The sequence below is a fragment of the Shigella sp. FC1567 genome (assembly GCF_001743015.1).
Classification (GTDB): domain Bacteria; phylum Pseudomonadota; class Gammaproteobacteria; order Enterobacterales; family Enterobacteriaceae; genus Escherichia; species Escherichia coli.
Genome location: NZ_MIIV01000535.1, coordinates 1 through 44,192, shown reverse-complemented (window position 1 = coordinate 44,192; position 44,192 = coordinate 1). Strand labels below are relative to the sequence as shown.

At 52.2% G+C, this 44,192-nt stretch carries 30 protein-coding genes, 1 tRNA gene and 2 pseudogenes; 23 read left to right on the top strand and 10 right to left on the bottom strand.

All coding sequences use genetic code 11. The features are described 5' to 3' along the window. Positions 1-165 (bottom strand): IS1 family transposase (locus BHE85_RS25270; protein WP_047664789.1); only part of this gene is annotated, 165 nt, incomplete at its 3' end. A gap of 143 nt (positions 166-308) precedes the next feature. Here BHE85_RS25270 and lpfE point away from each other — a divergent pair. From lpfE to dppF, 8 genes and pseudogenes are all read left to right on the top strand, one after another. Beyond that, entirely contained in the window at positions 309-851 is a 543-nt protein-coding gene (gene lpfE, locus BHE85_RS25260) for a long polar fimbrial protein LpfE (protein ID WP_000831420.1), read from the top strand. Between the two features lie 239 nt (positions 852-1,090). Next, complete coding sequence (gene eptB, locus BHE85_RS25255; protein ID WP_001269222.1) at positions 1,091-2,782, top strand: kdo(2)-lipid A phosphoethanolamine 7''-transferase; 1,692 nt, start codon at positions 1,091-1,093, stop codon at positions 2,780-2,782. A gap of 91 nt (positions 2,783-2,873) precedes the next feature. Next, positions 2,874-2,949, top strand: a tRNA-Pro gene (locus BHE85_RS25250). Between the two features lie 744 nt (positions 2,950-3,693). Further along, positions 3,694-5,301: pseudogene (gene dppA / locus BHE85_RS25240) on the top strand (dipeptide ABC transporter substrate-binding protein DppA). Positions 5,302-5,607: 306 nt separating this feature from the next. Further along, the gene (gene dppB, locus BHE85_RS25235) at positions 5,608-6,627 is read left to right on the top strand and encodes a dipeptide ABC transporter permease DppB (protein WP_000938851.1); all 1,020 of its coding nucleotides are present in this window, start codon (positions 5,608-5,610) and stop codon (positions 6,625-6,627) included. A 9-nt stretch (positions 6,628-6,636) separates the two neighbouring features. Beyond that, on the top strand, positions 6,637-7,539 hold the full coding sequence (gene dppC, locus BHE85_RS25230; protein ID WP_000084671.1) for a dipeptide ABC transporter permease DppC: 903 nt from the start codon (positions 6,637-6,639) through the stop codon (positions 7,537-7,539). A 10-nt stretch (positions 7,540-7,549) separates the two neighbouring features. Continuing rightward, positions 7,550-8,533: a dipeptide ABC transporter ATP-binding protein gene (gene dppD / locus BHE85_RS25225; protein ID WP_001196496.1), complete on the top strand. Its 984-nt coding sequence runs from the start codon at positions 7,550-7,552 to the stop codon at positions 8,531-8,533. Then, positions 8,530-9,534: a dipeptide ABC transporter ATP-binding subunit DppF gene (gene dppF, locus BHE85_RS25220; protein WP_000107017.1), complete on the top strand. Its 1,005-nt coding sequence runs from the start codon at positions 8,530-8,532 to the stop codon at positions 9,532-9,534. The genes dppD and dppF overlap by 4 nt, the downstream gene beginning before the upstream one ends. Before the next feature lie 29 nt (positions 9,535-9,563). Here the strand turns inward: dppF and BHE85_RS25215 are convergent, their stop codons facing one another. Further along, complete coding sequence (locus tag BHE85_RS25215; RefSeq protein ID WP_001296805.1) at positions 9,564-10,835, bottom strand: SLC5/6 family protein; 1,272 nt, start codon at positions 10,833-10,835, stop codon at positions 9,564-9,566. 475 nt (positions 10,836-11,310) lie between these two features. On the opposite strand from BHE85_RS25215, the gene BHE85_RS25205 reads away from it, so the two are divergent. Continuing rightward, positions 11,311-11,418: a type I toxin-antitoxin system toxin Ldr family protein gene (locus BHE85_RS25205; protein ID WP_001295224.1), complete on the top strand. Its 108-nt coding sequence runs from the start codon at positions 11,311-11,313 to the stop codon at positions 11,416-11,418. Positions 11,419-11,504: 86 nt separating this feature from the next. Here the strand turns inward: BHE85_RS25205 and bcsG are convergent, their stop codons facing one another. The 3 genes from bcsG to bcsE are packed head-to-tail and all read right to left on the bottom strand — an operon-like array spanning position 11,505 to position 14,940. After that, positions 11,505-13,184, bottom strand: a complete 1,680-nt coding sequence (gene bcsG / locus BHE85_RS25200) for a cellulose biosynthesis protein BcsG (protein WP_000191611.1) — start codon at positions 13,182-13,184, stop codon at positions 11,505-11,507. After that, positions 13,181-13,372 (bottom strand): cellulose biosynthesis protein BcsF, encoded by a 192-nt coding sequence (bcsF, locus tag BHE85_RS25195; protein WP_000988308.1) that lies wholly within the window; start codon positions 13,370-13,372, stop codon positions 13,181-13,183. Before bcsF ends, bcsG begins: the two co-directional genes overlap by 4 nt. Then, the gene (gene bcsE / locus BHE85_RS25190; RefSeq protein WP_001204960.1) at positions 13,369-14,940 is read right to left on the bottom strand and encodes a cellulose biosynthesis c-di-GMP-binding protein BcsE; all 1,572 of its coding nucleotides are present in this window, start codon (positions 14,938-14,940) and stop codon (positions 13,369-13,371) included. The genes bcsF and bcsE overlap by 4 nt, the downstream gene beginning before the upstream one ends. Positions 14,941-15,212: 272 nt before the next feature. On the opposite strand from bcsE, the gene bcsR reads away from it, so the two are divergent. From bcsR to BHE85_RS25145, 9 genes and pseudogenes are all read left to right on the top strand, one after another. Continuing rightward, positions 15,213-15,401 carry a cellulose biosynthesis protein BcsR gene (bcsR, locus tag BHE85_RS25185; RefSeq protein ID WP_001063318.1) on the top strand — a complete coding sequence of 63 codons (189 nt, stop codon included), beginning with the start codon at positions 15,213-15,215 and terminating at the stop codon, positions 15,399-15,401. A gap of 11 nt (positions 15,402-15,412) precedes the next feature. Next, positions 15,413-16,165, top strand: coding sequence for a cellulose biosynthesis protein BcsQ (bcsQ, locus tag BHE85_RS25180; protein WP_000279514.1), 753 nt, complete (start codon positions 15,413-15,415; stop codon positions 16,163-16,165). Then, positions 16,162-18,774, top strand: a complete 2,613-nt coding sequence (gene bcsA, locus BHE85_RS25175; protein ID WP_000025866.1) for a UDP-forming cellulose synthase catalytic subunit — start codon at positions 16,162-16,164, stop codon at positions 18,772-18,774. Before bcsQ ends, bcsA begins: the two co-directional genes overlap by 4 nt. A 10-nt stretch (positions 18,775-18,784) precedes the next feature. Beyond that, a complete protein-coding gene (bcsB, locus tag BHE85_RS25170) occupies positions 18,785-21,124 on the top strand; it encodes a cellulose biosynthesis cyclic di-GMP-binding regulatory protein BcsB (protein ID WP_011379306.1) in 2,340 nt (779 codons plus the stop codon). 6 nt (positions 21,125-21,130) lie between these two features. Then, a complete protein-coding gene (bcsZ, locus tag BHE85_RS25165) occupies positions 21,131-22,237 on the top strand; it encodes a cellulose synthase complex periplasmic endoglucanase BcsZ (protein WP_001295222.1) in 1,107 nt (368 codons plus the stop codon). Further along, positions 22,219-25,692 (top strand): annotated as a pseudogene (bcsC, locus tag BHE85_RS25160) (cellulose synthase complex outer membrane protein BcsC). Before bcsZ ends, bcsC begins: the two are co-directional and overlap by 19 nt. 81 nt (positions 25,693-25,773) lie before the next feature. Beyond that, positions 25,774-27,762, top strand: coding sequence for a biofilm formation regulator HmsP (hmsP, locus tag BHE85_RS25155; RefSeq protein WP_073692040.1), 1,989 nt, complete (start codon positions 25,774-25,776; stop codon positions 27,760-27,762). Positions 27,763-27,944: 182 nt separating this feature from the next. Continuing rightward, on the top strand, positions 27,945-29,231 hold the full coding sequence (dctA, locus tag BHE85_RS25150) for a C4-dicarboxylate transporter DctC (RefSeq protein WP_000858214.1): 1,287 nt from the start codon (positions 27,945-27,947) through the stop codon (positions 29,229-29,231). 219 nt (positions 29,232-29,450) lie between these two features. Continuing rightward, positions 29,451-30,935, top strand: coding sequence for a M16 family metallopeptidase (locus BHE85_RS25145; protein ID WP_001163138.1), 1,485 nt, complete (start codon positions 29,451-29,453; stop codon positions 30,933-30,935). A 95-nt stretch (positions 30,936-31,030) separates the two neighbouring features. Here the strand turns inward: BHE85_RS25145 and kdgK are convergent, their stop codons facing one another. Further along, positions 31,031-31,960: a 2-dehydro-3-deoxygluconokinase gene (gene kdgK / locus BHE85_RS25140; RefSeq protein WP_004987285.1), complete on the bottom strand. Its 930-nt coding sequence runs from the start codon at positions 31,958-31,960 to the stop codon at positions 31,031-31,033. A 231-nt stretch (positions 31,961-32,191) separates the two neighbouring features. Between kdgK and pdeH the strand changes: the two genes are divergently transcribed. Continuing rightward, a complete protein-coding gene (gene pdeH / locus BHE85_RS25135; protein WP_012421508.1) occupies positions 32,192-32,959 on the top strand; it encodes a cyclic-guanylate-specific phosphodiesterase in 768 nt (255 codons plus the stop codon). A 69-nt stretch (positions 32,960-33,028) separates the two neighbouring features. Continuing rightward, entirely contained in the window at positions 33,029-35,089 is a 2,061-nt protein-coding gene (locus BHE85_RS25130; protein WP_001296794.1) for an AsmA family protein, read from the top strand. A 233-nt stretch (positions 35,090-35,322) separates the two neighbouring features. On the opposite strand, the gene BHE85_RS25125 is transcribed toward BHE85_RS25130, so the two are convergent. The 3 genes from BHE85_RS25125 to BHE85_RS25115 all read right to left on the bottom strand — a co-directional run bounded on the left by BHE85_RS25125 (position 35,323) and on the right by BHE85_RS25115 (position 39,017). After that, a complete protein-coding gene (locus BHE85_RS25125) occupies positions 35,323-36,645 on the bottom strand; it encodes an MFS transporter (protein ID WP_001149012.1) in 1,323 nt (440 codons plus the stop codon). A 410-nt stretch (positions 36,646-37,055) separates the two neighbouring features. After that, the gene (yhjD, locus tag BHE85_RS25120; RefSeq protein WP_000191257.1) at positions 37,056-38,069 is read right to left on the bottom strand and encodes an inner membrane protein YhjD; all 1,014 of its coding nucleotides are present in this window, start codon (positions 38,067-38,069) and stop codon (positions 37,056-37,058) included. Between the two features lie 48 nt (positions 38,070-38,117). Then, a complete protein-coding gene (locus tag BHE85_RS25115; protein ID WP_004983658.1) occupies positions 38,118-39,017 on the bottom strand; it encodes a LysR family transcriptional regulator in 900 nt (299 codons plus the stop codon). A gap of 519 nt (positions 39,018-39,536) precedes the next feature. Between BHE85_RS25115 and BHE85_RS25110 the strand changes: the two genes are divergently transcribed. Further along, on the top strand, positions 39,537-40,139 hold the full coding sequence (locus BHE85_RS25110; RefSeq protein ID WP_001167676.1) for a helix-turn-helix transcriptional regulator: 603 nt from the start codon (positions 39,537-39,539) through the stop codon (positions 40,137-40,139). A 50-nt stretch (positions 40,140-40,189) separates the two neighbouring features. Here BHE85_RS25110 and BHE85_RS25105 read toward each other — a convergent pair whose 3' ends face one another. Then, entirely contained in the window at positions 40,190-41,839 is a 1,650-nt protein-coding gene (locus BHE85_RS25105) for an alpha,alpha-trehalase (RefSeq protein WP_000934213.1), read from the bottom strand. A gap of 403 nt (positions 41,840-42,242) precedes the next feature. On the opposite strand from BHE85_RS25105, the gene ccp reads away from it, so the two are divergent. Then, complete coding sequence (gene ccp / locus BHE85_RS25100; RefSeq protein ID WP_000784821.1) at positions 42,243-43,640, top strand: cytochrome c peroxidase; 1,398 nt, start codon at positions 42,243-42,245, stop codon at positions 43,638-43,640. A gap of 210 nt (positions 43,641-43,850) precedes the next feature. Beyond that, a partial coding sequence (locus BHE85_RS25095) for a pyridoxal-dependent decarboxylase (RefSeq protein ID WP_001485061.1) occupies positions 43,851-44,192 on the top strand: 342 nt, incomplete at its 3' end.

The following is a 44,192-nucleotide window of genomic DNA, read 5'->3' as shown; positions in this document are numbered from 1 at the left end:
TTTCTGGTGCGTACCGGGCTGAGAGGCGGTGTAAGTGAACTGTAGTTGCCATGTTTTACGGCAATGAGAGCAGAGATAGCGCTGATGTCCGGCAGTGCTTTTGCCGTTACGCACCACGCCTTCAGTAGCGGAGCAGGAAGGACATCTGATGGAAATGGAAGCCACGCAAGCACCTTAAAATCACCATCATACACTAAATCAGTAAGTTGGCAGCATTACCCTTATCCCGTTAGCACTACCGGAAAATTACCCGCTGCCGGGGATTATAGCGGTATTGCTACCATACATGTCGAACTGGAGTAACAGTCATGAAGCGAACAATACTTGCGTTATGCCTGCTGCCTCTTTCCTTTTCGTCATTCGCGGCAACCACGGATTTAGGGCCGAAAGGAACATTGAAATTCACCCTTAAAATCAGCCAGGGTGCTTGCGAACTGGTGAAAGACAGCGTTGAGGTTGACATGGGCACCGCGGTTCTCAAAAAGCCGGTAAGAATCGGAACGGAAATTAATCCCACTCCTTTTTCCATCGGCCTGAAAAACTGTAGCGAAGTGGTCAGAGCCTACGTGACTATGGACGGTACACCCAATGCAGACGACTCAAATCTTTTTGCGCTGGATGCGGGTGGCGCTACAGGCGTTGGGCTGAAAATCAAAACCGCTGCTGGAGTACAACAGTTCCCGGAAAATACAACGCCGATACCGGTTGAGTTTGCAATTAACGGTGATGGCGCACATCAACTGAACTATATCGCCAGCTACGTGCCTATTCGCGCCGATGCAACTATTGGTCGCGCAGATGCAACGGTCGACTTTACTGTACAGTACAGTACGAATAATTTCACATCTTAAGGGCCAGTTAACTGGCCCTTTTTACTGCTTTTTGTAACGCTAAAGTCTCTTTTCAAACTTGCATTTTTGTAAATTTGTGCTTCATGCACACTCTTTCCCCACACTTTTTCGCTTTGCTGTGGTCTACTTATTCGCGCGTGTAGATTTTACTTATCTGACTACCTCCGCACTTTTCCCCTGCCGGGCCTGAAAAGCCGCTAAGCAGGGTGTTATCACCTGTTTGTCCAGGGTTTGTTTGCATGAGATACATCAAATCGATTACACAGCAGAAGCTGAGCTTTTTGCTTGCAATCTATATTGGCCTTTTTATGAATGGCGCGGTTTTTTATCGCCGCTTCGGCAGCTATGCGCACGATTTTACCGTCTGGAAAGGCGTTTCTGCTGTTGTTGAACTGGCCGCCACCGTACTGGTGACCTTCTTTTTACTACGTCTTCTATCGCTGTTTGGCCGCCGCAGCTGGCGTATTCTGGCGTCGCTGGTGGTGCTCTTTTCCGCAGGTGCCAGCTATTACATGACCTTCCTTAATGTGGTCATTGGTTATGGCATCATCGCTTCCGTCATGACCACCGATATCGACCTGTCAAAAGAAGTTGTTGGTCTGAACTTTATTCTCTGGTTAATCGCCGTTAGTGCATTGCCTCTTATCCTTATCTGGAATAACCGCTGTCGCTACACCTTGCTCCGACAACTGCGAACCCCAGGGCAGCGTATTCGCAGCCTGGCGGTCGTCGTACTGGCGGGTATTATGGTTTGGGCACCGATTCGTTTGCTGGATATCCAGCAGAAGAAAGTGGAGAGGGCGACCGGCGTTGATTTGCCGAGTTATGGCGGTGTCGTAGCGAACTCTTATCTGCCATCAAACTGGCTTTCTGCGTTGGGGCTGTATGCCTGGGCGCGGGTCGATGAATCTTCCGATAATAATTCATTGCTTAATCCGGCGAAGAAGTTTACATACCAGGCTCCACAAAACGTTGATGATACTTATGTCGTGTTTATCATCGGTGAAACCACGCGTTGGGACCATATGGGTATTTTCGGCTATGAGCGTAATACCACGCCGAAACTGGCCCAGGAGAAAAATCTGGCGGCGTTCCGTGGTTACTCCTGTGATACCGCAACCAAACTCTCACTGCGTTGCATGTTTGTACGTCAGGGGGGCGCGGAAGATAATCCGCAGCGCACATTAAAAGAACAGAACATTTTCGCGGTTCTGAAGCAGTTAGGATTCAGTTCTGACCTCTACGCTATGCAGAGCGAAATGTGGTTCTACAGCAACACGATGGCGGACAACATTGCTTATCGTGAGCAGATTGGTGCGGAGCCACGTAATCGTGGCAAGCCGGTAGATGATATGTTGCTGGTAGACGAAATGCAGCAATCGCTAGGGCGCAACCCGGATGGTAAGCATCTGATCATTCTGCATACCAAAGGTTCGCATTTTAACTACACCCAGCGTTATCCGCGTAGCTTCGCGCAGTGGAAGCCGGAATGTATTGGTGTTGATAGCGGCTGTACCAAAGCGCAGATGATCAACTCCTATGACAACTCGGTGACCTATGTGGATCACTTTATCTCCAGCGTGATTGATCAGGTTCGCGATAAGAAAGCGATTGTGTTCTACGCAGCTGACCACGGTGAGTCAATTAATGAACGCGAGCACCTGCACGGCACGCCGCGTGAATTGGCACCGCCGGAGCAGTTCCGCGTACCGATGATGGTCTGGATGTCAGATAAATATCTGGAAAATCCGGCCAATGCGCAGGCATTTGCGCAGCTGAAAAAAGAAGCCGACATGAAAGTGCCACGCCGTCACGTAGAGCTGTACGATACCATCATGGGTTGTCTTGGCTATACTTCACCGGATGGTGGAATTAACGAAAACAACAACTGGTGTCACATCCCGCAGGCAAAAGAGGCAGCGGCTAACTAAGCGGCCTGCTGACTTTCTCGCCGATCAAAAGGCATTTTGCTATTAAGGGATTGACGAGGGCGTATCTGCGCAGTAAGATGCGCCCCGCATTCGGTGATTGGCGCAGCCTGGTAGCGCACTTCGTTCGGGACGAAGGGGTCGAGGTTCGAATCCTCTATCACCGACCAAATTCGAAAAGCCTGCTCAGCGAGCAGGCTTTTTTGCATTTGAAGCCCATGAGGATGAGAACCTCCGGGGGCTGGGAGGTTCGACTCGACGTAGGCCTGATAAGACGCGCCAGCGTCGCATCAGGCAACGGCACCGCACTTATTGTCGGATGCGGCGCGACCGCCTTATTCGACCAACACACCACACATTTTCCTGCCAACTTTGCGCCCCATATCTCACTATCCATTAACGGATTTGTGACAGAAACCATTGTCTTTTTTTTATATTTGCTTAAATCTTTTTTTGCGTTACTTATGGCTGGCGCTGGCATTTTCCGCTGTGCGTTTTAGCGTTCATGGTATTAATCGCTCAGATATCCACCTTTTCCTCAGATTTTTTTCATTAAATGCATAAAACTTAATCACCAAATGTTGCTAAATATTAAGCTGATTGTTCTGGTTATGTTGGAGTAGCACAAATTTCTCTGCTGCAAATAGCTGTTTGAAGTTTTTTAATCTTTGTTTGTGGGTTCTCACCGTTGGTGTAAATCCCGGTTGGCTGTATTGACGTTTTCACATTCTGTTGACAGATTGTAGGTCACGAGGGGCATTTTATGGAGGATCCGCACTGTTACACTGATGTTAATTAGTACGGCATCCCCACCTCATAACGTTGACCCGACCGGGCAAAAAACAAAAAAGGTCAGGTAGCGACAACCCACTGCAAAGGGTTAAAACAACAAACATCACAATTGGAGCAGAATAATGCGTATTTCCTTGAAAAAGTCAGGGATGCTGAAGCTTGGTCTCAGCCTGGTGGCTATGACCGTCGCAGCAAGTGTTCAGGCTAAAACTCTGGTTTATTGCTCAGAAGGCTCTCCGGAAGGGTTTAACCCGCAGCTGTTTACCTCCGGCACCACCTATGACGCCTCTTCCGTACCGCTTTATAACCGCCTGGTTGAATTTAAAATCGGCACCACTGAAGTGATACCGGGCCTCGCTGAAAAGTGGGAAGTCAGCTAAGACGGTAAAATCTATACCTTCCATCTGCGTAAAGGTGTGAAGTGGCACGACAATAAAGAATTCAAACCGACGCGTGAACTGAACGCCGATGACGTGGTGTTCTCGTTCGACCGTCAGAAAAACGCGCAAAACCCGTACCATAAAGTCTCTGGCGGCAGCTACGAATACTTCGAAGGCATGGGCTTGCCGGAGCTGATCAGTGAAGTGAAAAAGGTGGACGACAACACAGTTCAGTTCGTACTGACTCGCCCGGAAGCGCCGTTCCTCGCTGATCTGGCAATGGACTTCGCCTCTATTCTGTCAAAAGAATATGCTGATGCGATGATGAAAGCCGGTACACCGGAAAAACTGGACCTCAACCCAATCGGAACCGGTCCGTTCCAGTTACAGCAGTACCAAAAAGATTCCCGTATCCGCTACAAAGCGTTTGATGGCTACTGGGGCACCAAACCGCAGATCGATACGCTGGTCTTCTCTATTACCCCTGATGCTTCCGTGCGTTACGCGAAATTGCAGAAGAATGAATGCCAGGTGATGCCGTACCCGAACCCGGCAGATATCGCTCGCATGAAGCAGGATAAATCCATCAACCTGATGGAAATGCCGGGGCTGAACGTCGGCTACCTCTCGTATAACGTGCAGAAAAAACCGCTGGATGACGTGAAAGTTCGCCAGGCACTGACCTACGCGGTGAACAAAGACGCGATCATCAAAGCGGTTTATCAGGGCGCGGGTGTATCAGCGAAAAACCTGATCCCGCCAACCATGTGGGGCTATAACGACGACGTTCAGGATTACACCTACGATCCTGAAAAAGCGAAAGCCTTGCTGAAAGAAGCGGGTCTGGAAAAAGGTTTCTCCATCGACCTGTGGGCGATGCCGGTACAACGTCCGTATAACCCGAACGCTCGCTGCATGGCGGAGATGATTCAGGCAGACTGGGCGAAAGTGGGCGTGCAGGCCAAAATCGTCACCTACGAATGGGGTGAGTACCTCAAGCGTGCGAAAGATGGCGAACATCAGACGGTAATGATGGGCTGGACTGGCGATAACGGGGACCCGGATAACTTCTTCGCCACCCTGTTCAGCTGCGCCGCCTCTGAACAAGGTTCTAACTACTCAAAATGGTGCTACAAACCGTTTGAAGATCTGATTCAACCGGCGCGTGCTACCGACGACCATAACAAACGCGTTGAACTGTACAAGCAATCGCAGGTGGTGATGCACGATCAGGCTCCGGCACTGATCATCGCTCACTCCACCGTGTTTGAACCGGTACGCAAAGAAGTCAAAGGCTATGTGGTTGATCCATTAGGCAAACATCACTTCGAAAATGTCTCTATCGAATAATTAAAAGCCATACAAGACTGATGGTAAAGGCAAAACTGCCTGATGTGCTCCGCTTATCAGGCCTACGAAAATTCTGCAATGTATTGAATTTACACGATTTTGTAGGCCGGATAAGGCGTTAACGCCGCATCCGGCATAAACAAAGCGCACTTTGTCAACAATCTGTATACCCGGTGGCGCTGTGCCTCTGCGTGCAGCGCATCCGGCAGCAATACTTCATTCTCTGTCCGACAAGGGCGGGAATTGATTTGTGAGCAATACAGACACGCAGTTCCAGGCTGCGGGTCACTATAGAGAATCCGGGTTATGTTGCAGTTTATTCTCCGACGTTTGGGACTCGTCATCCCCACGTTTATCGGTATTACCCTTCTCACATTTGCCTTTGTCCACATGATCCCGGGCGATCCGGTGATGATCATGGCAGGCGAACGTGGGATCTCCCCTGAGCGTCACGCGCAGCTGCTGGCTGAACTCGGCTTAGATAAACCGATGTGGCAGCAGTATCTCCATTACATTTGGGGCGTAATGCACGGCGATCTAGGCATTTCAATGAAAAGCCGAATTCCAGTATGGGAAGAGTTCGTGCCGCGCTTTCAGGCCACGCTGGAACTTGGCGTCTGCGCGATGATTTTTGCTACGGCAGTCGGTATTCCGGTTGGTGTGCTGGCTGCGGTTAAACGCGGTTCCATTTTCGATCACACTGCAGTTGGCCTGGCGCTGACCGGCTACTCGATGCCGATCTTCTGGTGGGGCATGATGCTGATCATGCTGGTTTCGGTGCACTGGAACCTGACGCCCGCCTCCGGTCGCGTGAGCGATATGGTGTTCCTCGATGACTCCAATCCGTTAACCGGTTTTATGCTAATCGACACCGCCATCTGGGGTGAAGACGGCAACTTTATCGATGCCGTCGCCCATATGATCTTGCCTGCCATTGTGCTGGGTACTATTCCGCTGGCGGTCATTGTGCGTATGACACGCTCCTCGATGCTGGAAGTGCTGGGCGAGGATTACATCCGCACCGCGCGCGCCAAAGGGCTAACCCGCATGCGGGTGATTATCGTCCATGCGCTGCGTAACGCGATGCTGCCGGTGGTGACCGTTATCGGCCTGCAGGTGGGAACATTGCTGGCGGGGGCGATTCTGACCGAAACCATCTTCTCGTGGCCCGGTCTGGGACGCTGGTTGATTGACGCACTGCAACGCCGCGACTATCCGGTAGTGCAGGGCGGCGTATTGCTGGTGGCGACGATGATTATCCTCGTCAACTTGCTGGTCGATCTGCTGTACGGCGTGGTGAACCCGCGTATTCGTCATAAGAAGTAAGGGGACATCATGTCACAGGTTACTGAAAATAAAGTGATTAGCGCACCGGTGCCGATGACCCCGTTACAGGAGTTCTGGCACTATTTTAAACGCAACAAAGGCGCGGTCGTCGGGCTGGTTTACGTCGTCATCGTGCTGTTCATCGCGATCTTTGCCAACTGGATTGCACCCTATAACCCGGCGGAACAGTTCCGCGATGCACTGCTCGCCCCGCCAGCCTGGCAGGAAGGCGGCAGCATGGCGCACTTGCTGGGCACCGATGACGTAGGCCGTGATATGCTGTCGCGCCTGATGTACGGTGCGCGCCTGTCGCTGCTGGTTGGCTGTCTGGTAGTTGTGTTATCGCTGATTATGGGCGTTATTCTCGGCCTGATCGCCGGTTACTTTGGCGGCCTAGTCGATAACATCATTATGCGCGTGGTCGATATCATGCTGGCGCTGCCAAGTCTGCTGCTGGCGCTGGTGCTGGTGGCAATTTTCGGCCCGTCGATTGGTAACGCCGCGCTGGCACTGACCTTCGTTGCCTTGCCGCACTATGTGCGCTTAACCCGCGCCGCCGTGCTGGTGGAAGTTAACCGCGATTACGTCACCGCGTCTCGCGTGGCGGGTGCCGGGGCGATGCGTCAGATGTTTATTAACATCTTCCCGAACTGCCTTGCGCCGCTGATTGTTCAGGCGTCGCTCGGTTTCTCTAACGCCATTCTCGATATGGCTGCTCTTGGTTTCCTCGGCATGGGGGCACAGCCGCCAACGCCGGAGTGGGGCACCATGCTCTCCGACGTGTTGCAGTTCGCGCAAAGCGCCTGGTGGGTCGTGACCTTCCCGGGTCTGGCGATCCTGCTGACGGTGCTGGCATTTAACCTGATGGGTGACGGTCTGCGTGACGCGCTCGATCCCAAACTGAAGCAGTAAGAGGTTCGAGATGGCGTTATTAAATGTAGATAAATTATCGGTGCATTTCGGCGACGAAAGCGCACCGTTCCGCGCCGTAGACCGCATCAGCTACAGCGTAAAACAGGGCGAAGTGGTTGGGATTGTGGGTGAGTCCGGCTCCGGTAAGTCGGTCAGTTCCCTGGCGATTATGGGGCTGATTGATTATCCGGGCCGCGTAATGGCGGAAAAACTGGTGTTTAACGGTCAGGATTTGCAGCGTATATCAGAAAAAGAGCGCCGCAACCTGGTGGGTGCCGAAGTGGCGATGATCTTCCAGGACCCGATGACCAGCCTTAACCCGTGCTACACCGTGGGTTTCCAGATCATGGAAGCGATTAAGGTGCATCAGGGCGGCAACAAAAGTACCCGCCGTCAGCGGGCGATTGACCTGCTGAATCAGGTCGGTATTCCCGATCCGGCTTCGCGTCTGGATGTTTACCCGCATCAGCTTTCCGGCGGCATGAGCCAGCGCGTGATGATCGCCATGGCGATTGCCTGTCGACCAAAACTGCTGATTGCCGATGAGCCGACCACCGCGCTGGACGTGACCATTCAGGCGCAAATCATCGAACTACTGCTGGAGCTACAGCAGAAAGAGAACATGGCGCTGGTGTTGATTACCCATGACCTGGCGCTGGTGGCGGAAGCTGCGCATAAAATCATTGTGATGTATGCAGGCCAGGTGGTGGAAACGGGCGATGCGCACGCCATCTTCCATGCGCCGCGTCACCCGTATACTCAGGCATTGCTGCGTGCGCTGCCAGAATTTGCTCAGGACAAAGAACGTCTGGCGTCGTTGCCAGGTGTCGTTCCCGGCAAGTACGACCGCCCGAACGGCTGCCTGCTTAACCCGCGCTGCCCCTATGCCACTGACAGATGTCGCGCTGAAGAACCGGCGCTGAATATGCTCGCTGACGGGCGTCAGTCCAAATGCCATTACCCACTTGATGATGCCGGGAGGCCGACACTATGAGTACGCAAGAGGCCACCCTGCAACAACCGCTGTTGCAGGCTATCGACCTGAAAAAACATTATCCGGTGAAGAAAGGCATGTTCGCGCCGGAACGTCTGGTTAAAGCGCTGGATGGCGTTTCGTTTAACCTTGAACGTGGCAAAACGCTGGCAGTAGTGGGCGAATCTGGCTGCGGTAAATCGACCCTCGGTCGGTTGCTGACGATGATTGAAACGCCCACCGGTGGCGAGCTGTATTACCAGGGGCAGGATCTGCTTAAGCACGATCCGCAGGCGCAGAAGCTGCGTCGGCAGAAAATCCAGATCGTCTTCCAGAACCCTTACGGTTCGCTGAATCCGCGTAAAAAAGTCGGGCAAATTCTTGAAGAGCCGCTGCTGATCAACACCAGCTTAAGCAAAGAACAGCGTCGGGAAAAAGCCCTGTCGATGATGGCGAAAGTCGGCCTGAAAACCGAGCACTATGACCGCTATCCGCATATGTTCTCCGGCGGTCAGCGTCAGCGTATCGCCATCGCCCGTGGTCTGATGCTCGACCCGGATGTGGTGATTGCCGATGAACCGGTTTCCGCGCTGGATGTTTCAGTGCGCGCGCAGGTGCTGAATCTGATGATGGATTTGCAGCAGGAGTTGGGGCTGTCTTATGTCTTTATCTCCCACGACCTGTCGGTGGTGGAGCACATTGCTGATGAAGTGATGGTGATGTACCTGGGCCGCTGCGTGGAGAAGGGAACGAAAGACCAAATCTTCAATAACCCGCGCCATCCGTACACTCAGGCGCTACTTTCCGCGACGCCGCGCCTGAACCCGGACGATCGCCGCGAGCGCATCAAGCTCAGCGGTGAACTACCAAGCCCACTGAATCCACCGCCGGGTTGCGCCTTCAACGCCCGCTGTCGTCGGCGCTTCGGCCCCTGCACCCAGTTGCAGCCGCAGCTAAAAGACTACGGCGGTCAACTGGTAGCTTGTTTTGCTGTTGATCAGGATGAAAATCCGCAGCGTTAACTCACAAAACCGGGGCCATGCGCTCCGGTTTACTCAATCAGCTTCAACAGTGGCGACAAGCATAGCAAAATGCCGTAAAGCAGAATTAGCCAGGCTTTAAATCCGCGAAGTTTTTCCAGTTGTGCGACTTTATAGATCAGGAAAAACGGAATGAGGCACGACACAATGCCATATAACGGGCTTCCCAACTGAAAGAACACCAGCACCGATACACGAAACGAAACCCAAATCGTCAACGTAATGACGATAAAAGCGCAGATCGCCAGAGTCAGCATGCGTGAGTTAATTTTCTTGGTATCAATAATTCGGCTTAACAGATTGAGAATAATGCCTTTAATAGCCTCGTGGAAACCGAGATAAATGCCAAAGAATGCGGTCAGTACGGCAAAGATATTCAGCACCGTAGAGGTGATATGAATGATATGTCCAGGGATCACCTGCGCGGCCAGTGCCAGTGCCGAGATATTTTGTTCAAAGGCAGAAACGGCTTCTTCGTGGCTAATTGAGAAGGTAAACGAAAAGGCAAAAAACAGGATCACCGCGATGAGCGTGATATAACTAATTCGGTGGGTACGCAGCGCGAGCCGGGTTGCCAGTACTTTATCTGCTTCCCGTTTACGATAGGCAATATTCATTGGGTTAAGTACCTGAATAAATACCGCAGAAAAGAAGCAAAATGGAATTGTAAGCAGGACATCGCGGAAAAAGACGGAGGCTTGCGGGAAGGCGGTTATATTGGCGAAATTCCAGTGCGGGATCATCGCAAAACCGAACACGACAATAATCCCTACTTTGACCACCACCATTGGCCCGGAAATCTTAAACAGTAATCGTTCACCACCAGACGCAATCGCTACCAGTACGGCGAAAATAGCGACTTTATAAAGTAGAGATTGTGAAAGATCGGCATCGGTTAAACCGAAGGTTTTCAGGTACGAGGCGCTGTCGAAAACCACGGAGAGAGAGTAGATAAAAATCCCGTGGATAATCATCAAAAAGTAGATAACCCCGAGGAAAATTCCCCAGTTCTTCCCCAGGTAATGACTGATAATATCGGTGTAGTCATTACAGGAATCGCTTTCAGAAAGGGTTTTTAAATAAATGTCCTGCACTACCCAGGTGGCAGGATAAGCAATGATCGCTGCGGTAATAAATACCCAAATTCCCTTCAAGCCAATTTGTACTGGCATCAGCACGGTTCCGGCACCAATCGCCATGCCTATGCATAATAAAACCCAGCCGAAGTCGTAGCGTGTAAACGGCAATTTCTGATTGTGTTTCGATAGTGTGTTGTGCTGCATAAAGTCCTGTCCAGAAAGAAGTCGGCCTCGCAAAAATGAATAAACCCAGTTTCTCTTGCGCAACAGGTGGAGAAGTCGAATACGCAGTATGTAAAAAATGAGGCAACAGATTCACTGGGGAGGTCGCGAGGAGGCGCAATTCTACAAAATTGCGCATTTCACTACCAGTCTGGAGTCAGCCCGGATATGAACTGCAACTATTGCAAATAAAGAAATTAAGCTGGAAGGCATCGCGCAATGAGGAAGATTGCCGGGTGCTGACAGTAAAAAGCAATCGTAAAATCAGCGGCAAGCCGAAAGGGTTCCGGTGAGGCGCAATGTTGCGGGGGCTTTATCCCTGGTGGCATTGGTTGCTGGAGAGAGAAAACCCCCGCACGTTGCAGGTATGCACCTGACAACATCACGGGGGCTAATCTTGAACCCAAACAACTCAAGAATAGCCGCGAAACGTTGGCATTACAACACAGGCGGCTATATGACGCTCGCAGAACTGGGCATGGCCTTCTGGCATGATTTAGCGGCTCCGGTCATTGCTGGCATTCTTGCCAGTATGATCGTGAACTGGCTGAATAAGCGGAAGTAACGTGTCATGCGGGCGTCAGGCTGCCGTAATGGCAATTTGCGCCCGGATCAGGCCGCAGAGGTTAAACTCTGCGGCCTTTTTCGTGCTTACTGCGGGTAAGGCACCCAGTCGCCGCCGTTCAGGCGAACGTACGGTTTATCCTGGTATTGAATAACTACTGCATTTGAGTTCTCGGAGACCGGTGCTGTTTGTGGCAACCCACTGGTGAGTTTTTTCCAGTCAACATTGTCTTCGGTGAAAATCTTGCCATCAAGAACGCGAACCACCAGATCGGAGATAGCCAGGAAGCTGCTCGGTTGGTCGATGACAATCGGTGCCCCCTGATGTGGTGCCTTCATGCCGAAGAATTTCACCCCAACGGGGACGTCTGTGATAGACGGGCTAGGGATATCACGTAGGCCAGATACCTGCATTCTGTCGCCCTTCAGCGCGCCGCCGTGTTCCGGCACCACGACCACCATCACTTTACGACCCGATTTCTCCAGTTCAGTAAAGAAGGCGTCCAGTTCATCAAAGAATTTCTGCGCCCGCGCTTTGTAATCCGCTGTTTTGCTGACCCCCGGATAATGGTTGCCGTCATGCAGTGGAAGCGTGTTGTAGAACGTGGCACTACGGCTGTTTTTATCTTTTTCGGTAACGTCCAGCCAGCGGTTAAGCACGGTGGTATCGTCATAAACCGGCGAACCATCAAAGCCCAGCAAAATAACCGGCAGATTTGTTTGATCCATCAATTCAGTCTGCATGCCGCCATTTTCGCGAACTTCTTTCAAAAAACCGCCGAACTGGCCGTTATGTCCCATCATCAGGTGCTGGGTAAAGCCCAGTTTCGAAAGGTTATCAAACAGATAGCAGTCGTTATTTGCCGGTTGATACAGATTAGTGTGCGAAGTCTGCCCGCAGCTGGCGCGCAGTAAACGGATCGCCGCCGGGCCACTGTAGGAGGTGGCGGAGTTAAAGTTCTTGAACTCAATATCGAAATGCGACCACAGTGGATGCGACATCAACCCGGCGGCTTCTATATCCGACCAGGAAAGCGAACAGATGTTAATCACCAGTAGTTCAAATGGCTGAGCATCAGCGGGCAGCGAAGACGGGAAGGTCGATTTACGTTTCGCCTCCGCGTTATAGAAATTATTCAGCCAGGCGTTAAGGTTCGCCGTTGTTGGCGGTGTAGTTTGTGCGGGCATATCACCCACTACCGGTGCGCCACCCGTCGTCTCAACGGTTGCCGCTGCGTTACCACCCGTCGTTGTTACAGTGGTCGTCGGTTGTCCGGCTGGCCACAAGGAGAAACTTGGTCCCGCCAGGGTAAGTACGTTCAGCCATAGCAGTATGGCAACCACAAAAACGGTAATGCGAATCCATTGTGACAGGAATAACCAGGCCACTAATAAAACAAAAATGGCCCCAATCATCTGCCAGTTAATAAAGCGTGTGACAAGGTCGATTAAATAATCGGTACTGAACCCCGCCACCTGCGAACCCTGGCTCATTATGCTTTCCGGGCCAGGCAACCAGGTGTCATGCCAGAACAAAGCAAAGCCGATCGGCAGGGCAATCCAGTGGCGCAAGCGATGCAGGCTGTAGCGCGGAATGGGCATCAGCAGAAACGCGGCAAACACCAAATTGAGGAGCGGATGGAAGTTAAGATATCCCGCCCACAACAGGCCGAACTTAACCAGAAAATAGAAGTTCCAGCCGGAAAGGCCGCGCCAGTATTGCCAGAGGGAAGAAGGCATGGCGGTATTTTGCGTAAATTGAGTCATTTTTTGGTTGCCCTGGCTTTTTCCGTGCGGCGTAATGTCCCGGCTGGTTTAACATAACGAGGTTTAGCAAAGAACAAACGTAAGGTGTCGCGAATGCGTCGCAAAGAGTGCCGCGCCAGATAGCCCAGCGGGAAAAATATCAGTGCGCAAACGACAATAATTTCAATGATATCGCTGATGGTCATCATGATGAGCGCTCCACAGCATCATCTAACAGTCGCATGGGTTCTGGTATTCGTCGCCAGTGGCGACCATCGTGCTCGGCATTGATGACCGGTTTAGAACTTTGCGTTAAAGGCAGCGGCATGCCCCATTGTTCTGGGGCAAGCAGGCGCATCTGCACCAGCTCGGCACTGATTTGATCATCTTCAAACCAGACCATACGGTTTGAGAAAATGTCGCCAGTAGGCAATGGGAAAATATGATTCAACGCGGTATCCAGATCGTTAATCCGACAGAATGAGAGAAACAGCACCAGCCGATTACCGCCAATGGTCATGATATCGCCGGTACGGTTAGGGCGACACAGCGTCAGGGCTTGTTCAACGCGGATACCCGGTACCGGACGTAGGGCAACCAGAACGCCTTTACCGTGGGCAGGTAATAGAGGGTTATTCATCATGTTGTTGACGGCATTACAGAACACATCCCACTTCTGGAAACCACGCAGTTTGAGCGGCTGGGTCATTGACAGCAAGGTAGTGATATCTTCCGGCACATAGCGACTAAACTTCTGCCCTTGCACGCTTTCGATCATCGTCAGACAACGGGAGAGTGGCGCATTCCACGGAATAACCATATTTGCACCGCAGGCCAATAACAAACGTTCATCGGTGGCGCGCAGGCTAGCGGTATTTTCCCGCACGAGGATTTTCATCGCACTACCGCGCTGGCGACGCAGGGTATGAATGCTGCGGGCCAGTGGCTCGATTTGCGCATTTTGCTGTAAAGAAAAGACCACCGTCGCCGCCTGAGCGGTACGGGCTTCATTGAACAGGACTTCGTTATTGTTGAACAGTTGCCAGTGTTCCGATAGCGGCGGCGCACCTTCCAGTACAGCAACATTACTCAGAATGCGTTTTTCGTCGCTGCGTGGTTGGATCTCCGCCTCTTCGCTTTGAACTAATGTCCAGATACCATTTTGTTGCTGAACGCTAAGCTGCTGACGGGCGCTGACCCCTTTTTCGTTGCACCAGAAGGCAATATCCAGCAAATGTTGGTCACCCTGAAAACGCAAACTGGCAAGACCAAAAAGTGAACGGTATTCCTCAAGCAACAATGAAAATTGTTTATCGTTATTATTTCCGGGATTAATTACCAAAAGCGAACAATGGGTTAACCTGCTCCATTTATTCATTTTATCCAACCATGAGCGAAGCCGCTCGGCAGGAATGTTTTGCCATGCGTTATTTGCGCAAACAAGAATAAAAAGGTAATTATGGGGATCAATAGAACACTGCAAATCACGGGTCAAATAGTATAGACCTTTTTCATGATTTAGCATTGAAAATAATTTTATTTTTTCCGGCCCTTGATAATCATCTAATTGAAAGATTTTCGCCGGATCGCTGTCCATGCTAATGACCGCGACGTGTGCGGTTTCAGCCTGGGATGCAATTGTTTGATTCGCCAGACTGATAGCATCTTCATGGCGATCGACGTTAAACCACCAGACGCCGCCTGCTGGCATATGTCGCAGCTCATCCCATAATGATGAGATACCGATAGAGAATACAGGGCCCACAATGTCCCTCATGTCACCATTTTGTCTGATTATCAGTTTACTAGCGAAAGCTAAGAAATAAACCTACCATTGAAATTAAAACTTATCAGATTTAGCATGTGAATCAATTTAGAAGATCACAAGACGTGTGATTTTAGTCTTTTCGTTTTTAACTTTTTCTGTTGCGTAACGGAAAGTCAAAAAGTGAGCAAATTCCCGTCTCGCCGTAAACAATAAACCGGCGAAATGCTCACGGTTAGAATTGTCTCATGAACGGTACGGTTATTTCATAGGGATCAAGCAAAATGAATAACAATGAACCAGATACTCTGCCTGATCCCGCGATAGGCTATATCTTCCAGAATGATATTGTGGCGTTAAAGCAGGCATTTTCACTGCCTGATATTGATTATGCCGATATTTCCCAACGCGAACAGTTGGCCGCGGCATTAAAACGCTGGCCGTTGCTGGCAGAGTTTGCGCAACAAAAGTAGGGGATTGGTGAATGGCCGTACTGGGATTGCAGGGGGTGCGGGGAGGCGTGGGGACAACAACCATCACCGCCGCATTAGCCTGGTCATTACAAATGTTGGGAGAAAATGTCCTGGTGGTCGATGCCTGCCCGGACAACTTGTTGCGCCTGTCATTTAATGTTGATTTTACCCACCGTCAGGGCTGGGCCAGAGCGATGCTGGATGGCCAGGACTGGCGTGACGCTGGGTTGCGCTACACCTCGCAGCTCGATTTGCTGCCTTTTGGTCAGTTATCCATTGAAGAACAAGAAAATCCACAGCACAGGCAAACCCGGCTGAGCGATATTTGCTCCGGCTTACAGCAACTAAAAGCCAGCGGGCGTTACCAGTGGATTTTAATCGACTTACCGCGTGATGCCTCGCAGATAACCCACCAGCTGCTGAGTTTGTGCGATCACTCGCTGGCAATCGTCAATGTGGATGCCAACTGCCATATCCGACTGCATCAGCAAGCGCTGCCGGATGGCGCACATATTTTGATTAATGACTTCCGTATTGGCAGTCAGGTTCAGGACGATATTTACCAGCTTTGGTTGCAAAGCCAGCGCCGATTACTGCCGATGCTCATTCATCGTGATGAAGCGATAGCTGAATGCCTGGCGGCTAAGCAACCAGTAGGTGAATATCGCAGTGATGCGCTGGCGGCTGAAGAGATACTGACGCTGGCGAACTGGTGCCTGTTGAACTACTCCGGGCTGAAAACGCCAGTCGGGAGTGCATCATGAGTATCCTGACCCGGTGGTTGCTTATCCCGCCGGTCAACGCGCGGCTTATCGGGCGTTATCGCGATTATCGTCGTCACGGTGCGTCGGCTTTCAGCGCGACGCTCGGCTGTTTCTGGATGATCCTGGCCTGGATTTTTATTCCGCTGGAGCACCCGCGCTGGCAGCGTATTCGCGCAGAACATAAAAACCTGTATCCGCATATCAACGCCTCGCGTCCGCTGGACCCGGTCCGTTATCTCATTCAAACATGCTGGTTACTGATCGGTACATCGCGCAAAGAAACGCCGAAACCGCGCAGGCGGGCATTTTCAGGTCTGCAGAATATTCGTGGACGTTACCATCAATGGATGAACGAGCTGCCTGAGCGCGTTAGCCATAAAACACAGCATCTTGATGAGAAAAAAGAGCTCGGTCATTTGAGTGCCGGGGCGCGGCGGTTGATCCTCGGTATCATCGTCACCTTCTCGCTGATTCTGGCGTTAATCTGCGTTACTCAACCGTTTAACCCGCTGGCGCAGTTTATCTTCCTGATGCTGCTGTGGGGTGTAGCGCTGATCGTACGGCGGATGCCGGGGCGCTTCTCGGCGCTAATGTTGATTGTGCTGTCGCTGACCGTTTCTTGCCGTTATATCTGGTGGCGTTACACCTCTACGCTGAACTGGGACGATCCGGTCAGCCTGGTGTGCGGGCTTATTCTGCTCTTCGCTGAAACGTACGCGTGGATTGTGCTGGTGCTCGGCTACTTCCAGGTCGTATGGCCGCTGAATCGTCAGCCGGTGCCATTGCCGAAAGATATGTCGCTGTGGCCGTCGGTGGATATCTTTGTCCCGACTTACAACGAAGATCTCAACGTGGTGAAAAATACCATTTACGCCTCGCTGGGTATCGACTGGCCGAAAGACAAACTGAACATCTGGATCCTCGATGACGGCGGCAGGGAAGAGTTTCGCCAGTTTGCGCAAAACGTGGGGGTGAAATATATCGCCCGCACCACTCATGAACATGCGAAAGCGGGCAACATCAACAATGCGCTGAAATATGCCAAAGGCGAGTTCGTATCGATTTTCGACTGCGACCACGTACCAACGCGATCGTTCCTGCAAATGACCATGGGCTGGTTCCTGAAAGAGAAACAGCTGGCGATGATGCAGACGCCGCACCACTTCTTCTCGCCGGACCCGTTTGAACGCAACCTGGGGCGTTTTCGTAAAACGCCGAACGAAGGCACGCTGTTCTATGGTCTGGTGCAGGATGGCAACGATATGTGGGACGCCACTTTCTTCTGCGGTTCCTGTGCAGTAATTCGTCGCAAACCATTGGATGAAATTGGCGGTATTGCTGTCGAAACGGTAACCGAAGATGCGCACACGTCTCTGCGCCTGCACCGTCGTGGCTACACCTCTGCATATATGCGTATTCCGCAGGCGGCGGGGCTGGCGACCGAAAGTCTGTCGGCGCATATCGGTCAGCGTATTCGCTGGGCACGCGGGATGGTGCAAATCTTCCGTCTCGATAACCCGCTTACCGGTAAAGGGCTGAAATTCGCCCAGCGGCTGTGCTACGTCAACGCCATGTTCCACTTCTTGTCGGGCATTCCACGACTGATCTTCCTGACTGCGCCGCTGGCGTTCCTGCTGCTTCATGCCTACATCATCTATGCGCCAGCGTTGATGATCGCCCTGTTCGTGCTGCCGCATATGATCCATGCCAGCCTGACCAACTCGAAGATCCAGGGCAAATATCGCCACTCTTTCTGGAGTGAAATCTACGAAACGGTGCTGGCGTGGTATATCGCACCACCGACGCTGGTGGCGCTGATTAACCCGCACAAAGGCAAATTTAACGTCACCGCCAAAGGTGGACTGGTGGAAGAAGAGTACGTCGACTGGGTGATCTCGCGGCCCTACATCTTCCTTGTTCTGCTCAACCTGGTGGGTGTTGCGGTCGGCATCTGGCGCTACTTCTATGGCCCGCCAACCGAGATGCTCACCGTGGTCGTCAGTATGGTGTGGGTGTTCTACAACCTGATTGTTCTTGGCGGCGCAGTTGCGGTATCGGTAGAAAGCAAACAGGTACGCCGATCGCACCGCGTGGAGATGACGATGCCCGCGGCAATTGCCCGCGAAGATGGTCACCTCTTTTCGTGTACCGTTCAGGATTTCTCCGACGGTGGTTTGGGGATCAAGATCAACGGTCAGGCGCAGATTCTGGAAGGGCAGAAAGTGAATCTGTTGCTTAAACGCGGTCAGCAGGAATACGTCTTCCCGACCCAGGTGGCGCGCGTGATGGGTAATGAAGTTGGGCTGAAATTAATGCCGCTCACCACCCAGCAACATATCGATTTTGTGCAGTGTACGTTTGCCCGTGCGGATACATGGGCGCTCTGGCAGGACAGCTACCCGGAAGATAAGCCGCTGGAAAGTCTGCTGGATATTCTGAAGCTCGGCTTCCGTGGCTACCGCCATCTGGCGGAGTTTGCGCCTTCTTCGGTGAAGGGCATATTCCGTGTGCTGACTTCTCTGGTTTCCTGGGTTGTATCGTTTATTCTGCGCCGCCCGGAGCGGAGCGAAACGGCACAACCATCGGATCAGGCTTTGGCTCAACAATGATGATAACGCGATGAAAAGAAAACTATTCTGGATTTGTGCAGTGGCTATGGGGATGAGTGCGTTCCCCTCTTTCATGACGCAGGCGACGCCAGCAACGCAACCACTGATCAATGCTGAGCCAGCTGTAGCCGCCCAGACGGAACAAAATCCGCAGGTGGGGCAAGTGATGCCGGGCGTGCAGGGCGCTGATGCGCCAGTCGTGGCGCAGAACGGTCCTTCGCGTGATGTGAAGCTGACCTTTGCGCAAATTGCGCCTCCGCCGGGTAGCATGGTGCTACGTGGCATTAACCCGAACGGCAGCATTGAGTTTGGTATGCGCAGCGATGAAGTGGTGACGAAGGCGATGCTCAACCTCGAATACATGCCATCGCCATCGTTACTGCCTGTCCAGTCGCAGTTAAAGGTTTATCTCAATGATGAGCTGATGGGCGTACTGCCAGTGACCAAAGAACAGTTGGGTAAAAAAACGCTGGCGCAAATGCCCATTAACCCACTGTTTATTACCGACTTCAACCGTGTGCGGCTGGAGTTTGTCGGCCATTATCAGGACGTGTGCGAAAACCCGGCCAGCACCACGCTTTGGCTGGATGTTGGGCGGAGCAGTGGACTGGATCTGACCTATCAGACCCTGAATGTGAAGAATGACCTGTCACACTTCCCGGTGCCATTCTTTGACCCGCGCGATAACCGTACTAACACCTTGCCGATGGTCTTTGCGGGTGCGCCGGATGTTGGGCTGCAACAAGCATCTGCCATTGTCGCCTCGTGGTTTGGTTCGCGTTCTGGCTGGCGTGGGCAGAACTTCCCGGTGCTCTATAACCAACTGCCGGATCGTAATGCCATTGTCTTTGCAACCAACGACAAACGGCCGGACTTCCTGCGCGATCATCCGGCGGTAAAAGCCCCGGTGATTGAGATGATCAACCATCCGCAGAATCCTTACGTCAAACTGCTGGTGGTGTTTGGTCGTGACGACAAAGACCTGTTGCAGGCAGCGAAAGGTATCGCTCAGGGTAACATTCTGTTCCGTGGTGAAAGCGTGGTAGTGAATGAAGTGAAACCGCTGCTACCGCGTAAGCCGTACGATGCGCCGAACTGGGTACGTACCGATCGTCCGGTCACATTTGGCGAACTGAAAACCTATGAAGAACAGTTACAATCCAGCGGTCTTGAGCCAGCAGCGATTAACGTTTCGCTAAACCTGCCGCCGGATCTCTACCTGATGCGCAGTACCGGCATTGATATGGATATTAATTACCGCTACACCATGCCGCCGGTGAAAGACAGTTCGCGGATGGATATCAGCCTGAATAACCAGTTCCTGCAATCCTTCAACCTGAGCAGCAAACAGGAGGCGAACCGCCTGCTGCTGCGGATTCCGGTATTACAAGGTTTGCTGGATGGCAAAACAGATGTCTCTATTCCGGCGCTGAAACTGGGCGCGACCAACCAGCTGCGCTTCGACTTTGAGTATATGAACCCGATGCCGGGCGGTTCGGTGGATAACTGTATTACCTTCCAGCCGGTGCAGAATCATGTGGTGATTGGTGACGACTCCACCATCGACTTCTCGAAGTATTACCACTTCATCCCGATGCCGGATCTACGCGCCTTTGCTAACGCGGGCTTCCCATTCAGCCGGATGGCGGATCTGTCGCAAACCATCACCGTGATGCCGAAAGCGCCTAACGAAGCACAGATGGAAACGTTGCTGAATACTGTTGGTTTTATCGGCGCACAGACGGGCTTCCCGGCGATTAATCTGACGGTGACCGATGATGGCAGCACCATTCAGGGCAAAGATGCCGACATCATGATCATCGGTGGTATCCCGGACAAACTGAAAGACGATAAGCAGATCGACCTATTGGTGCAGGCGACCGAAAGCTGGGTGAAAACACCGATGCGCCAGACCCCGTTCCCCGGCATTGTGCCGGACGAGAGCGATCGCGCGGCAGAAACCCGGTCAACGCTGACCTCTTCCGGTGCGATGGCGGCGGTGATTGGCTTCCAGTCGCCGTATAACGACCAGCGCAGCGTGATTGCGCTGTTGGCAGATAGCCCACGCGGTTATGAAATGCTTAACGATGCGGTGAACGATAGCGGCAAACGCGCCACCATGTTCGGTTCGGTCGCGGTGATCCGCGAGTCCGGTATCAACAGCCTACGTGTTGGCGACGTTTATTACGTAGGTCATCTGCCGTGGTTCGAGCGCGTGTGGTATGCGCTGGCAAACCATCCGATTCTGCTGGCGGTGCTGGCGGCTATCAGTGTGATATTGCTGGCATGGGTACTGTGGCGTCTGCTGCGAATTATTAGTCGTCGTCGTCTTAACCCGGATAACGAGTAATTGAAGATGAATGTGTTGCGTAGTGGAATCGTGACGATGCTGTTGTTGGCTGCCTTTAGTGTTCAGGCAGCCTGTACCTGGCCTGCCTGGGAGCAGTTTAAAAAGGATTACATCAGTCAGGAAGGGCGCGTCATCGACCCCAGCGACGCGCGCAAAATCACCACCTCCGAAGGGCAAAGTTACGGTATGTTCTTTGCCCTGGCGGCTAACGACCGTGCAGCTTTCGATAATATTCTCGACTGGACGCAGAACAATCTCGCTCAGGGTTCTTTAAAAGAACGTTTGCCCGCCTGGCTGTGGGGCAAGAAAGAGAACAGTAAGTGGGAAGTGCTGGACAGCAATTCGGCCTCCGATGGTGATGTCTGGATGGCCTGGTCGTTGCTGGAGGCGGGGCGTTTGTGGAAAGAGCAGCGTTATACCGACATCGGCAGCGCGTTGCTAAAACGTATCGCGCGGGAGGAAGTGGTGACGGTGCCTGGGCTGGGTTCCATGTTGTTACCGGGCAAAGTGGGTTTTGCTGAGGATAACAGCTGGCGTTTTAACCCCAGCTACCTGCCGCCGACGCTGGCGCAGTATTTCACCCGCTTTGGCGCGCCGTGGACTACGCTGCGCGAAACCAATCAACGTTTATTGCTGGAAACCGCCCCGAAAGGCTTTTCGCCAGACTGGGTGCGTTATGAGAAAGACAAAGGCTGGCAGCTAAAAGCCGAAAAAACATTGATCAGCAGCTACGACGCCATCCGCGTTTACATGTGGGTAGGCATGATGCCTGACAGCGATCCGCAGAAAGCGCGGATGCTCAACCGGTTTAAACCGATGGCGACATTCACTGAGAAAAACGGTTATCCGCCGGAAAAAGTGGATGTGGCTACGGGGAAAGCGCAGGGTAAAGGACCAGTCGGTTTTTCTGCCGCCATGCTGCCCTTTTTACAAAACCGCGATGCGCAGGCCGTTCAGCGTCAGCGCGTGGCCGATAACTTTCCCGGCAGCGATGCCTATTACAACTATGTGCTGACCCTGTTTGGACAAGGCTGGGATCAACACCGTTTCCGCTTCTCGACAAAAGGTGAGTTATTACCTGACTGGGGCCAGGAATGCGCAAATTCACACTAAACATATTCACGCTTTCCCTCGGTCTGGCCGTCATGCCGATGGTCGAGGCAGCACCAACCGCTCAGCAACAGTTGCTGGAGCAAGTTCGGTTAGGCGAAGCGACCCATCGTGAAGATCTGGTGCAACAGTCGTTATATCGGCTGGAACTTATTGATCCGAATAACCCGGACGTCGTTGCCGCCCGTTTCCGTTCTTTGTTACGTTAGGGCGATATTGATGGCGCGCAAAAACAGCTCGATCGGCTGTCGCAGTTAGCGCCGAGTTCAAATGCGTATAAATCGTCGCGGACTACGATGCTACTTTCCACGCCGGATGGTCGTCAGGCACTGCAACAGGCACGATTGCAGGCGACGACCGGTCATGCAGAAGAAGCTGTGGCGAGTTACAACAAACTGTTCAACGGTGCGCCGCCGGAAGGTGACATTGCTGTCGAGTACTGGAGTACGGTGGCGAAAATTCCGGCTCGCCGTGGCGAAGCGATTAATCAGTTAAAACGCATCAATGCGGATGCACCGGGCAATACGGGCCTGCAAAACAATCTGGCGCTATTGCTGTTTAGTAGCGATCGCCGTGACGAAGGTTTTGCCGTCCTGGAACAGATGGCAAAATCGAACGCCGGGCGCGAAGGGGCCTCTAAAATCTGGTACGGGCAGATTAAAGACATGCCCGTCAGTGATGCCAGTGTGTCGGCGCTGAAAAAATATCTCTCGATCTTTAGTGATGGCGATAGCGTGGCGGCTGCGCAATCGCAACTGGCAGAACAGCAAAAACAGCTGGCCGATCCTGCTTTCCGCGCTCGTGCGCAAGGTTTAGCGGCGGTGGACTCTGGTATGGCGGGTAAAGCCATTCCCGAACTACAACAGGCGGTGCGGGCGAACCCGAAAGACAGTGAAGCTCTGGGGGCGCTGGGCCAGGCGTATTCTCAGAAAGGCGATCGCGCCAATGCAGTGGCGAATCTGGAAAAAGCCCTCGCACTGGACCCGCACAGCAGCAACAACGACAAATGGAACAGTCTGCTGAAAGTAAACCGCTACTGGCTGGCGATCCAGCAGGGCGATGCTGCGCTGAAAGCCAATAATCCTGACCGGGCAGAACGCCTGTTCCAGCAGGCGCGTAATGTCGATAACACCGACAGTTATGCAGTGCTGGGGCTGGGCGATGTGGCGATGGCGCGAAAAGATTATCCCGCCGCCGAACGTTATTATCAGCAGACCTTGCGTATGGACAGCGGCAACACTAACGCCGTGCGCGGGCTGGCAAATATTTACCGCCAGCAATCGCCAGAAAAAGCTGAAGCGTTTATCGCCTCGCTCTCTGCCAGTCAGCGGCGTAGCATTGATGATATCGAACGCAGCCTGCAAAACGACCGTCTGGCACAGCAGGCAGAGGCACTGGAAAACCAGGGCAAATGGGCGCCGGCGGCAGCACTTCAGCGGCAACGACTGGCGCTGGACCCCGGCAGCGTATGGATTACTTACCGACTTTCGCAGGATCTCTGGCAGGCCGGACAACGCAGCCAGGCCGATACGTTAATGCGCAATCTGGCGCAGCAGAAGTCGAACGACCCGGAGCAGGTTTACGCTTACGGGCTGTACCTCTCTGGTCATGACCAGGACAGAGCGGCGCTGGCGCATATCAACAGCCTGCCGCGCGCGCAGTGGAACAGCAATATTCAGGAGCTGGTTAATCGACTGCAAAGCGATCAGGTGCTGGAAACCGCTAATCGCCTGCGAGAAAGCGGCAAAGAAGCTGAAGCGGAAGCGATGCTGCGTCAGCAACCACCTTCCACGCGTATTGACCTCACGCTGGCTGACTGGGCGCAGCAGCGACGTGATTACACCGCCGCCCGCGCTGCATATCAGAATGTCCTGACGCTGGAGCCAACTAACGCCGATGCCATTCTGGGGCTGACGGAAGTGGATATTGCTGCCGGTGACACAGCGGCGGCACGTAGCCAGCTGGCGAAACTGCCCGCTACCGATAACGCCTCGCTGAACACACAGCGGCGCGTGGCGCTGGCGCAGGCGCAGCTTGGAGATACCGCAGCGGCGCAGCAGACGTTTAATAAGTTGATCCCGCAGGCAAAATCTCAGCCACCGTCGATGGAAAGCGCGATGGTGCTGCGCGACGGTGCGAAGTTTGAAGCGCAGGCGGGCGATCCAAAGCAGGCGCTGGAAACCTACAAAGACGCCATGGTCGCATCCGGTGTGACTACGACGCGTCCGCAGGATAACGACACATTCACCCGACTGACCCGTAACGACGAGAAAGATGACTGGCTGAAACGCGGCGTGCGCAGCGATGCGGCGGGCCTCTATCGCCAGCAGGATCTTAACGTCACCCTCGAGCACGATTACTGGGGTTCGAGCGGCACCGGTGGTTACTCCGATCTGAAAGCGCACACTACCATGTTGCAGGTGGATGCGCCGTATTCTGACGGGCGGATGTTCTTTCGCAGTGATTTCGTCAATATGAACGTCGGCAGTTTCTCCACTAATGCCGATGGCAAATGGGATGACAACTGGGGCACCTGTACATTACAGGACTGTAGTGGCAACCGCAGCCAGTCGGACTCCGGTGCCAGCGTGGAGGTCGGCTGGCGAAATGACGTCTGGAGCTGGGATATCGGTACCACGCCGATGGGCTTCAACGTGGTGGATGTGGTCGGCGGCATCAGTTACAGCGATGATATCGGGCCGCTGGGTTACACCGTTAACGCCCACCGTCGGCCCATCTCCAGTTCTTTGCTGGCCTTTGGTGGGCAAAAAGACTCCCCGAGCAATACCGGGAAAAAATGGGGTGGCGTACGTGCCGACGGTGTGGGGCTAAGTCTGAGCTACGATAAAGGTGAAGCAAACGGCGTCTGGGCATCGCTTAGTGGCGACCAGTTAACCGGTAAAAATGTCGAAGATAACTGGCGCGTGCGCTGGATGACGGGCTATTACTATAAGGTCATTAACCAGAACAATCGCCGCGTCACAATCGGCCTGAACAACATGATCTGGCATTACGACAAAGATCTGAGTGGCTACTCACTCGGTCAGGGCGGTTACTACAGTCCGCAGGAATACCTGTCGTTTGCTATACCGGTGATGTGGCGGGAGCGCACGGAAAACTGGTCGTGGGAGCTGGGGGCGTCTGGCTCGTGGTCGCATTCACGCACCAAAACCATGCCGCGTTATCCGCTGATGAATCTGATCCCGACCGACTGGCAGGAAGAAGCTGCGCGGCAATCCAACGATGGCGGCAGCAGTCAGGGCTTCGGCTACACGGCGCGGGCATTACTTGAACGACGTGTTACTTCCAACTGGTTTGTTGGCACGGCAATTGATATCCAGCAGGCGAAAGATTACGCACCCAGCCATTTCCTGCTCTACGTACGTTATTCCGCCGCCGGATGGCAGGGTGACATGGATTTACCGCCGCAGCCGCTGATACCTTACGCCGACTGGTAAGTTTTCAGATAGCGCCTCTCTTAATGCCGCTGCGATCGGGTATACTCGGGCGGCAATCTGGGATTTCCGGGGGGAGACAATTTGCGCGTAAGTCGCTCGTTAACAATCAAGCAGATGGCAATGGTGGCAGCCGTTGTCCTGGTGTTCGTTTTTATTTTTTGCACCGTTTTGCTGTTCCATCTGGTCCAGCAGAATCGCTATAACACGGCTACGCAACTGGAAAGCATTGCTCGCTCTGTACGCGAACCCTTATCTTCAGCTATTTTGAAAGGCGATATTCCCGAAGCGGAAGCTATTCTTGCCAGCATTAAACCGGCAGGCGTGGTCAGCCGTGCCGATGTAGTGCTGCCTAACCAGTTCCAGGCGCTGCGTAAAAGTTTTATTCCAGAGCGCCCGGTGCCGGTAATGGTTACTCGCCTGTTTGAGCTACCGGTTCAAATCTCGCTGGGCGTTTACTCGCTCGAACGTCCGGCAAACCCGCAGCCAATTGCCTATCTGGTACTACAGGCGGATTCCTTCCGTATGTATAAGTTCGTGATGAGCACCCTCTCAACGTTAGTGACCATTTACTTACTTTTGTCGCTTATCCTGACCGTCGCCATCAGCTGGTGCATTAACCGCCTGATTTTGCATCCGTTACGCAATATTGCTCGCGAACTTAACGCCATCCCAGCCCAGGAGCTTGTTGGTCACCAACTGGCATTACCGCGTCTGCATCAGGACGATGAAATCGGTATGTTGGTGCGCAGTTACAACCTCAACCAGCAATTGCTGCAGCGCCATTATGAAGAACAGAACGAAAATGCGATGCGCTTCCCGGTGTCGGATTTGCCGAACAAAGCCTTGCTGATGGAGATGCTGGAGCAGGTTGTCGCGCGTAAACAAACCACCGCGCTGATGATCATCACCTGTGAAACCCTGCGTGATACTGCGGGCGTGCTGAAAGAGGCGCAACGAGAAATTCTGCTGCTGACGCTGGTGGAAAAACTCAAATCGGTACTGTCGCCACGTATGATCCTCGCGCAGATTAGCGGTTATGACTTTGCTGTCATTGCCAACGGTGTACAGGAACCGTGGCACGCAATCACCTTAGGTCAGCAAGTGCTCACTATCATGAGCGAGCGCCTGCCGATTGAACGTATTCAACTCCGTCCGCACTGTAGCATTGGCGTGGCGATGTTCTACGGCGATCTCACCGCCGAACAGCTTTACAGTCGCGCTATTTCTGCGGCATTTACCGCTCGCCATAAAGGCAAGAATCAGATTCAGTTCTTTGATCCGCAGCAGATGGAAGCCGCCCAGAAGCGGTTGACGGAAGAGAGCGATATCCTTAATGCACTGGAAAATCATCAGTTTGCTATTTGGTTACAGCCACAGGTCGAGATGACCAGCGGTAAACTGGTCAGTGCGGAAGTGTTACTGCGTATCCAGCAACCGGATGGCAGTTGGGACCTGCCGGATGGCTTAATCGATCGCATTGAGTGCTGTGGGCTGATGGTTACCGTCGGTCACTGGGTGCTGGAAGAGTCCTGTCGATTGCTTGCAGCCTGGCAAGAGCGCGGCATTATGCTGCCCTTGTCGGTAAACCTCTCTGCGCTGCAACTGATGCACCCAAATATGGTGGCGGATATGCTGGAACTGTTAACCCGCTATCGCATTCAACCGGGAACACTGATTCTGGAAGTGACAGAAAGCCGACGTATTGACGACCCTCATGCTGCGGTGGCAATCCTCCGTCCGCTGCGCAATGCCGGAGTTCGGGTGGCGCTGGATGATTTCGGCATGGGCTACGCAGGGCTGCGTCAGCTGCAGCATATGAAATCGTTGCCAATCGACGTACTGAAAATCGACAAAATGTTTGTTGAAGGCTTGCCGGAAGATAGCAGCATGATTGCTGCAATTATCATGCTGGCGCAGAGCCTGAACTTACAAATGATTGCCGAAGGCGTGGAGACTGAAGCACAACGCGACTGGCTGGCAAAAGCGGGCGTTGGTATTGCCCAGGGCTTCCTTTTTGCTCGCCCACTCCCTATTAAAATCTTCGAAGAGAGTTACCTGGAAGAAAAGTAGCTACCCCAAACTGATTACAAAACTTTAAAAAGTGCTGGTTTGTGCGAGCCAGCTCAAACTTTTTAACCTTTTTGTTTCAATTATGATCCAGGTACATTTCTGTGATGTTGTCTGGGTGTTATTTTAAGGCCGCAGGTACCTCATAACCTTACAAGACCTGTAGTTTTACTAAAGGACACCCTATGAAAACCTCTCTGTTTAAAAGCCTTTACTTTCAGGTCCTGACAGCGATAGCCATTGGTATTCTCCTTGGCCATTTCTATCCTGAAATAGGCGAGCAAATGAAACCGCTTGGCGACGGCTTCGTTAAGCTCATTAAGATGATCATCGCTCCTGTCATCTTTTGTACCGTCGTAACGGGCATTGCGGGCATGGAAAGCATGAAGGCGGTCGGTCGTACCGGCGCAGTCGCACTGCTTTACTTTGAAATTGTCAGTACCATCGCGCTGATTATTGGTCTTATCATCGTTAACGTCGTGCAGCCTGGTGCCGGAATGAACGTCGATCCGGCAACGCTTGATGCGAAAGCGGTAGCGGTTTACGCCGATCAGGCGAAAGACCAGGGCATTGTCGCCTTCATTATGGATGTCATCCCGGCGAGCGTCATTGGCGCATTTGCCAGCGGTAACATTCTGCAGGTGCTGCTGTTTGCCGTACTGTTTGGTTTTGCGCTCCACCGTCTGGGCAGCAAAGGCCAACTGATTTTTAACGTGATCGAAAGTTTCTCGCAGGTCATCTTCGGCATCATCAATATGATCATGCGTCTGGCACCTATTGGTGCGTTCGGGGCAATGGCGTTTACCATCGGTAAATACGGCGTCGGCACACTGGTGCAACTGGGGCAGCTGATTATCTGTTTCTATATTACCTGTATCCTGTTTGTGGTGCTGGTATTGGGTTCAATCGCTAAAGCGACTGGTTTCAGTATCTTCAAATTTATCCGCTACATCCGTGAAGAACTGCTGATTGTACTGGGGACTTCATCTTCCGAGTCGGCGCTGCCGCGTATGCTCGACAAGATGGAGAAACTCGGCTGCCGCAAATCGGTGGTGGGGCTGGTCATCCCGACAGGCTACTCGTTTAACCTTGATGGCACATCGATATACCTGACAATGGCGGCGGTGTTTATCGCCCAGGCCACTAACAGTCAGATGGATATCGTCCACCAAATCACGCTGTTAATCGTGTTGCTGCTTTCTTCTAAAGGGGCGGCAGGGGTAACGGGTAGTGGCTTTATCGTGCTGGCGGCGACGCTCTCTGCGGTGGGCCATTTGCCGGTAGCGGGTCTGGCGCTGATCCTCGGTATCGACCGCTTTATGTCAGAAGCTCGTGCGCTGACTAACCTGGTCGGTAACGGCGTAGCGACCATTGTCGTTGCTAAGTGGGTGAAAGAACTGGACCACAAAAAACTGGACGATGTGCTGAATAATCGTGCGCCGGATGGCAAAACGCACGAATTATCCTCTTAATCTCACCACTTATGCCCGCACTCCCTTCCCCGAGTGCGGGTGTTTGCGCATAATTGACCCCTGTGCCTGAACTTACCACCTGGGTGAGTTCAGGTTTATTTCACTTCTTCCGTGACATTTTCATGTTCTTGCGGTCTAACACGAAGTGTTTTTAACGTCATTTAGACTGACTGACAACGGGCAGTTTTTTATTACCAGGATAGTTGATCAGGGGTTCACATGCAGGGCACAAAAATTCGACTTTTAGCGGGCGGTTTGCTGATGATGGCCACTGCTGGCTATGTGCAGGCAGATGCGCTCCAGCCTGATCCAGCATGGCAACAGGGGACGCTTTCCAACGGTTTACAGTGGCAAGTGCTGACCACCCCCCAGCGTCCCAGCGATCGTGTTGAAATTCGCCTGCTGGTTAATACCGGTTCGCTCGCCGAAAGTACACAACAGAGCGGTTACAGTCACGCCATCCCTCGTATTGCGCTAACGCAAAGCGGTGGCCTTGACGCAGCACAGGCGCGTTCATTGTGGCAGCAGGGGATCGACCCTAAACGCCCGATGCCGCCGGTAATTGTCTCTTATGACACCACGCTGTTTAATCTGAGTTTGCCCAATAACCGTAACGATTTGCTGAAAGAAGCGCTCTCTTATCTGGCAAATGCCACTGGCAAATTGACCATCACACCAGAAACCATCAACCACGCGCTGCAAAGTCAGGACATGGTGGCAACCTGGCCTGCCGATACTAAAGAGGGCTGGTGGCGCTATCGTCTGAAAGGGTCAACCTTGTTAGGTCACGATCCTGCCGATCCGCTGAAACAACCCGTTGAAGCGGAAAAAATTAAAGATTTCTATCAGAAATGGTACACCCCGGATGCAATGACGCTACTGGTGGTGGGAAACGTGGATGCGCGCTCGGTTGTCGACCAAATCAACAAAACGTTTGGCGAACTGAAAGGCAAACGTGAAACGCCAGCTCCGGTGCCGACGCTTTCTCCGCTGCGTGCGGAAGCGGTGAGTATTATGACTGACGCGGTGCGTCAGGACCGGTTATCTATCATGTGGGATACGCCGTGGCAGCCGATTCGTGAATCAGCCGCACTGCTGCGCTACTGGCGTGCGGACCTGGCCCGCGAGGCGCTGTTCTGGCATGTTCAGCAAGCGTTAAGCGCCAGTAACAGCAAAGACATCGGTCTTGGATTTGACTGCCGTGTGCTGTATCTGCGTGCGCAGTGTGCCATCAACATCGAATCACCAAACGACAAGCTGAACAGCAACCTTAATCTGGTGGCGCGTGAACTGGCGAAGGTTCGCGATAAAGGTCTGCCGGAAGAAGAGTTCAATGCGTTAGTGGCGCAAAAGAAACTGGAGCTGCAGAAACTGTTTGCCGCCTATGCGCGGGCTGATACCGATATTCTGATGGGTCAGCGGATGCGTTCGTTGCAAAATCAGGTCGTCGATATCGCGCCGGAGCAGTATCAGAAACTGCGGCAGGATTTCCTTAACAGCCTGACGGTGGAGATGTTAAATCAGGATCTGCGTCAGCAGTTGTCGAATGATATGGCGTTAATACTGCTGCAGCCGAAAGGCGAGCCGGAATTTAACATGAAAGCGTTGCAGGCGGCCTGGGATCAAATCATGGCCCCATCGACTGCTGCTGTCGCCACGGATGACGTACATCCTGAAGTGACGGATATTCCACCTGCACAGTAATGCCTGATGGTGATGAGTTAGCACAACCATCAGGTATTTATGGATGAGCTGGATAGAGGGGTAACACTTTATCCAGCCTTTTGCATATGCTGCGTTTACGCTGGCATCGCCTCACGCGGGATAATCGCGCCGCGATACTGAATAACGGTACTTGCGGTCAGGTGCCCGCGTTTCGCCGCGTTTTCCGCACTGCCGCCCGTCAAACGTACCGCCAGATAACCGGCGCTGAAAGAGTCGCCAGCTGCGGTGGTATCGATCACTTTTTCTTTCGGCAGTTTCACCGCCGGAACATCCACTAACCCTTCGCCAGCAATGGACACCAGGCAAGAATCCGCCCCGCGTTTCACCACCACTTCTTTCACGCCCGCGTTATGGGTGCGCGCAATGACGTCTTCCACCGGCTGTTGACCCCACAGCGCGTCTTCATCGTCCAGCGTCAGGAAGGCGATATCCGTGCATTCCAGCATTTGTTGGTACACCTGCTGTGTCTCTTCTTTGCTGGCCCACAGGCGCGGACGATAGTTATTGTCGAAAATCACTTTTCCGCCGTTGGCGCGGCATTCGCGCAGCAGGGAAAGCAGCTTTTCGCGGCTGGTCGGGCTTAAGATCGCCAGGCTAATCCCGCTCAGGTAGAGATAATCGAAATTCGCCAGCTCTTCGCAAATCGCCGTAGACTGCTCACTCTCCAGCCAGAATTTGGCGGCGGCTTCGTTCCGCCAGTAGTAGAACGTACGCTCGCCGGTGCTGTCGGTTTCAATGTAGTAAAGGCCCGGCAGACGGTTTTCCATCCGTTGGGTCAGGGAAATATCAACGTTCTCGCCGTGCCAGGCGTCCAGCATCTGCTGGCTAAAACTGTCCGTTCCCAGCGCCGTTACGTAATGAACGGTTAATGCCGCAGGATCGACCTGACGGGCGATATAGACGGAAGTGTTCAGGGTATCGCCGCCGAAACCGCGCTTAACGTCCGCGCCTTTCTCGGAAAGCTCAATCATGCATTCGCCAATCACGGCAATCTTTTTGGACATAGTCGTGAACCTGATCTGTAAAAAATTAGCGTTAGTTTGCGCTGTGGTGGTTTGCTGGTCAACAATATTAAAACAGTGTTCCATTATTTTTTTGAGCCAGAACGTATTCCTGAAAGATTCCGTTGTGGAGTGAGGAAATTTACCCCGGCCAGGCGGTAAAGTTCTGCCCTTACGCGCCGATAATCTTTGTCGAGTCCGGGTAGCATCACTTTTAAACACAGGACATCTTTGATGATAAGGCAGGTTATCCAGCGAATAAGCAACCCTGAAGCAAGCATCGAGAGCTTGCAGGAACGGCGTTTTTGGTTGCAGTGTGAGCGTGCTTACACCTGGCAGCCGATCTATCAAACATGCGGGCGGTTAATGGCCGTGGAGCTATTAACGGTGGTCACGCATCCCTTGAACCCTTCGCAACGCCTGCCGCCGGATCGCTATTTTACTGAAATCACCGTCAGCCATCGGATGGAGGTTGTGAAAGAGCAGATTGATTTGCTGGCGCAAAAAGCCGACTTCTTTATAGAGCACGGCCTGCTGGCATCGGTCAATATTGATGGCCCTACGCTCATCGCCCTGCGTCAGCAACCAAAAATCCTGCGCCAAATTGAGCGTCTTCCCTGGCTGCGTTTCGAACTGGTGGAGCATATCCGTCTGCCGAAAGATTCAACCTTTGCCTCGATGTGTGAATTTGGCCCGCTGTGGCTGGGTGATTTTGGTACCGGGATGGCAAATTTCTCTGCACTAAGTGAAGTGCGTTATGACTACATCAAAATCGCGCGAGAACTGTTTGTGATGCTGCGTCAGTCGCCGGAAGGACGCACACTCTTTTCTCAGCTTTTACATCTAATGAATCGCTATTGTCGCGGGGTGATTGTTGAGGGCGTAGAAACGCCGGAAGAGTGGCGTGATGTACAGAACTCGCCCGCATTCGCCGCACAAGGCTGGTTTCTTTCACGCCCGGCACCGATAGAAACGCTGAATACGGCGGTTCTGGCGCTATAAGCTGCCTCATTTTCCGCCTGGCTGGACTATCTTTAGGACTGGCACAGGAAGAATATGAGGAAGCGAACGATGAGCAAGGCAGGCAAAATAACTGCTGCGATTTCAGGGGCTTTCTTGTTGTTGATTGTCGTGGCGATCATTTTGATTGCAACTTTTGACTGGAATCGACTCAAACCGACCATCAACCAGAAAGTCTCTGCGGAGTTGAATCGTCCGTTCGCTATCCGTGGCGATCTGGGCGTGGTGTGGGAGCGGCAAAAACAAGAAACTGGCTGGCGCAGCTGGGTGCCGTGGCCTCATGTACATGCAGAAGACATCATTCTTGGCAATCCACCGGATATTCCCGAAGTCACGATGGTGCATTTGCCGCGAGTAGAGGCAACGCTGGCACCGCTGGCGCTGCTGACCAAAACGGTCTGGCTGCCGTGGATCAAGCTCGAAAAGCCCGACGCGCGCCTGATTCGCCTCTCCGAAAAGAACAATAACTGGACGTTTAATCTCGCCAACGATGATAACAAAGACGCGAATGCAAAGCCGTCGGCATGGTCGTTTCGGCTGGATAATATTCTTTTCGATCAAGGGCGGATCGCCATTGATGACAAAGTAAGCAAAGCGGATCTGGAAATTTTTGTTGATCCGTTAGGCAAGCCGCTGCCGTTCAGCGAAGTTACTGGATCGAAAGGTAAAGCGGATAAAGAAAAGGTGGGCGATTACGTTTTTGGCCTGAAGGCGCAGGGACGTTATAACGGTGAACCGCTCACGGGTACGGGAAAAATAGGCGGTATGCTGGCGCTGCGTGGCGAAGGGACGCCGTTTCCGGTACAGGCTGATTTCCGTTCAGGTAATACCCGTGTTGCTTTTGATGGCGTCGTGAATGACCCAATGAAGATGGGCGGTGTCGATTTACGGCTTAAATTTTCTGGCGATTCACTGGGTGATCTCTATGAACTGACGGGCGTTCTGCTGCCCGATACCCCGCCGTTTGAAACGGATGGTCGGCTGGTAGCGAAAATCGACACTGAAAAATCGTCGGTCTTTGATTATCGCGGTTTTAATGGGCGAATTGGCGATAGCGATATCCACGGTTCTCTGGTCTACACCACCGGAAAGCCGCGACCAAAACTGGAAGGTGATGTCGAGTCGCGGCAATTGCGGCTGGCGGACCTGGGACCGTTGATTGGCGTTGATTCGGGGAAAGGGGCAGAAAAGTCGAAACGGTCTGAACAGAAGAAGGGCGAAAAAAGCGTTCAGCCTGCGGGCAAAGTGCTGCCTTATGACCGCTTCGAAACCGATAAATGGGACGTTATGGATGCCGATGTTCGCTTCAAAGGCCGACGTATCGAGCATGGCAGTAGCCTGCCGATTAGCGATCTTTCTACTCATATCATCCTCAAAAATGCTGACCTGCGCCTGCAACCGCTGAAATTTGGCATGGCGGGCGGCAGCATTGCGGCGAATATCCATCTGGAAGGCGATAAAAAGCCGATGCAGGGGCGGGCAGATATTCAGGCTCGTCGACTGAAACTGAAAGAACTGATGCCCGATGTGGAACTGATGCAGAAGACGCTGGGGGAAATGAACGGTGACGCGGAACTACGCGGTAGCGGTAACTCGGTGGCGGCGCTTTTAGGCAACAGTAACGGCAACCTGAAACTGTTGATGAATGACGGGCTGGTGAGCCGCAACCTGATGGAGATTGTTGGGCTGAATGTCGGCAACTACATTGTCGGTGCGATATTTGGTGACGATGAGGTGCGGGTGAACTGCGCGGCGGCGAATCTGAATATTGCCAACGGCGTAGCGCGCCCGCAGATTTTTGCTTTCGATACTGAGAACGCGTTGATTAATGTTACCGGCACGGCAAGTTTTGCTTCGGAACAGCTGGATTTGACTATTGATCCGGAGAGTAAAGGGATTCGGATTATCACACTGCGTTCGCCGCTGTATGTGCGTGGGACGTTTAAAAATCCGCAGGCTGGGGTGAAAGCCGGACCGCTGATTGCCCGTGGTGCCGTTGCGGCGGCACTGGCAACGCTGGTAACACCGGCGGCGGCGTTATTGGCACTGATCTCACCTTCCGAAGGGGAGGCTAATCAGTGTCGGACGATATTGTCGCAGATGAAGAAGTGATGAGGTTGGATTGTGTTTGCTGGTGAGTTCGGGAGCAGCGTGTTCCCCTCACCCTAATCCTCTCCCCAAAGGGGCGAGGAGACTGTTTTGTGCGTGTTGAAACAACGAGTACCGCTTTTCCGTTCACTTTCTGGGGGAGGGCTGTTATGTTCGCGATATAACATCTCGCTCCGCTTTTCTCCCTCTCCCTTTCAGGGAGAGGGCTGGGGTGAGGGTGGCTGCCCACACGATACTTACAACGACTGATGTTGCGTCTCATGGGTCAGCAGCAGGGCGATTAACGTCAAGCCAGCCATCGCCGCCAGATATAACCCCACCGCACCTAACCCGTAGTTAGTCTGCAACCAGGCTGCGATATACGGCGCAACGGAAGCCCCGAGAATCGACGATACGTTGTAAGAGAACGATGCTCCGGTGTAACGCACTTCTGTCGGGAACAGCTCTGGTAACAGCGCGCCCATCGGACCGAAGGTCAGCCCCATCAGACTTAACCCCAGCAGCAGGAAGGCAAAAACCAGAATCGGGTTGCCAGAACCGAGCAAAGGGTTAAAGGCGAATAGCGCGAACAGGATGAGCAGCGTGGTGATGATTACCATGCTTTTACGGCGACCAAAGGCATCAGCCAGTAATCCAGCGACTGGCACCATCACGCCAAAACCAATAACTGCCATCATCAACATCCACAACACTTCGTTACGCGGCAGGCCAAGCCCAACTGGCGCGGCGGCGGTACTAAAGGTCATGGAGTAGACCGTCATGATGTAAAACAGCGTATAGGTTGCCAGCATAATGAACGTACCCAGTACGGTTACGCGAACATGTTTGGTCAGCAGCGTACCCAGCGGGATCTTCACCTGTTTTTTCGCTTTAGCGACTTTCTCAAACACCGGCGACTCATGCAGCGACACGCGAACATACAGGCCGATAATGACCAGCACCGCCGAGAAGATAAATGGCACACGCCAGCCCCAGCTCATAAACTGCTCGTCGGTCAGTAGCCAGGAAAGCAGCAAGAAAGTGCCGTTGGCAAAGAAGAAGCCAATCGGTGCGCCCAGCTGCGGGAAGGAGCCGTACAATGCACGTTTGCGCGGTGGGGCGTTTTCAGTCGCCAGCAGCGCCGCGCCGCCCCATTCACCACCTAAGCCCAGACCCTGACCAAATCGAGCCAGCGCCAGCAGCAGCGGGGCGAAAATACCAATCGTGGCATAGCCTGGCAGCAGACCAATCACCACGGTCGAAATCCCCATCGTTAGCAACGAGGCGACCAGCGTCGCTTTACGCCCAACGCGATCGCCAAAATGACCAAAAACGGCAGAGCCAATGGGGCGCGCGACGAAGGCGATGGCGAAGGTGGCGAGCGACTGTAGCGTTGCTGCCGTAGGATCGCCCTGCGGGAAGAAGATATGCGGAAACACAATAACGGCCGCAGTGGCGTAAATGTAAAAGTCGAAGAACTCAATGGCTGTGCCAATGAGAGAGGCGACAAGGACTTTATTACGCGAGTTGATCGGCGTGTATTCTTGCTCGTGGTCGAGTGTTGTGGCTGTTGCTTGCATAATCTTTTCTTATTTTTTGGCTAACGAATAGCCATATTACGCACAGCAAAAGCGATATTTCAATGTGTAACAAATCGCGGAAATGGTCAAAAACCAGGCAAAAAGGGGATAATGTTTAGGCCAGTGATTTTTCTTCTATGAAATGCTTCACATAATTTTATAAATAGTGGATAAAACTGGTTTCAGGTTAAATAAAAGTTACCAACTGGATTTATATGCTGGGGTTATGAGTTAGAATGAAATTGTTTGCTCCCAAATAGATGGCTGAAGAGGCTCTGGGGACGAGTTTCAAGAGGTTATGTGCGCATTATAGCCGGATGCGATGCTGGCGCATCTTATCCGGCCTACGGGGAGCCAGGCCGAATAAAATCGTATGCCGGATAAGGCGTTTACGCCGCATCCGGCCTATTTTAAGGCTGCGTTTTCCCTGGCATTCGCGGGTCGTCTTTATATTCGGCGGTGGCAATCCACGCCGCGCAAAACAGCGTCAAACGGGCGAAGAAGTAGAAAAATGCCATCAGCCCCAGCACGGAACCAAATGCTGCGCCAGAGGGGGATTTCATCAGCGATGGCAGGGTGTAGGTCATCACGATTTTAATCACTTCAAAACCAATAGCAGCCAGAAATGTTCCGCGAATCAGGGCTTTTTTGCGCGGACGGTGGCGCGGCAACCGCCAGAAGATCCAGAAGAAAAGCAGATAGTTGGCGAAGATGGAAATCGCCAGGCCAATCAATCGCCACGTCGGTTTCAGCCACTCAATGCTGTTCAGGTGCAGGGCGCTAATAATCATTTGCTGCGCCGAACCGGCAACCGAGGTGATCGAAAGCGTCACAATCAGCGCAATCAACAAACCAATCAGTGAAATAAAATCACGCAGATATTTTACCCAGAACTTCTCCTGATCTTGCGGCGAGCGTTCCCAGACATCACGCGACTGGGCACGAATCGCTTCACGCAGGTTACCCATCCAGTTGATGCCGGAATAAAGTGCCACCGCCAGGCCGACAAGCCCTACAGTCGTACGCTGCTGAACGGCGGTGTTGATGGTGTTTTTCAACGTGGCGGCTAGTGTCGGATCGCTGATGTTTTGCAGAATTTTGTCGAAGATATCCTGTAGCAACATCGGATGGGAGGCCAGCACAAAGCCCCCTGCGGCAAACGACACCATCAAAATCGGGATCATCGACAAAAATGAGAAATAGGTGATAGCCGCACCAAACTGGTTACCCAGCCGATCGTTAAAGCGTTCTGTCGCGCGAATCAGGTGCGCAATAACCGGTTGGCGTTGGACTTTTTCGGCAGTGGTGGTGACGGTTTCCAGCGCCTGGCTAACTTTGCCGCCTTTCTCGCTATTATCCAACTGCTTAATCGGCTCGTGCTCCAGATCCTGGGTGGGACGTTTGATCTCGTTTTCCTGCGTCATCCGCTCTTTTGTCCTTCTGTCGTGGTCATTCTTAAAAAGTATAGTCGGTCAGTCCAGGTGCTCTTTCATTACGCCAGCCAGCCACTGCATAAACAGGTTTACACGCCGGGAAAGCTCCCGACGCTGCGGGTAAACCAGCGAAAGGGAGAGCGGCTCGGCACGGTAGCCAGGTAATACTTCAATAAGCCGCCCGGCACGCAGGGCTTCGCGCACGGCAATGCGCGGGATCTGAATAATCCCCAGACCGGCAAGACCGGCGGCGAGATAGTTTTCGCTACTATTTACCGTCAACATGCCGCCAGACTTAAACCACTGGACGCCATTAACGCTGGCAACCTCAAAACCTAACGGATGTACACCCAGGTGCGGTGTATAACGCACTATTGCGTGTGAAGTCAGATCATCGGGGCTTTGCGGATAACCAAAGCGCGTCAGATAGTGCGGACTGGCACAGTTGACCATGGTCAGTTTGCCGAGGGGACGGGCGATAACGCCATCTTCCGGTAACGCGCCAGTGCGTATCACGCAATCAAAACCATCATGAAGAATATCTACCGGACGGTCATGGCTACTCAGTTCCAGCTCAATTCCCGGATGCAGATAGAGAAATTCCGACAGGCGCGGCAGTAACAGGTTTTTCGCGATTCCTGGCGGGATGTCGATGCGTAATTTACCGCTGATACTGGTGGCATCCTGTTGAAACAGACCGTCCAGTTCGTTGAGATTACTCAACACATCTTTTGCCCGTTGATAATAGGTCATGCCTTCTGGCGTGAGTTTGACCCGTCGCGTGGTGCGCTGGAGAAGCTGGGTGCCAAGTTGATGTTCCAGTGCCTGTATCTGGCGCGAAACACTTCCCTTTGGCAAAGCAAAGAAATCCGCTGCGCGGGAAAAACTTTCCAGCTCCGCGACTTTGATGAACAACTGCATTGCGTGAATTTTATCCATTTCTTTGACCGATTGTTGTTCACAGCGAAACAGTAACGCGCATATCGCATTGTTTATTGTTTTTTCTAACATCTAATGCCGGGTTTCACAATGTTGTCATGACGAATGTGGCGATTTCTCAGCAGGAAAAGGGCGGAATAGCTTTATGAGAAAGGTGAATCCCCTTAAACAGAGCGTATTTTTCAGTGATTCCCTTTAAAGTGAATAGAGGACGTATTGGCTATTTGTGCTTATTTTTGTCTCATTGCCATTTGTTATTTTGGCTTGTAGTCGCGGAATTTCATTTTTAATTGCATGCGTACTAACCACCAATATAAGGAAATCCTCAAAATTGTTTTAAATAGTGCCCTCGACATGTAATTTCAGGCGTTTAGCTGTAACTATTTATATCGGTAACTATTTTCTACGCGTCATCTCTGTAGAATGGCCACCGCCAAATGGCGAATTCTTATTTTTTCTCGCGGGTAATACCCTTCCACTACTTAAGTCTTTTTAACATATTCAGGTGGAGATTCAGTTATGCAAATAGTCATGTTTGACAGGCAGTCAATATTTATTCATGGAATGAAAATCAGTTTACAGCAGCGTATTCCAGGGGTGAGTATTCAGGGGGCCAGTCAGGCAGACGAGTTATGGCAAAAGCTGGAAAGTTACCCTGAAGCCTTAGTTATGCTCGATGGCGATCAGGATGGTGAGTTTTGCTACTGGTTGCTGCAAAAAACCGTGGTGCAGTTTCCTGAGGTTAAGGTGTTAATCACGGCGACGGATTGCAATAAACGGTGGTTACAGGAAGTTATCCATTTTAATGTGCTGGCCATTGTGCCTCGTGATTCAACCGTCGAGACATTTGCGTTGGCGGTAAATAGTGCGGCGATGGGGATGATGTTTCTGCCTGGAGACTGGCGGACGACGCCGGAAAAGGACATTAAAGATCTCAAATCGTTAAGCGCCCGCCAGCGGGAGATTTTAACCATGTTAGCGGCGGGCGAGTCAAATAAGGAGATCGGCAGAGCGCTGAATATCAGTACCGGAACGGTAAAAGCGCATCTGGAATCCCTGTATCGCCGTCTGGAAGTGAAAAATCGCACCCAGGCGGCAATGATGTTAAATATCTCCTCCTGAAGAGGATAATTTTACAGCCAGCAGGAAGTTAGCGGCTGGCTGTAAAAATATTATGGTTCGCCGTACAAACCAATTAAACGGCGTACCACACCGTTAGTCCAGCCAAACCCATCCTGCAACGGATACTCGCCACCGCCGCCTTCGCGTGGAACACCATCGGCAATATGGTATTTTTCGATCAGTTTGTGCTGTTCCAGATAGAACTGATTCACCGTCTTCAGCCAGCTTCGCGCGATTTCATCACCCAGAAGGTCATCGCCGTACATTTTAAATCCCTGAATCGCCATCCATTGTAACGGTGCCCAGCCGTTGGGTTTATCCCACTGTTCACCGGTTTCGTACTCGCTTGCCAGAATCCCGCCAGGTGTCAGTAACCGACTGCGCACGGCATTTGCCAGACGATCGGCCTGTTCATGGTTCGCCATACCGACATAGAGTGGCACAATGGCGGCAGCGGAAAACAGCGCCAGTTGTTCGCGTCGCCAGTCGTAATCGCGGTAGATGCCGTTTTCATCATCCCAGAGGTAACGCTTTACCGCATCGCGACGGGCACTGGCCTTCTGGCGGAACAGTGCTTCTGTCTCTTTCTCGCCTTTCAGCGCCGAGATGTTGGCGATGGCGCTCTCCAGTTTAAACAGGAAGGCATTCAGATCGATGGGGATGAACTGGGTGGTACGAATACTCGCCAGACGACCAGTATCACGCAGCCAACGGGAAGAGTAATCCCAACCGGAGGCCGCCCCCGCTCGTAAATCGCGGTACACCTCGTTGGGCGGGCGACCAGAATGTTTCGCGGTTTCAACGTCCTCAAGCCAGGATTCGTCACGCGGCGTGTCGCGATCGTCCCAGTAACGGTTGAGCAGCGATCCGTCCGGCATCCGCACAACATGGCGATAGGCCTGATTAGGGATCAACGATTCTGCACCGTCCATCCAGAAGGCATATTCCATTTTCAGGTGGTCGAGATAGCGGCGCGCACCGCGTACACCATCTTCTTCAAACAACTCCACCATCAGCGCAAAAACCGGTGGTTGCGAGCGGCTCAAATAATAGGTGCGGTTGCCGTTGGGGATGTGACCGTAGTTTTCGATCATCCAGGCGAAGTTATCGGCCATGCATTTCAGCAAATCTTCCCGACCACTTTCCGCCAGCCCCAGCATGGTGAAATAGGAATCCCAATAGTAGGTTTCGCTAAAACGGCCGCCCGGGACAATATATGACTGCGGTAGCGCCAGCAGAGAAGACCACGGAATGTGATCCTGTGGTTCGCGGGTTAGCACCGGCCACAGCTGGTCGATATGCTCTTTCAGGGAATTTTGCGGGTCCGATACATACTCGCTGGAGTAGACCTCCGGCAGCCAGAAGTGATTTTCAACAAACTTGCGCAAGTCAAAATCACGATGACGGCGCACTTTACGGTAGCGGATTAAAATATCCAGCGGGTCCATTTTGGGTGCGCAGTCGGGAAAGGTTTTACTGTCGGGGAAAATTTTCGCCGACTGAACATGCTCGAACAGTTCGAGATAGCGATCGGCAGGCGTCAGCGCATCAGAGGCGGGCAGCCCTTCAATCATCTCGGGTTCCGGTTCTGCCTCGATCATCTCATCCAGTTTTAATTCATACGGGTCCAGTTCATAGCAGAGATCGACTTCGATCATCAGTTCGTCTGGATTAGGGTTTTGAATTTTCTGATTGAGCATAAGGATCCAACCTCCGAAATTCGTCGCTAATTATCGGCTTTTCTTTAAGGGTAGTCATTCGCTCCGCCTGGTGGGCGACAAAGCGTGCGGTGGATCACGTTTATTAACTTGTCAAAAAATATAACGCACTAATATCAATGGAATTTATAAAAATACGGATTTGGTGTTGTTTTTCATTTTCAGAACATTCAATCCTGCTCTCGCCGCAATCATGATATGCCATTCCTGATCTGGGTAATAGGCACAGGCTATCTTATTGATAGTTTATATTCATGTAATTGATTGATTCCTATCAAAAAGCGTATCTCCCTGTTTTTTATGATGGCTTTGTCTCGCAGAGACGTTTGCAGCATTCTGGAAAATTTTCTGGGTCACAATAACTCACCACCGTGAGGGAAGAATAATGAAAATGGTCTCACGTATTACCGCGATCGGCCTGGCTGGCGTCGCGATTTGCTATTTAGGGTTATCTGGTTATGTGTGGTACCACGATAATAAACGCAGTAAACAGGCCGATGTTCAGGCATCTGCTGTCAGTGAAAATAATAAGGTTTTAGGCTTTCTCCGCGAAAAAGGATGCGACTATTGCCACACGCCTTCGGCAGAATTACCCGCCTATTATTATATTCCTGGCGCGAAACAGTTGATGGATTACGACATTAAGCTTGGATATAAATCTTTTAACCTCGAGGCCGTGCGTGCGGCACTGCTGGCTGATAAACCCGTTTCGCAAAGCGATCTGAATAAGATTGAATGGGTGATGCAGTATGAAACTATGCCACCAACGCGTTATACCGCGCTACACTGGGCGGGTAAGGTGAGTGATGAAGAGCGGGCGGAAATACTGGCCTGGATTGCAAAACAGCGCGCGGAATATTACGCCAGCAATGATACTGCTCCGGAGCATCGCAATGAACCGGTGCAGCCCATCCCGCAAAAACTGCCTACCGATGCGCAAAAAGTGGCGTTGGGCTTTGCGCTGTATCACGATCCCCGTTTATCGGCTGATAGCACCATTTCATGCGCTCATTGCCATGCGTTGAATGCGGGGGGCGTCGATGGCAGAAAAACATCGATTGGTGTTGGTGGCGCAGTTGGGCCGATTAACGCGCCGACGGTATTTAACTCAGTATTTAACGTTGAGCAGTTCTGGGATGGTCGTGCGGCAACATTGCAGGATCAGGCAGGTGGACCGCCGTTGAACCCGATTGAAATGGCGTCGAAATCCTGGGACGAAATTATTGCTAAGCTGGAAAAAGATCCGCAGCTTAAAGCGCAGTTCCTCGAAGTTTATCCGCAAGGTTTCAGTGGCGAAAATATTACTGATGCCATTGCTGAATTTGAGAAAACATTAATTACGCCGGATTCCCCATTTGATAAATGGTTGCGTGGAGATGAAAATGCGCTGACGGCGCAACAGAAAAAAGGCTATCAATTATTTAAAGATAATAAATGTGCAACTTGTCATGGTGGTATTATTCTCGGCGGACGTTCCTTTGAACCGTTGGGGCTGAAAAAAGACTTTAACTTTGGGGAAATTACGGCGGCGGATATTGGTCGTATGAATGTGACTAAAGAAGAGCGTGATAAATTGCGCCAGAAAGTACCCGGTTTACGTAACGTTGCTTTAACGGCACCGTACTTCCATCGCGGTGACGTGCCGACGCTGGACGGGGCGGTGAAACTGATGCTGCGCTATCAGGTAGGCAAAGAGCTGCCGCAGGAGGATGTGGATGATATCGTAGCTTTCCTGCACAGTCTGAACGGGGTGTACACGCCGTATATGCAGGATAAACAATAACTAATTTGATCGCCCGAACAGGAATGTTTGGGCGATTTTTATTACGATAATAAAGTCTGTTTTTAATATTATCATGTTAAATGTTTATATTATAAAAAGTCGTTTTTCTGCTTAGGATTTTGTTATTTAAATTAAGCCTGTAATGCCTTGCTTCCATTGCGGATAAATCCTACTTTTTTATTGCCTTCAAATAAATTTAAGGAGTTCGAAATGGACCAGAAGCTGTTAACGGATTTCCGCTCAGAACTACTCGATTCACGTTTTGGCGCAAAGGCCATTTCTACTATCGCGGAGTCAAAACGATTTCCGCTGCACGAAATGCGCGATGATGTCGCATTTCAGATTATCAATGATGAATTATATCTTGATGGCAACGCTCGTCAGAACCTGGCCACTTTCTGCCAGACCTGGGACGACGAAAACGTCCATAAATTGATGGATTTGTCGATCAATAAAAACTGGATCGACAAAGAAGAATATCCGCAATCCGCAGCCATCGACCTGCGTTGCGTAAATATGGTTGCCGATCTGTGGCATGCGCCTGCGCCGAAA

Coding starts and splice junctions, on each gene's coding strand:
- bcsZ (WP_001295222.1), top strand. CDS start 21,131: ATGAATGTGTTGCGTAGTGGAATCGTGACGATGCTGTTGTTGGCTGCC.
- dppD (WP_001196496.1), top strand. CDS start 7,550: ATGGCGTTATTAAATGTAGATAAATTATCGGTGCATTTCGGCGACGAA.
- dppC (WP_000084671.1), top strand. CDS start 6,637: ATGTCACAGGTTACTGAAAATAAAGTGATTAGCGCACCGGTGCCGATG.
- bcsG (WP_000191611.1), bottom strand. CDS start 13,184: ATGACTCAATTTACGCAAAATACCGCCATGCCTTCTTCCCTCTGGCAA.
- dppF (WP_000107017.1), top strand. CDS start 8,530: ATGAGTACGCAAGAGGCCACCCTGCAACAACCGCTGTTGCAGGCTATC.
- bcsR (WP_001063318.1), top strand. CDS start 15,213: ATGAATAACAATGAACCAGATACTCTGCCTGATCCCGCGATAGGCTAT.
- eptB (WP_001269222.1), top strand. CDS start 1,091: ATGAGATACATCAAATCGATTACACAGCAGAAGCTGAGCTTTTTGCTT.
- BHE85_RS25145 (WP_001163138.1), top strand. CDS start 29,451: ATGCAGGGCACAAAAATTCGACTTTTAGCGGGCGGTTTGCTGATGATG.
- pdeH (WP_012421508.1), top strand. CDS start 32,192: ATGATAAGGCAGGTTATCCAGCGAATAAGCAACCCTGAAGCAAGCATC.
- yhjD (WP_000191257.1), bottom strand. CDS start 38,069: ATGACGCAGGAAAACGAGATCAAACGTCCCACCCAGGATCTGGAGCAC.
- bcsQ (WP_000279514.1), top strand. CDS start 15,413: ATGGCCGTACTGGGATTGCAGGGGGTGCGGGGAGGCGTGGGGACAACA.
- kdgK (WP_004987285.1), bottom strand. CDS start 31,960: ATGTCCAAAAAGATTGCCGTGATTGGCGAATGCATGATTGAGCTTTCC.
- bcsA (WP_000025866.1), top strand. CDS start 16,162: ATGAGTATCCTGACCCGGTGGTTGCTTATCCCGCCGGTCAACGCGCGG.
- BHE85_RS25110 (WP_001167676.1), top strand. CDS start 39,537: ATGCAAATAGTCATGTTTGACAGGCAGTCAATATTTATTCATGGAATG.
- BHE85_RS25105 (WP_000934213.1), bottom strand. CDS start 41,839: ATGCTCAATCAGAAAATTCAAAACCCTAATCCAGACGAACTGATGATC.
- dppB (WP_000938851.1), top strand. CDS start 5,608: ATGTTGCAGTTTATTCTCCGACGTTTGGGACTCGTCATCCCCACGTTT.
- ccp (WP_000784821.1), top strand. CDS start 42,243: ATGAAAATGGTCTCACGTATTACCGCGATCGGCCTGGCTGGCGTCGCG.
- bcsF (WP_000988308.1), bottom strand. CDS start 13,372: ATGATGACCATCAGCGATATCATTGAAATTATTGTCGTTTGCGCACTG.
- bcsB (WP_011379306.1), top strand. CDS start 18,785: ATGAAAAGAAAACTATTCTGGATTTGTGCAGTGGCTATGGGGATGAGT.
- bcsE (WP_001204960.1), bottom strand. CDS start 14,940: ATGAGGGACATTGTGGGCCCTGTATTCTCTATCGGTATCTCATCATTA.
- BHE85_RS25125 (WP_001149012.1), bottom strand. CDS start 36,645: ATGCAAGCAACAGCCACAACACTCGACCACGAGCAAGAATACACGCCG.
- dctA (WP_000858214.1), top strand. CDS start 27,945: ATGAAAACCTCTCTGTTTAAAAGCCTTTACTTTCAGGTCCTGACAGCG.
- BHE85_RS25130 (WP_001296794.1), top strand. CDS start 33,029: ATGAGCAAGGCAGGCAAAATAACTGCTGCGATTTCAGGGGCTTTCTTG.
- BHE85_RS25205 (WP_001295224.1), top strand. CDS start 11,311: ATGACGCTCGCAGAACTGGGCATGGCCTTCTGGCATGATTTAGCGGCT.
- BHE85_RS25115 (WP_004983658.1), bottom strand. CDS start 39,017: ATGGATAAAATTCACGCAATGCAGTTGTTCATCAAAGTCGCGGAGCTG.
- BHE85_RS25215 (WP_001296805.1), bottom strand. CDS start 10,835: ATGCAGCACAACACACTATCGAAACACAATCAGAAATTGCCGTTTACA.
- lpfE (WP_000831420.1), top strand. CDS start 309: ATGAAGCGAACAATACTTGCGTTATGCCTGCTGCCTCTTTCCTTTTCG.